This is a genomic window from Dendronalium sp. ChiSLP03b, assembly GCF_034531165.2.
GTDB lineage: Bacteria > Cyanobacteriota > Cyanobacteriia > Cyanobacteriales > Nostocaceae > Dendronalium > Dendronalium minutum.
This window is the reverse complement of sequence record NZ_JAVRBR020000104.1, coordinates 1-57,671: the sequence shown is the minus strand read 5'-3', so window position 1 is coordinate 57,671 and position 57,671 is coordinate 1. Positions and strand designations below refer to the sequence as shown.

Here is a 57,671-nt window from a genome sequence, read left to right as displayed (position 1 = left end):
GTCAAGCTAATATACTGTTATATTTTATGTTTTTAATTTAACTAGTGTGTATAAAAATTAACATTTTTATCTAGTTGGTATTGTTTTGCGATCGCACCGACAGAAGCTAAGCAACTACAAGGGTTTTGCGATTGCTTCACTTCGTTACGTACCCTACGGGAAGGCGTTCCGCCAACGCAATGACGTATCACAACTAATTTAGCGGACATGATATTACGCATAAATCGCTATTATGCTTCATTTATCGTAGACGCGCAGCGGCAAGCCGCAGACTACCGCCAATAATTTGTAGAGTGTGCGTCAGTCCTAATATCGTTTCCGTAATCAAGTCTAAATTTTTTGTTTATTTAATTTAGTAGCCATAAACTGAATTATGAAACTCAAACTGATCTTACTAGGATTCGCATTAGCAAGCGTTACTCTTGTTGCTTCCTCAAATATTGCACAGGCCCAATGTCCCCACAAGAAAATAGTGCCTCCTGTACCGCAAACTCGAATCATTCGTCAAGAAAAACTTGGCTATCGCTTTAGCATCCCAAACAACTATAGAACAATGGCATTTCGCAGCGATCAACTGCTAGTACTTGACCCTAATAGTTTTGCTGAAGCACAATGTTTGGTAAAAAATAAAGTGCCTACAGAATTACCCAACAGTATCACTATTTATATAAAATCTGTTAATTCTAGAAACCGTAGTTTAGCCAATGTTATAAAACAAGACAATCCCACAGCCGATAAATTTGAAAATATCAAAGTAGCCAACCAAACTGCACTTAGTTACACCTCTGACACTTTAGGTTTTAATAAAAATGTGTCTTTCTTTACTCCTAAACACACACATCTAATTACTGTTTCGGTTCCGTTTGAAATTGAAGAAGGACGACCTACTAATATCTTTAATAAAGAGGTATTTGATAAAGTGATTTCCAGCTTTACTTTTGTTCGTTGAAATAAAAATTGTTGCTAAGCCGATCGCACTATTTGCGTGTCTTGATGGCGCTGTTGCAATTGATACATATGATTAAACAAGTGCCAGCAATATTCCTCTGGTAGTCCACAGGTAATGGCACCCCGTAAGACAACGTTAAAGTACCAATCATTCGGCGCGATTTCTTCTGCAAGCTTGTTAACTACAGTATAGGTGCGAACATCTTTGTAAACCTGATTTTGGCAGTGAATATCTACTACTTCGTGACAATAAAGCCCTTGGGAAACACCTTCACGTATATCTAGGCATTCACTCAGCCGCCAGGGTAGCTGATAAAGTACGCCTTTTACGTTCGCCTTAGCGTCTTTCACTATATCCAAAACGCCACAATTGCGAGTCGGAGAACAAACATAAAACCCTAATCGATAGTCTTTTAAGATTCCAGTCCCGACGACATAAGGATGGGTATTTTCGCCAAGCGATCGCTTCAAATCCACCGGACACATGCAAGAACCGTAAGCAAAATAGTAGAACATCGGCTCTTGAGGTCGCTTTTGTAGCAGTTTCAACTTGATATTTGCAGGATTATGAGGTTGCACCCAGCTATGGTGTGAGTGTCCACTTTGATTGCTCATCTATCCCTAGAAGTATTCACTACGAGCATAATATTACCATATTAATATTAAGAAATACAACATTATTCCGATAGCTAAACCGTAGTTTTTGGTGATTGGTCATTATTAGAGACGCGATTAATCGCGTCTGTACAATAGTCAGTTGTCAGTAGAGGCGCAATACCTTGGGCCCGTACAGTTGTCAGTTGTTATTCTGCCCTACTCCTTTGCGTGCCATCCTCTTAAAAATCCCCACTCCCCAAGATGTGGGAAATAAATTCAGATAGCGCTATTTTTTTTAAATATATCCAGATAAACTTTTTAGGATTAAAAGGTCAGTAAACATCCATGTCGCAATTTTATTTTGATACAGACAATAACGGACACAAATCTTTTGAATTACCGGGAGCTAGACCGCACTACAATCCGGATCGCCCAGGACAGGTAGAGCATATTTTTCTAGACCTCAGCTTGGATATCGCTAACCAAAGTTATCACGGCAGTTGTAACATTCGCCTATTGCCGATCCGCAATGGCATTGACCGTTTGACTTTGGATGCTGTCAATCTGAATATCCAGTCTGTGCAGGTGGATGAGGAGTCACAAAATTTTGACTACGATGGAGAACAGCTTTCTATCCAACTGTCCCAGCCAACACAGGTTGGTGAACGGTTGTTAATTGCGATCGCTTACTCTGTAGAAAAACCCCAACGCGGTATTTACTTTATTCAACCAGACAAACACTACCCCAACAAGCCCACCCAGGTCTGGACTCAGGGAGAAGATGAAGACTCGCGTTTTTGGTTTCCCTGCTTTGACTATCCAGGACAATTATCTACTTCCGAAATTCGCGTCCGCGTTCCCAAAAACTTGATTGCCATTTCCAACGGCGAACTGATTGACACCCAAAAAGATGGTAATGACAAAATCTACCATTGGTCACAGCAACAAATTCATCCTACCTACCTGATGACTTTGGCAGTAGGCAACTTTGCCGAAATTTGCGATGAGTGGCAGGGAAAACCAGTTACCTACTACGTAGAAAAGGAACGGGAGAAAGATGCCAAACTCAGTATGGGCAAAACTCCCCGCATGATGGAATTTTTGAGCGAGAAGTATGGTTATCCCTATGCTTTCCCGAAATACGCCCAAGTTTGTGTAGACGACTTTATCTTTGGTGGAATGGAAAATACCTCCACAACCCTATTAACAGACCGATGTCTGCTGGATGAACGCGCCGCCTTAGATAACCGCACCACAGAAAGTTTAGTTGTTCACGAACTGGCACACCAATGGTTTGGCGATTTGGTAGTAATTAAACATTGGTCTCATGCTTGGATTAAGGAAGGAATGGCTTCCTACTCTGAGGTGATGTGGACAGAACATGAATATAGCTTAGAAGAAGCGGCATACTATCGGTTATTGGAAGCTCGTAGTTATTTGGGCGAAGATAGCAGTCGCTACCGTCGTCCAATGGTAACGCATATTTACCGAGAAGCGATCGAACTTTATGACCGCCACATCTACGAAAAAGGTTCTTGTGTCTATCACATGATTCGGGCGGAATTGGGAGAAGAATTGTTTTGGCAGGCAATTCAAACATTTGTCCGGGATAATGCTCACAAAACTGTTGAAACAATAGACTTGCTACGGGCAATTGAAAAGGCGACTGGACGTAATCTCGCATTCCTCTTCGACCAGTATGTTTATCGCGGCGGTCATCCTGATTTTAAAGTGACTTACTCTTGGGATGGGGACGCTAATTTAGCAAAAGTGACAGTAACTCAAACCCAAGCCCAAGCAGACAACAATAAATATTTGTTTGACCTGAGAATCCCCATAGGTTTTGGCTATACTCAGCAGAACGAAACTACCACTGATTCAAAACTCAGCACTTTCACAGTGCGGGTGAATGAACGCGAACAAAGCTTCTACTTCCCATTGCAAGAAAAGCCGCTATTTATCAGCTTTGATGTGGGAAATCATTTCCTAAAAACTGTGTCTTTGGAGTATCCAGTACCGGAATTGAAAGCGCAGTTAGAATTTGACCCCGACCCACTTTCCCGAATCTATGCGGCGGAAGCTTTGGCAAAAAAAGGCGGTTTAGAACCTATTAAAGCACTGTCAGCGGCACTGCAAAACGATCCATCTTGGGGTGTACGCATTGAAGTAGCGAAACAATTGGCAGAAATCAAATTGGATCAAGCCTTTGATGGGTTAGTTTCTGGTTTGCAAGATAAAAATGCTCTCGTGCGGCGAGCTGTAGTGCAAGCACTTGCTAAAATCAAAACCTATGAAAGCTATAAGGCTGTGAAAGGACTGTTGCAAGACGGCGATCCTAGCTATTATGTGGAAGCTGCTGCTGCTCATACTATTGGAGCGATCGCATCTGGTAACTTAGAAGAAAAGCCCAAAGAAGAAAAGGTTATCAAGCTGCTGAAATCTGTTTTAGAAGAAAGGGCGGGTTGGAATGAAGTAGTGCGGAGTGGTGCAGTTGCAGGTTTAGCTGAACTCAAAACTTCAGAAGCAGCTTTAAATCTGCTACTCGAATACACCAAACTGGGTGTACCACAACCACTGCGTTTGGCTACAATTCGTGCTTTAGGAAAGATTTCTGTAGGTCAAAGTCCGGTCAACTTGGAACGAATTTTAGAAAGATTAGCAGAACTAGCGAAAGAAACCTTCTTTTTAACGCAAGTATCCGTGGTGGCGGCATTAGGACAAATGGAAACTCCCAAAGCGGGTGCGATTTTGCGATCGCTAGCTGACCAAACACCAGATGGACGTGTGCGCCGCCAAGCTGATGAAGCGATGGCTAATGTCCAAAAAAATGTTGGTACAGAAAGTGCCCTACGTAGTTTGCGTGAGGAACTCGACCAACTCAAACAACAAAACCAACAACTCGTAAGCCGCCTGGAAAATTTAGAGGCCAAAGCCAAATCATAGTTGCAAGAAAGGGGAAGGGGTAAACAGGAAAGGGCAAGGGAAGAATATTCCTTTGCCCTTTAACTTTTTTTGCGTCTAGCCTTATAACAGTTATCAATGAATTAATTACGAATTACCCTTCGGGTGACGCTCGCAAGCTCGCTAACGCTACGCTAACGGCAGTTCCTCTTTGGGGGAACCACCATCGCTCTTAGCGTCTCCCCTTGGGAGAAGACCGGACTGCCTCACGAATTACTTACTAATCTGTTTACAAACAATTTGCATTGCTTTGCCTGGTGAAGAATTGGCTACAAAAGGTATTTCTCCTGTTTTATTATCCTCTTGAAGTAGCTGTCCCTGTGAACTGTAAATAGCGATGTGATTGAGAAACAGGCGTGATTCTTGGCACGATGCATGGAATGTTGTCTCGAAGATGCCATCTTTATACATTCCATAAAGCTTGTATGTCGTACCTCTAATAGTTTCCTTGTCCAGAGCTATACGATTACCCAACTTGTCATGTCCTACTGTGACATATCTTTCCGCATCTTGGGTAATGGCTACGCCAATATCTTCAGCGATCGCAACACCGCTACTCAATAAAACAGCGATCGCACCTACCATACCGCCTATTTTATAAAACATCTGCTTTGAAAATATAAGATTTCCTATATTTCTACTCATAAGCAAAGCAGTTATAACACGGTATAAGCACTGAATTTAAAGTGCGATCGTCTAGAGTATTACTATATAAATTCCCAAAATTTATTACTCTACTTTGTCATCAAACTGTCTGAGAAAGTTGAAAAATTTTGTCATACCTCTCTCAAGAAGGATGATGTTACTCCTTTGCCTCTCGCTATTGTAGTGGATGTGTTTAAGGTGGGGCTTTTAATTCTCTAAGAAAATGTAGTCAAATTCCGAATTTTGGAGAGTTTGTCATTGATAAACCAGTCCCTAGATAAAATTCTGCAAATTTAATTGGTGAATTTATGTGTGGCATAGTGGCAATGTTTTCAGCACAAGAACCAATTTCCGAGTCTTCTTTGAGATTGGGGATGGATTGCTTAAAACATAGAGGCCCAGATGGACAAAAATTCTGGATTTCTGGCGATCGCCGAGTTGCTTTAGGGCATAGAAGACTCAGTATTATTGACTTAATCGGCGGCGAACAGCCAATTACTAATCAAGATGAAACTCTATATATTATTGCCAACAACGAGTTTTATGACTTTGAGCGGATACAGCGCGATCTAAAGCAATGGGGATATCAGCTAACAACTAACTCAGATAGTGAAATTGCCCTCCATCTATACGATGAATTTGGAACACAATGCTTGCATCATTTACGGGGTGAATTTGCCTTTATAATTTGGGATAAACGCAATGAAGTTTTATTTGCAGCACGCGATTGCTTTGGTATCAAACCACTTTATTACACTATTTATGGCGATACTTTATATTTAGCTTCCGAAGTCAAAGCTTTGTTTGCCGCAGGCGTACCAGCTGCTTGGGATCGCGAATCTTTCTGGCAAGATACTTGGGGAGTTTTATCTCCAGACCGCACTCTATACACTAATATTAATCAAGTGCCACCTGGTTATTTTTTACTAGCATCCCGCTCTGGTATCCGCCTGCATCGTTACTGGGATTTTGATTACCCTCCAATTCATGATTTACCTCAATCCAGCCCAGAAGATTACATCGAACAGCTGCGCCATACATTAGATGAAGCTATCCAATTGCGCTTAAGGGCTGATGTGCCAGTTGGTTGTTATCTTAGTGGCGGTCTTGACTCATCTGCAGTGTTAGGAATAGCAGCAACTCATAGTTCCGAACCGATGCAAGCTTTTACTATTGCTTTTGAACATGAAGCTTATAACGAAGAAGCGATCGCTATGGAAACAGCTGCATATTCTGGAGCTAATATCCAGGTTATTCCGATTCGTCAAAAAGACATAGCTGATAATTTTGCCGATGCAACTTGGCATTGCGAAATGCTATGTCTTAATGCTAATACCACTGCTAAGTATCTTTTAAGTCGTGCAGCAAGAGATGCAGGCTATAAAGTTGTACTTACAGGCGAAGGTTCAGACGAAATCTTTGGGGGATATGTTCATTTTCGGCAAGATAAACTACTCCACAATCAACATGGAGAAGATGAGGAAACTATACAACTTCTATTAGAAGAGTTGAAGCAGAAAAATCAAGTCTCAGTTGGTTTGCTTTTTGCCGAAAACGAACCAATTCCGAGATTAAATAGTGTTCAGCGCTTATTAGATTATACCCCTGCTTGGATGCAAGCTTATGCTCAAAGACATCTCAGTTCTGTTCCTTTCTATTCATCAGAATTTATTACCCAATTCCAAGAAAAGGATGTATATCGCATATTTTTTAATCAAATAGATGTACAAGGACAACTCAAAGGAAGAGAGCCTGTAAATCAATCGCTTTATTTATGGTCAAAAACAAATTTAGCTAATTACCTTTTACGGATGTTAGGTGATGGTGTTGAAATGGCACATTCTATTGAAGGACGGCTACCCTTTTTGGATCGTGAAGTTGTGGAATTAGTTCGTAATATGCCCATTTCACTGAAAATTCATGGTCTTACCGAAAAATATATTTTGCGAGAAGCAGCAAAGCCATTCATCACAGATACAGTCTATAATCGCCAAAAACATCCATTTATTGCTCCACCTTCAACTTTTAATCCCAATGAAGCATTACAGCAACTTATCCAAGATACTCTCCGGAGTTCGGTAATGTCTCGCGTGCCCTTCTATAACCAAGCAGCAATAATTCAATTACTTAACCAATTACCTATAATGAATGAAAATCAACGCACTTCCACAGACTTTCTTTTGCTCAGAATGCTAAGTGCTTGCGTTTTGCAAGAAAGATTCGGACTTGCATAAACACCTCTGGAAATAATGATTTCAATTAACAGCAGCTTCTAACAACTCGATTGTTCCAGTATCAGCATCTATTTCAACTTCTAAACCGATTGGCAAGATAAATTTATCCTTAATATGACCAATCATAGAACCATACCAAGCAGGAATACTTAAAGGAAGTATGTGGTCTTGCAATACTTGCATTAAAGTAAACGATGGTTCATCTCCCAGACTACAATCAGTGCATTGTCCAAAAATAAAGCCAGAAATTTGGTTCAGTATGCCAGCATTTTTTAATTGAGTCAGCATCCGGTCTACTCGATAGATATCCTCGTTTGTATCTTCGACAAATAAGATACTTTTGTACCAGGAAGGCAAGTAAGGTGAACCCACCATTGCTGATAGCACCGACAAGTTACCACCAACAAGTTTACCCCTCGCTTTTCCTGGTGCTATTGCCTCGACTCGCACTTCGCTAGTGTTGATATTTTGCATAGTCACTGCTTCACCATCAAAAAGAATGCGTTTGAGATAATCGAGCATAAACGGACTCCAGGTAGACGTAGCGACTGGGCCGTGAAAAGTAATCATCTGACTGCGGGCATTAATTGCTAACAACAGGGATGTAATATCGCTGTATCCCATGATGATTTTGGGATGAGAGCGAATCAAAGGATAGTTGAGTAGAGGTAAAATTCGGTTACAGCCCCAACCACCGCGCACAGTTATAATCGCTTTAACAGAGCGATCGCTAAACATTGCATTTACATCCGCAGCGCGATCGGCATCTTTACCAGCTAAATAGCCATAGCGGTCTAAAATATGCGCCCCAAGTTTAGCTTTTAATCCTAACTCTTTGAGATATTGCTTTACTACTTCGATATATTTGGGTTCAAAAACACCCGCAGGGGCGATTAATCCCACTGTATCACCCACTTGCAGGCGGGATGGTTTGAGGATGGTGTTTGGGGATAGCTCTCCTTGAGCAATCAATGGTGGCATCTGAGTGCCCAAGGTAGCAAGCCCCAAAGTTGTAAGAAATTGTCGGCGATTAATCATGATGGCAGTTATAGTAACATTTGCCACATTCAAATGGGGACAGCAAGAGTCGGCGTGGGTTTTGGAACACTAAAGTTACGGGATGACCGTACTTGTACTAATTCGTAATTCATATGGACGCAAGATGCTTTTGTGCCAGCTATAAACTCTCACCAAACCCTGAAACTTCCTAAGCAATTAATTTGTACTGAAGTGTTAGCTAGTCAAAACTACATTGCCATCCCTATTAAAGATAACGGTTCTGGGATATCAGATGAAGTGCAATAAAGAATATTTGACCACCTATACTTTCCTCCTCTGCTCCCCACAAGTAACCATGCTCTACCCAAAGACTTAATAATCCCTCTCACAGAGAGTATGCTGCTTGTTTGTTGAGCGATAAAGTGAAAAGGAAAGATTTCTAGGTGGTAGTTGTGAATCGTAAACGCTTGATTATCGAGATGGGTATGGGAATAGATCAGCACGGACAAGAGCCAACAATAGCAGCAGCTAGAGCTGTACGTAATGCGATCGCTCATAATGCTTTACCTGGTGTTTGGGAAGTCGCTGGTTTAAGTGACCCCAATGACATGATTGTGGAAGTCCAAGTTGCAGTCCCCTATCCAGAACAAGTTAGAGAAGACGAGGTACTAGCCGTACTACCCTTTGGCAAAAAAACCCTCACCGTTGAATTCGGGGGAATGGTGGTGCAGGGACGAGCTATTGAATCTCTCAACGATAAAAATGATGAAATGTTGATAGCGATCGCAGCTGTGACAGTTCTGGTTGAAAATTAATAGCTAAAACTGCGATCGCTCTTTTAGATCCAACTGAGGACAAGAATAAAAGTTTATTTACAACAGTTCTGGAGCATTCACGCTATTCATATCAAAAGTATTTAGTTTGCAATATTAGGCTGTCAAAAATATAACTATCTCTTGAGACTCTCTCTGTCTAAAAATTGTTTATGTAACATATATAAGGACAGATAAAATAATCGCAACAGGAGGATATGATGACATTAAAAATAGAGACACCGCCAACTTCTAACTATGATACCTCTGAAGAAAAGCAAGAATTTAACTGGCGGCAATGTTGGTATCCTGTCTGTTTTGTTCAAGATTTGCCAAAAGACCGTTCATATAGCTTTTCCTTGTACGACGAACCTTTTGTCATATTCAAAAATCAAGATAGACAACTTGTTTGTTTAACAGATCGTTGTCCTCACCGTGCAGCTAGACTCTCCGACGGACAAGTTATAGACGGCAAAATTGAGTGCTCATACCATGGTTGGCAGTTTAGTACAGATGGTAAATGCCTGCACATTCCTCAGTTACCTGCTGATGCCAAAATTCCTGTTAATGCTTGCGTGTCATCTTTTAAAGTTGTAGAACACCAAGGTATCGTGTGGATGTGGGCGGAAGAAAATAAAACTGCTGTTGATGATGTTATCCCCACCCTAGCAGATTTAGAAAAACCGGGATTTGTCACAATAGACTACATGCGTGACCTCCCTTACAATCAAGGCTATTTCATCGAAAACGTTATCGACCCAGCTCACATTCCTATTAGCCATGATGGCATTATGGGCAATCGAGAAGATGCCCAACCGTTGGCAATGGAAGTTATTGAAAGCTCATATCAAGGAATTCGTGGACGATATAAGAAGATACGTACACCCAATCAGCCTTGGAATCTTTTAGATTTCATTGCTCCCAACTTAATTATTTATCAAATTAAGGTTGAACAACGAGGTTGGTTTGGTGGGATAGCTTTGTATTCCATCCCTGTCGGTAAAGATAAATGCCGAATTTTACTCAGAAATTATGGTAACTTTTTCAATTGGAAAATTAAGTATGCACCTCGTTGGTTAGATCACGTCTTGTTGCGAAACAAAATCTTGGAAGGCGATTTACAACTTGTTGTGCAACAACAAGCACAAATTGAGCGTTTGGGAAAAAATTTGAAAGAAATATATCTACCGCTCAAAACGTCTGACACGTTGGTGCTGGAATATCGCAAGTGGCTAGATAAATTTGGTACATCTTTGCCATTTTATCAAGGCTATTCTTCCGCAAAAAATCTTGGCATGGAGGACTTGAAACAAAATTCAACATCGCAAGACCGATTTTTACAACATACACAAATTTGTAGTTCTTGCAATCGAGCTTATCGGCTAACAAATAGGCTGAAAAATATCTTTGTAGGAGTGGCGATCGCTCTTGCATCTGCGGCTATACTCGTAGATATTTATCAACTAAAAATAGCATTAGTTTCAACTGCTCTTGTGTCAGTTGGTTTAGCAGTTCTTGCCCAAAAAATCAAAATTCAGTTTGAGCGTTCCTACACTCGTCATTAAAATAGTTGTAAGTGTTGAGTAGAGACGCGATTAATCGCGTCTCTACAAGAGTGCTGATTTCCCTAGAGACAAACAAATTGCATCATTTTGCGGTGTATGAATGCGACTGCAAAGTACATCGCGATAATGTCTTTCCAGAGGATTTTTCTTGGATAAACCCGGATTACCAATCAGTTCGAGTCCAATTTCCACAGCGCGAATAGCATTACTTGTAGCCAGATATTTCACTGTTTGCGCTTGTAAACCAACTTTGCTATCGTATTGACCTAGATCGATGTCAGTTGCCAAGCTGTAAATTAGTTGGTGGTTGGCGTAAAGTAATGCCTCGATTTCACCAACAGCTGTTTGAAACCGGGGCAAAGTTGCTAGACTTACACCTAAATTAGTAGGCGATCGCTCATTTAAATACCCAACTAACCAATCTCGTGCTGCCGTCGCTACCCCTTGATACAAGGCACTCAACCACAAACTTACACCCGCCAGTTTTAGTGGATCTGGTGCTGCAAAAGCTTTGAGAGGACGAATATCCAAACCATATTCTCCAGGAATCAAGACATCTTCTAAAATCAAGTCATGGCTACCAGTAGCTCGCATCCCTAAATGATCCCAAGTTTCCTCAATCCTCACACCAGGAAAGTGACGCGGTACAAGGAAACTGCCCACTCGTGGTTCCTCTTCATTTGTCCGCGCCCAAACGACAAAATAACTTAAAATCGGACTGCCCGTAGTGTATTGTTTGTGACCAGTAACTAGCCAGCCATCGTCTGTTTGTTTGGCGATCGTTGCTGGTAGTCCTCCTCTAGCTGGTGTGCCTAATTCCGGTTCCACACGGGCAGCATTGAGTAGAGCAATACCTGCTACTGACTCCCGACACAGCCGTTCGTAAACTGTGGGATGCCAACGACGAGTCTGGGCAGCGTTGGCATGTTGGAGGTAGTGCATTGTCAACACCAAAGCCGTAGAAGCATCACCACTAGCTATCTTTTCAATTACTTGACAGACAGTAGGGTACCCTGCATCTTGACCACCAAATTCTTTGGGAACGGTGAGACTTAACAGTTGTGCTTTATGGAGAATCTCAAAATTCTCGAAAGGGAAAGAACCGTCGCGATCGTGGGCGGCAGCACGACTAGCAAAATCAACTGCTAGTGACTCGACCAGTTCCAACAGATTGGGGCAAGATGTTGTAGTAGCTGCTAAAACGGGAGATTTTGACATTTGACTTTCAACTCCTACCTTATGGAGACAGTGCTAATTGCATTTGGCGATATCTTTATTAAAACTACTGTCCCATAATGGCTTTACATCAACTTGTAATGAAATCCTACCCGTTTGGAAAAAAGTATCAGCGACCTCTTGTTGAGATGCGATCGCCTCATCAAAAATGGGAAGTAATTTTTGGGGACGCTGTTGCTGTCCTTGTTTGGCATCCTAGGCAATGGTAGCTGTTTGTTGTTCTCGTCGCTGTATTTCTTGGCGTACTAACGGAATCACATCTCGACCATAGGCAATCGCATCCTCTACCGGATCGAAACCACGAATCAAAAGTGTTGTCACTCCAGCTTCGTAATAGTCAAATAATGATTCTGCTACTTGTTCGGGAGTTCCTACCAAAGCAGTAGTATTACCATAGGCTCCTGTAACAGTTGCAATAGGTGTCCACAGACGCTTATCGTAAATTTCGCTATCTTTAGCAAACTCCAGCAGCCGCAGCGAACCAACGGCTTGGGGTCTGGCTGAAGTACCAGATGGCAGTTGAATCCCTGCTTTAGCACGGTTTTCTTTAACACGCGAGAGAATATATCGTGCTTTCTCCCATGCTTTCTCTTCCGTCTCAGCCAAAATCGGACGTAAGGAAACACTAAACCCTAAAGACTTTCCTGGTGGTGCGGCGGCTTTGACTTCAGCAATGCGTTGTTTAATAGCAGCGATCGGTTCTCCCCAAAAAGCATAGACATTACTGTGTTTTGCACCGACACCTACAGCCGCGCCAGAAGCACCACCAAAGTAGATAGGAAGATGAGGTTTTTGTAATGGTTTGACCTCCGAAAATGCTTGTTTAACTTGGTAAAACTCACCCTCATAATCAAATGGTTCCTCACTTGTCCAGACTCGCCGCACAATGTCGAGATATTCATCGGTACGACGATAGCGGGTATCGTGGTCAAGCCAATCACCATCCCGTTGTTGTTCGGCATCACTACCACCAGTAATGATATGCACAGCAACGCGACCACTAGTAAAATGATCTAAAGTTGCCAGCTTGCGTGCTGCTAAAGTAGGAGCGACAAAACCCGGTCTATGAGCCAATAAAAACTTCAGTTTTTCTGTGACATTGGCCGCATAATTCACAACATTAAAACCATCAGGCCCTGTAGAACTGTATCCAACTAGCACCCTGTCAAATCCACCATCTTCATGGACTTTTGCAAACTTGCGGACATAAGCAGTATCTATACTTCCTCCCGTTAACGATACAGCAGTACCATGTAATTCTGATGCTTCTCGCGTGCCAATCATGCCAATAAATTCAAGCGGCATACAGTTTTACTCCTATATTTAATTAACAAATTGGGAATATGAATTTGTCTCGCTACAGACATAGAAAGTTAGAGCTTTAACTTTTGAATTTCACAGAGTAGTGATTCTAATTTCTTGCTGAAATTCTTAATCTTTTTCTTTTACTTCGCGTCCTACCCTGCGGGAACCCGCCCAACGCACTACCTCACCGCTGACGCGTCTATGTGGTTCGTCAAAAAAACTAACTTTCACATATCTACTATTTACTTGCACTTTCCAAAGGACACACCGCAGCTGCAATATCTACTCGTTGAGGAATAATTTTTTGCTCTAATAGCCAATCAGCAGTTTTTTGCAGATTGCTGATGTCTTCATCACTAGGAAAAACGTAAGATTCTCGACCTCGATTCTTAGTCGCCTGTTTAGCCACAGCATCAGAAACTTTTAGCTGTTTAACCATATAAGCTGCCGCCGCATCAGTATTTTGATTCAGCCATTCTCCATCCTGACTCAAAGCAGTCAGAGCCGCTTTCACTACCACGGGATTTTCTTTAGCAGCATCAGTGCGAACCACCATCACACCGTAGGTAGGAGCGGGGTGAGTAGTGGTAATTCTTTGTGCATGATTTTCTAGTTGAGCAATGGAAATATAAGGCTCCCAAACTGCCCAAGCATCAACAGCACCTTGGTACAAAGCTGGTGCAGCATCATTTGGCGATAGATAAACTCGCTGGACTTTTTCTTTGGGAATATTTGCTTTTTCTAAAACTTTTAATAGCAAATATTCTCCTGCACCCCCTTGATTAACTGCGACTTTTTTACCTACTAAATCATCAGGTTTCCTAATAGAGGAATTACCACGAACTAAGATGGCATTGCTTAAAGAATCTGGTTGAGGACGCTGTAAAGAACCGATACAAAGAGGCTGTCCAGCAGCAATTCCAGAGATGGAAGGAATATCACCACACCCACCAATATCAGCTCGATTACTATTGAGGGCTTGCAGGAGTGTTGCACAACGGTCAAAGGGGCCACTCCACTCTACTTTGATATTTTGAGTTAGTAGCTGACGCTCTAATTCGCCACGTTGACGTGCGATGGGAATCACCCCACCTTTTTGATACCCCAATCGAATCACTTGGGGTTTTTCTGAAGTTTGGTTACTTACAGGTATTGCTGTAGAGTTAGTGGTAGTTTGAGTGCAACCAGCAGCGATCGAACTTGTAACTAAAAAGCTACCGATTTGCTGCCGTCTTAACTGCGAAAGAGGAATCATCAAAGTAGTACTAATGAATTAATAACCCGCTCTTTGATCTACGATGTTACGTAGAGGTTTGCCCTGGCGATAACGTGTGAAATTGTCGAGAAAAAGAGCAAGCGATCGCTCCTTAACTCTGGGAGAATTACCAGAACAGTGAGGTGTAATAAAAACGTTGGGTAACGACCACAAGGGGCTTTCTGATGGTAGCGGTTCGGCGAACACAGTATCTAAAGCAGCACCAGCAATCTCACCATCCCGCAAGGCTTTGATAAGTGCAAATTCATCCACAATTGCACCACGAGCAATATTAATTAAATAAGCATTGGGACGCATTAAGCGCAGGACTTCAGCATCAATCATGCCTTTAGTATCCCAGGTCAAAGGTGTGGCAATTACAACATAGTCAGCTTCGCCCAGAAGTGCTTTCCATTCATCTGCACCTACCACTTTGTCAAAGTTAGATAGTGGTTGTGGGTGACGGCGACTCCCAAAAATCCGCATCCCAAAAGCTTTAGCACGGGAAGCAATTTCTTGCCCGATTCCACCTGCACCAATAATTAATAAGGTTTTATCTAGTAATTCTTGAATTGGCAGACCTTTTTGCCAACGGTGTTGAGTCTGTTGTTGGTGTAATCTGGGTAGTTGCTTGGCATAGGACAGCATATAGGCAATGACAAATTCGGCAATGGGAATCGCATGAACCCCCGCACCGTTAGTCAAAATCAGGTTGCGTTCTATATATTTGGGTGTAATGATGTGATTTACACCTGCATTTGGTGCATGATGCCAACGCAGTTCAGGTGCAGATTCTAGGACTCGATGCAACGTCGTCAGTTTGAGGAAAAACCAGCTAAAGTAAACCTCAGCATCTGTAGCATCGCCATCCAAGTTGCCTTCACTATCCACACGCACAACTGCTATGTCATCAGGTAAATGTGGCTCAAGTTCTGTAGCAACGTCTATTGGTAGAATAATTTTCAAAGCTGACAACTCCCTTAATAGTCGCTTTTTCGGTAAATTTTCAGCAGTGCATCCAATGCTTTGTTGCAGATATTATTCTGGCAAAATTAATGCAAATATGACATTTCATCTTTTGGATTAAAGATAGAAAATTAAGCTTAGGCGATCGCCAGTTTGTTCCTAGTACCTAATTCTTCTGCTTTTATCAAATCTGAGTTTTGCTAATGAGTAAAAAAGCAGGTGCGATGCCTAAGCTTAGAAAGTTCCATCTCCGACATTCTCGCACCAGCCTCAAACACTGTAACCGATCCATCCCCAACACATTGCAACCTAGTGCTTGGCTTAAAAAAGCACAGCCTTCAGTAGCAATGATGACTGCGTGCGATAATCTTGCCCTGCCTTTGGCGATCGCACTCCAAAAACTACTACTATTTATCGGTCGATTTGCCGTAGTTTGTATATAAAAAAGCTTTACACACTTTTTTCGGAAAATCAAGGACTATCTTCATACAACGTTAAAAGAGTAATAAGTAGTTAAGCAAAATTGATTACAAATGAAGTCAGGCGATAAGTCAAGAACTATTGCCCATTGCCCTTGTTTAAATAATTCTGCTGGATTACTTAGCAAAAACTTGCCGAACAGTGATGTCTTTTTATATTCAGCAACGCCTGATATCTAAACTGTTTGCAACTGAAGGTTTCTTTGGAATAGTTTTAGAACCTGTTGCCAAGCATCGGCCGCAGCTTCGGGATTGTAGCTGGCGCGATGGTTGCAGAAGAAGCCATGTTCTGCGCCAACATAGCGAAAAATGTCATGAGGAATCTGATGTTTCTTTAACTCTGCTTCAATCTGTTCTGTATGTTCTAAGGGGATTCCTTTATCTTCAGTGCCAAAGAAGGCGTAAATAGGGGCTTTAATCTTGGAAGTTTGGGTGATAGTGGGTTCACCACCACCGGGTGTAGAGTTGGTAATCCCTCCACCATAGAAAGAAGCGGTAACTTTAATGTCTGGTAGAGTGGCTGCTAAATAGACAACATGACCACCAAAGCAGAAACCAATAGAGCCGATCGCATCTCCTTGGACATTTGGCAAAGTTCTCAAATAGGCGATCGCGGCTTGAATATCGCTCAATATTTCTTCTGCTGTGGTCTGCTCTTTATAGGTTCTGCCACGCTGGATATCTTCTGGAGTGTATGCAGCCTCGAAACCAGGAGCAGTACGTTGATAGAGCGCGGGAGCGATCGCCACATACCCTTCCTTGGCAAACTTTTCGGCAACTTCCCGAATATGAATATTAACCCCAAAGATTTCCTGAATCACAATAACGGCGGGGAAAGTTCCCTCTTTTGCTGGTTCAGCTAAGTAAGCATCAATTTGCAAATCAGCGTTTGGGACTTTAACTTGAGTTGTACGAATTTCTGTGCTTGTCATTTTAGGGTGTAGTTTACAATCTTGTTGAGAGTGGATTGTTCTTGATATTTATAGCTATACTACGGCAATGCGACTGATTTACCGTATTTTATATAAAGCATCATTCCACAACCAAGCCAGAAAGGCAAGTCCTGCTGGAAAGATCCCAAGCTGATGAACTGAAATAGGATTGATAATATTACTGTTAAAATACGATAAATCTATCGGTTTAGTGTATTAACAATGATAAATACTAAGAAGATCGGCAACGATCTGAGTTCGGCTGGACAACCGACCCCGGAGCAATTACAACAAGCAGCAATTGAGGGGTTTAAGTCAGTTATAAATCTGCGATTGAATGATGAGCAGGGTTTCTTGAGTAACGAACAACAACAAGCAGAAACGGCTGGACTGCAATACGCCCATATCCCCTTGAAATCTACAGAACCAGATCAAGAGTTAACAAAGGCAGCACTTCAGGAAATTGCGGATTTACCGAAGCCGATCTTAATTCACTGTGCTGCTGGTGCTAGAGCATCGGGAATTGCCTTGATTGCCAATGCGATTCACGAAGGTCTGACTTATGAGCAAATCACGCAAAAAGCCACCGACTTAGGAATTAGTTTAGAGCAACCACACCTCAAGCAATTCTTGCTGGAGAAATATAGTACCAAGCAAGTAGAAAAAAGTTAGTTTTACAACCTGTATAGTTTTCTAAGATCGCGATTCTGAGCATCAGGGCGATATTTAGCAACAAAATACTTACAGAAGAAGTCATTGTGAGTCTCAATCATCGTCATCATCAGAGGTATTTATGAAATCCTCAGCAGCCCCTTTTTTGTCCTGACCCACTAGAAATTCAAATGAACGGTTGAGCCGTTTTACTCCACTCAGGGTAATTAGGGTCAGTAGTCCTCCTATTAATCCCATTGGCCATAAACCACAGCCGATTGCTGCTCCTAATCCCGCCGCAGTCCAGACACAGGCGGCTGTCGTTAATCCCCGTACTTTTGGCCTCACAGATTTTCTGGGAGACTCTTGTAGAATCAATCCGGCTCCGAGAAATCCCACCCCGGTAGCTACACCTTGAATCGTTCGGCTCAAGGCGTTGGTAGCAGCATAGGGACTATCACCCTCAGCCTGCAAAGGAATCATCACGAATAATGCTGCTCCCATGCTTACCAACATGAATGTTCTCATTCCTGCCGGTCTACCCCCTTGTTGACGATTGAATCCAATCATGCAACCAACCCCAAGTGCTAGAGCTAGTCTAAATGCTATGTGCGGCCAATCGTTGGCGGTAATCAACATATCTCCCATTACCAGATTCCTTCTAAAGAGATGGAACGAAATTCTGCACCTATTGCTAGAGTTATGGCTAAAAGCCTAACTACGGTAAATCAATAGGTTTAGTAAACATTAACTTTAATTTAACAAAAAGTTAAAAATAAGTAAATTAATATACATAAGCTGCTATTGCCCCCAATTATTCCCAGAGGCGCAAGACAGAGCTAGTCACTATGACTTCATAATCAAGCATGAAACAAATGGAGGAAATCAAAGTGTGGCTGAATGCAATCGATCATATTCAGGTGACATCCTCTCCTGAAGCAGAGAACGCCATGCTGTTTTTTTACAGCCAAGTTTTGGGACTCACAGAAATTACTAAACCAGAGGCTCTCCAAGCTAATGGAGGCGCATGGTATTTACTGGGAGATATTCAGATCCACGTCGGTATAGAAAAGCAGATAAATAACCAAGTATCTAGGCGGCATATATGTTTCCGAGTTCACAGCTTAGAAGCATTCGCCATACATCTCCAAGCTCATGGGGTAGAAAATATTAGCGATCGCCAATCCTTACCAGAGTACAATCGCTTTTTTATCCGCGACCCTGGTGGAAATCGTATAGAAATAGCAGAATTCGCCCAACACAAAACAGACTCTTGACTTTCAGATAAAATGTGCGATCCTAATAGTTAGATTAACTAAATATTAGAAGCACATTAAAGTCGTGACAACACTTAGAGGAAACGCTGATTTGTCAGAACCACTTCATAGTAAGCCTAAAGCAGTGATTTTAGAGACACAAGGACTGACGCGTTACTTCGGTAAAGCGATCGCCGTAGATAATTTGAGTATTACTGTAGAACAAGGTGAGGTATTTGGCTTACTCGGTCCTAATGGGGCAGGCAAAAGCACAGTAATAAAGATGTTGACTGCGCTACTACCAATCAGTGCAGGCAGAGCAACTATAGCTGACTATGATGTAACTCATCAAGCTGCGGCTGTCAGGCGGCTATTTGGCTATGTACCCCAAGCTCTTTCTGCTGATGGTAGTCTTACAGGTTACGAAAATCTCTTAATCTTTGCCAAGCTATATGACATTCCTACCAACCGAAGGCAAAGGTGTATCCGAGAAGTTCTAGATTTCATGGGTTTGCAAGCAGCAGCTCATCGTCTGGTACGTAACTACTCTGGTGGCATGATCCGCAAGCTAGAAATTGCCCAATCCATCATGCACCAACCCCGAATTTTGTTCCTTGATGAACCGACTGTAGGACTAGATCCAATTGCCCGCACTCAGGTATGGCAACTTGTGCAACAACTCCGTACAGATTACGGTACAACCATATTTTTAACTACTCACTTTTTAGAAGAGGCTGATAATCTGTGTAGCAGAGTGGTCATTATGCAGCAAGGTCAAGTTGTGACAACAGGCACACCTAGCGACTTAAAAGCTTCTTTGGGTAAGCCGAATGCAACTTTGGATGATGTCTTTATTCACTACACAGGAGACCAATTAACATCAGGAGTCAACTACCGTGATACAGCAAGAACCAGACGTACAGCTCAACGGTTGGGTTAAGGCAAAACCTGCTCGCCGAGCCAATTTTATCTCTGCAATTATGCAGATATTTACAAAAACTCTTGTAATTGCAGAAATGGAGGTGCGGAAACTAAGGCACGATCCCACTGATTTAATAGTCCGAGCCGTGCAACCATCACTGTGGCTCCTAATCTTTGGGCAAGTATTCACCCGTATTCGGGCAATTCCTACAGGCGACTTACGTTATTTAGACTTCATGACTGCGGGTATTCTGGCCCAAAGCGTGTTGTTTGTCGCAATTTTTACGGGTGGGATGACGCTGATCTGGGAGCGAGACTTAGGAGTTGTGCATAAATTCTTGGCTAGTCCGACACCCAGGGTAGCAATGGTATTAGGTAAATCCTTAGCCTGTGGAGTACGGTGTTTATCACAGGTATTTGTCATTTATGGATTAGCACTACTGTTAGGTGTCAAACTCAACCTTTATCCTCTAGCTTTTATCCAAGTGCTATTAATTGTCATGCTGGGAGCAGGTTGTTTTTGCACTTTTTCTTTAATTATTGGCTGTTTGGTAAAAACTAGAGAACGGATGACGGGAATTGGGCAGTTGTTAACTATGCCGTTGTTTTTTGCTAGTAATGCCATCTATCCCATTTCTATCATGCCGAACTGGTTAAAGTTCCTATCTCACGTTAATCCCTTGACTTACGAAGTGGACGCATTACGTGGCACGATGTTAGCAAATGGAACTAGTCTTTATGGCTTTGGTTGGGACTGTACAATTCTCTTGTTAACATTAATAGGCTTGACCCTAATCTGTGGACGACTTTATCCACGAGTAGCAATGTAATTAGGAGAATAAATAGCCCATGACTCTTGGTAAACCTTTGCAAAGCGCAACTTCTGAAGAATGTGCTACCAGAGTGATGGATACAATTCCGTTAGTGATGCGGTTTATCCGAGCGGATATGCGAGTTCATAATGCCGCTTCTTTATCTATACCGCAATTGCGATCGCTAGCATTTCTCAACCGCAGTCCAGGTGCTTCCTTATCTGATTTGGCAGAGCATCTAGGTGTCACCTGTGCGACAGCATCAGCGACAACAGAACGGCTAGTACAACGCAACTTGGTGCAACGTAGTGACGATCCGCAAGAGCGGCGGCGAGTTCTCCTCAATCTGACCCAAGAGGGAAAGCATCATTTAAAGCAATCCCAAGACCAAACTCGCGCTCATATTGCCGACCTTTTGACAGGTCTTACAGAAGAACAAATTTCCCATATAGAAGAAGGGTTGGCTCTACTAAAAAATGTCTTCGAGCAAACGGAAATTAAACCTCCCCAACACTAAGTCTGCAAAACACGATCCTTTTGCAGCGCTGAGGTTTCGAGACTATCGCCTATTTACGATTGGGCGCTTACTCTTGTTCGTTGGGTCACAAATGCAGACCGTGGCCATTGGCTGGGAACTCTACGATCGCACAAATTCAGCTTTAGCATTAGGTGGTGTTGGATTAGCCCAAGTCTTGCCGATGATTGCCCTCACCTTGATTACTGGTGATGTCGCCGATCGCCGCGATCGCAAACTGACAATGTTGTTGTCAGTACTTTTATTAGCCTTATGTTCGCTAGCTTTGGCGGTACTTTCCTGGACTCAGGGCGCAGTAGTTTTAATTTACACCTGCTTGGCATTAACAGGTATCGCCAGGGCTTTCTTAAAGCCTGCCAGTGATGCATTGATGTGGCAATTAATACCTGTCAGAGCCTTTACGAATGCAGCCACTTGGAATAGTAGTAGCTTTCAGTTAGCCTCAGTCATCGGCCCAGCTTTGGGAGGATTTGGCATTGCTTTTTTGGGAAGTGCTACAGGGGTGTATGTGCTAGCTGCGATCGCTGGATTTATGTGTTTTATCTTAACGGCGGCGATCTCAAAACAAAAAACAATTCGTTCCACAGAACCAATCTCACTCAAAGCACTCTCCGCTGGGGCTAAGTTTGTCTGGGAAAATCAATTGATTTTAGCAGCCATTACCTTAGATATGTTTGCAGTCTTGCTAGGGGGTGCGATCGCCCTACTACCCATCTTCGCCAAGGATATTTTGCAGGTAGGGCCATTAGAGTTGGGCTACCTCCAAGCAGCGCCCTCCATTGGTGCTTTGTTTATGGCGATTGTACTGGCGTATTTGCCGCCGTTACGCCAAGCTGGGCCAGCATTACTCTGGTCAGTAGTTGGCTTTGGCGTTGTGACAATTATCTTTGGGCTATCTCGTTGGTTTTGGCTATCACTGCTAATGCTAGTACTGAGTGGCGCACTAGATACGATTAGCGTTGTAATTCGCCATACCTTAGTGCAAATTAGAACGCCAGATAATTTACGCGGTCGGGTTGCGGCCATCAATAGTGTATTTATTAGTGCCTCTAACGAGTTAGGAGGCTTTGAATCAGGCTTAACAGCAGCCTTATTTGGCCCAATCATCTCTGTAGTTGGTGGTGGAATTGGCACGATTGCAGTGGTAATTGCTGTAGCTGCAATCTGGCCGGGAATTGCCAAACTAGGAGCATTACAAGAGTATGAGGGTAGCTAAGGGACTTCCAACTAAAAAAATATCCCATCACTGTGTGAGCAGGGGGGAAAAGGTTAAAGCGAAAAGGGAAAAGCGAACAAGAAAATATATCGGTAACTATCCTCTGTCTCTTCTCCTTTACCTCTGCCCCCTTACCCTTTCTCCAATCTCATCCCTAGTCCCCAGTCACTTTTACTATCATCGCTGGCTAATAAGAGAGGCTGGTGTAATTGCAGCATATTGTTCGGGAGTCAGCAATGTTTCCTGAATATTGAGAGGTTTGGGTAACAAGCCATTTTTGTAAAAATAATCGATGACTCGTTGTTGTTCCTTGATGCGTTTAGCATCCATTGGAGTTAATTGAAAGCTGCTACGGCGAACCACCTTTTCTTGTATATCCAAAGCAAGTTTTGTTTTAGGTGCAAGCAGTTTTGCTGTCTCTTGAGGATGTTCTTCTGCCCACTTACCAATCTTGTGCATTTCTTTAATGACAATTCGCAACAGTTCTGGATTTTCTGTGGCAAACTTACGTCCGGCAATATAGTATCCACCAGGAGAATCTAGCCCTTCTCCCGTGCGGAGAACACGCACTCTACCTTGTTTTTCTGCAATAGCAAGGTGTGGATCGCCAAATACGATGACAGGAATCTGACCTTGAAGAAAAGCATCACGAGCTTCTATGCTAGACATACTTATGACTTGAATATCTTCGTATTTCAAACCTATTTCATCTAAAGCACGCAGGATAAAGTAGTGTGAAGCAGACCCTTTTTGAAAGTTTACCTTCTGCCCTTTAATGTCCTTCAACTCTTTAAGTGGCGATTCGGGAGGAACAGCGATCGCACTTCCTTTTCCTGTTGCAGGACTCCGGCCTACAACATAAACAATATTGGCACCAGCTGCTTGGGCAAAAATAGGTGGCGTATCGCCTACCGATCCCAAATCGATTTTGCCGACATTCATACCTTCCATCAGTTGTGGCCCTTGGGCAAATTGCAGCCACTCTACTTTGATTCCCAAGGGTTCTAGACGTTTTTCTAAAACACCAGATACTCTGACTAAATCACCGGCTTGTTGGTAGCCCATCCGCAACACATTGATTTTAATCCCACTAGCAGCCACATTTGTAGTAGTAGCAGATGTTTTTGCTTGCTGGGTATTTGTCTTGCAACTACTGATGGCAAATGAAGTTGATAAACCTAATAAACCTGCTATACCAAGCTTGATAAAACGGCGGCGTTGAGTGTTGAATAGTTTAGTCATAACTTGCAAAAAATGATTTTGATAAAATCGAAGTCAAAAATTAGGCGAGTTGTCTGACTGCGCTCCGATACTCATAACTACAGCAAATTTCAAGTTGGTGAAGCAGCGCGGTGAAACAGTACGGTGAAGCACTTGCTGTCTTGGCGGTGTTAGCGAAGCGGTAGCGAGTCATCGAGCGTCGGCAGTCCGGTCTTGGGGTCTCCCCAAGTAGAGGAACTGCCGAATCCGTAAGGGTTTGCGTCGATAGCAAAGTGCTGTTAGCGCAAGCGTTGCGCGAGTCCTCTCCCAAGGGGAGCCACTGCGGTGAGGCAGTCCGGTCTTCTCCCAAGGGGAGACGCTAAGAGCGATGGTGGTTTCCCCAAAGAGGAACTGCCGTTAGCGCAGCGTTAGCGATGCAGGAGCGTCACCCCTTGTGGGTCTTGGGGTTTCCCCAAGTGGAGCAAGTGGCGTGAGACGCTAACTAAGAGCGAACGAGCGTCGGCACGAGCGTCACCCGCAGGGTGAGTTACATAACCTAGCTTTGAAAGCTAGGTATAAAGCGTGTTTTACTTCTGAATTCTGAATTCTGAATCCTGAATTCTGCTGTATCCTGTTTGCAGTTCGGATAGATTCTGATTGTTGCCTTCTACAGGTAGGAATCCACCTGCCTGCATTTTCCATAACCTATAGTAAGCACCGCCGCGTGCTAGCAGTTTGGCATGGGTACTATCTTCGACAATGCGACCTTGGTCAAACACTAAAATGCGGTCTAGATGGGCGATAGTAGACAGCCGATGGGCCACCACAATGACCGTTTTCCCATTCATCGCTAAATCTAGGGTATCTTGGATGGCTTTTTCGGTGATCGAATCAAGGCTGGAAGTGGCTTCATCCAAGATCAGAATCGGTGCGTCTTTGAGGATCACCCGAGCGATCGCAATGCGCTGCCTCTGTCCTCCCGACAGTTTGACACCGCGTTCGCCTACCAAAGAATCATAACCCTCTTTGATCTGCACGATAAAATCGTGAGCATAAGCCTGGCGTGCCGCCTCAATGGCTTCCTCATCGGTTGCCTCCAATCGCCCGTAACGAATATTTTCCAGCAACGTCCGATGGAACAGAGATGGATCTTGGGGAATCAAGCTGATCTGGGCGTGTAGGGCATCCTGAGTCATGTCTCGAATATCGACCCCATCAATGAGAATCTGTCCTGATTGTGGGTCGAATTGACGCAAAATCAGATTGACGAAGGTGGATTTTCCAGAACCAGAGAAGCCAACCAGTCCGACACGCTCACCTGGTTGGATGGTAATAGAAAGGTTGTCGAATACTTTTTTCCCAGCCGAGTAGCTGAAATTCACTCGCCGAAATTCAATCTTACCTTGGGTGATTGAGTGAGCGATCGCACTATCCCGATCGATAATCTCATGGGGTTGAATGATAGTGAAGACACCATTGGCGACATTACCGATATGTTCAAAAAATTCCAGAAAGCGTCGGCTCAAATTGCGTGCTTCACTAATGATTAACAGCGACAGACTAGTTGCTACGACGAAATCCGCAGCTGCGATCGTTCCCTGACTCCAAAGTGAGAGCGAGTAATACAAAGTGCCAATTTTCAGGACTGCTGCTGAGATAAACTGAAACCAGCGAATTCGCTCCGAGTACCAATTGGACTTTCTCACCTGTTTGAGTTCATGCGTTAATTGGTCATTCAAATAACGTCGTTCAAAACCCAGGCGAGCAAATAGTCGGCTACTAGTGAGATTTGTGACTGCATCTACAATGATGCCAGTTGTCTCACTTCTGGCGGCTGCGGCTTTTCGGGAGTAAATTCGGCAGCGAGTTGCCAGCCAGAACGAAATACTGATGAAGAGAACTGCCCACGCCCCCACGAGTGCAGCCAGCGGAGGATAGGCGCGATACAGTAACATTGTGGCGACAGTATAGACGATGATTACTGGCATAAATTCAGTAATCAGCATTTGCATCGTCTGGGTCACACCCAAAGAGGTTTCGCTAATCCGATGTGCCAATGCCCCGGAAAAACTGCTGCTGAGGTAACGATGTGAATGATGTTGTAAGTAGGCATATAGGGAGCGGACAATGTGCTGTCGGTGGATCGGATGAAGGATAGTCTGCAAGAGTCCAGCCGATCGCCCGAATACCACTTCACCCACACTCAAGGCGGTGAACAATATCAAGGGTTGGCTCACGACATCAAAAATGGACTTGCTGTCCCCCGTCGATCGCGTCACGCTCCGAATGATCTCACCAATGGCATAAGGCAACATAATGCCGCAGGTCGCGTGTACTACCTCCAGGATCACCATTACTACATACCACCAGCGGAACTGGTTAACGAAATAGCAAATGAACCTGAATGGAGTCGCTGGCAAGGCTGGTGCATCGGCAGCACGTTGAAAAGATTTGGATTTTCTGGACTTTTTCGTCATGAAAGTTGAACTTGTAGCATCATTTTAGCTTTTCCCTAACAATTCAATTGAGTAGCGACAAACATCAAAATGAAGTAAGAAGACTCTGTTCGCGGCTTCAATATCTTGTTAATAAATGACATCTAACCGATAAATATCCATCTCAACTCCATGAAATATCGTTCCTCTTTCGTATCTCATACCCAACTTTTCAAGCACTCTCACCGATGCTATGTTTGCTCGTTTAACAATGCCGAAAATGTACGGAAATTTAAGTTGCTCAAATCCGTATTGAATTGTTGCTGATGCTGCTTCAGTTGCTAACCCCTGACCCCAAAACTCTGGATCTAGTCGATATCCAATCTCTCGTTCGTTTACATTGTCAATTTGCACTATTGCAATTCCACAGGAACCAATCAATTGGTTAGTTTCTTTGAAAATGACAGCCCACTTGCCAAATCCCAAGGTTTTGTAGGAAGTTATGAAACTATCTATTTTCGCCTGTATTTGGGAAGCTGAAAGAATTCCAGTAGGAGAAAATTCCATTACTCGTGGATTTGCAAGTATTGGCGCAAGTTGATGCACATCGTTTGGCTGTAAGTCTCGAAGGATGAGGCGTTGTGTTTCTAACCAAAACATTACTTTCTTAAGGAGCTTAAGGGTGACAAATGTCTGACTAATGTGGAGATTTTAGCAAGATTTACAACCGAGACGGGGATTGGAGAGTTTGAAAAGCGCTATAAAATTACTAGACCATAATTTCTGGTGGTGTGATTGCAGCATACAAATCAGCCGGAAGTAACGCATCTCGAATGTTAATTTTCTTCGGTATGACACCCGCTTCAAAGAACAAATCTGCCACACGTTGTTGTTCCGCAATCAGTGCTGGGCTGAGGCCTCTGCGTCCTGCGAAAGTGCGACGAGACATCACCCTTGCGGCTACGTCTTCATCAAGCTTTTGTTCAGTAATCATCAATTTTTTCACTTCATCTCGATTTGCTTCTGCCCATTTATCAAGAGCATGAAGCTCTTCAATGATAATTTTTAGCAAGCCGGGATTTTCTTGGGCAAACTTCCTTTCAGCAATATAGTAACCACCAGGAGAATCTAGCCCGACAGAATCTCTGAGGACTCGAATTCGCCCCATTTTTTCAGCGATCGCATAGTGCGGATCTCCTGTCATCCAAACTGGAATTCTACCTTCGAGAAAAGCACCCCGCGCCTCGATTGTCGGTATACTTTTGATTTTGATATCGTTGATAGTCAAGCCAATGGACTGCAAAGCTCTCAGCATAAAATAGTGCGATGCTGAACCTTTTTGAAAATAAACTTCTTGTCCCTTAATCTCCTCAAACCTCTTGAGTGGGGACTCTAGCGGAACGGCAATCACACTACTTCTCCCTGTAGTTGGGGTTCTTTGTGTACCGACGACATAAACAAGATCTGATCCAGCCACTTGGGCAAAAATTGGTGGCGTTTCTCCTACAGATCCGACATCAACTCTACCTGCGCGCATCCCTTCCATGAGTTGAGGCCCTTGGGCAAATTGCAACCACTTTACCTCAATTCCCAGTGGCTCTAAGCGTTTCTCTAAAACTTTCCGATTTCTGAACAGATCCCCTGCACTCTGATACCCCATGTTGAGAACTTTAGTTTTAATATCAGAGTAATTTAGATTGGCGGTATTACTATTTGAAAAAGAGGTTTGCACTGCATTCTGTGAGCTTTGTGGGCTGCAACTATTTAACAGATATGCCGTAGAAAAACCACATAGACTTGATGTAGCAACATTGAGAAAACGACGGCGTTTAATCATAGCTATTTATCCATGAGATAGCGATCGTATTTGTTGTTAACGTAGAGCATCTCCTCTGCGATATTCGCTGGTGATGTCGTCTAGCTTTTGTTTCAAACTGTCGTCAAGCTTCAGTTCTACAGCCTTGAGGGTGTCAGTAAGTTGTTCTGCGCGGCTAGCGCCAATAATCGGGGCAGTGATAATCGGATTAGCCAGCACCCAAGCTACTGCTAGGGTAGTGAGTGACAATCCAGCTAAATCTGCTACTGTGCGTAATTCCTCAACAGTATTAAACTCGCGATCGCGCCAGTAGCGTTCTTGATAACGTTCTGCGGCAGCACCCAAGGTGAAACGTGTACCTGCGGTGGGGCCTTGAGCAAGACTATGTTTGCCGGTGAGCAAACCACCCGCCAAGGGATTGTATGAAATTACACCTAGCCCTTCTTCTTTCGCCAGGGGCAATAGTTCCCGCTCAATTTCGCGGAACAATAGGTTATAGCGGGGCTGAATCGAGACGAAGCGAGTTAGATTACGGACATCGGCGCGACCCAAGGCACGGCTGAGTCGATAAGCCAAGAAGTTGGAAACCCCGATATAGCGCGCCTTACCAGCACGAACTACCGTATCTAATGCTTCTAGAGTTTCATCAAGGGGAGTTGAGGTATCGTCGGAGTGCAATTGATACAAGTCTACATAATCAGTTTGCAGTCGTCTTAAAGAAGCATCGATCGCATCCAGAATATGTTTGCGCGAAGCACCCCGATCCCAAGGCGCAGGGCCTACCTGACCTACGCATTTAGTAGCCACAATAAAATGTTCGCGTTTCCCTTTCAACCAGCGGCCAACGATTTCTTCAGTGCTACCAACAGTAGGAAGACCGCCCCCAAGCGGATAAACGTCGGCTGTATCAAGAAAGTTGATGCCAGCATCGGCGGCGGTGTCGAGGATTCGCCTTGAGGTTTCTTCGTCTGTCTGCAATCCGAAGGTCATAGTACCAAGACAGAGGCGCGAAACGGTCAATCCAGTTTTACCGAGATTAGTAGTTGGTAACGTCATGGAAGTATTTGTCGTTGTTGATGGAATTGGAGACTGGGAAAAGGTTTAAAGCCTCGCCCCTGGTGGGCAAAATAATCTTTACCCTTTTCCCCTCTTGTTTATGCTATTACTAAGCTCTTATCCACTTGTTGGGATTCGATGTTACCCAGCTTAGATTCAACCGCTGTACCCTTGAAGAAATTAGGGTTGGCTTCGGTATAAAACTTGTAGGGATTAGCAAATACATAGGACTTGAAGTCAGCTTCAGAAATCACGCCTTCTTTCACCAGATCCCAGCTTTCAGCCAAGGGGGCGGTGAGATCGGGCACATCCCAGTGACCAACGTCCGAGGAATAGATGGCGTTAATCTTGACACCCAACGGATTGGCTTTGTCGTTGAATGCTGCTGCAATGGTGCGGTCGTCGGACTCGGAACCAAAGAAGAAACTATTCACCCAGCGATCGCGGATGTCTTCAATTGTTTCAATGCCTGCGGCTGCAAAATCTTCCAATTCGCTACCAATCGGCGCGCGGCTATGACGGCTGAATGAAGAACCCAGTACACTCTTAGTTAATTCCTCTTTGCTGAGGGAATATCCTTGAGTAATTTCGCCACCAAATCGCTCAAACAACTCAAACAATTCATCAGCATTAGTCAGGTCTGGGTTGTAGTTTTGCAGTCCCTTGAGATTGCGTTTGGAGAAGCGATCCACCAAATGGATGTAGACATGGGCACCCCAATCTGCACCGCCTTCGAGCATACCTACGCGCAACTGGGGAAAACGCTTGGTAACACCACCAAAGAATAGCGCCTTGGCAAATGCTTGCGAACCATCTGCAAAGTGACCGATATGGTTGTTCATGTAGTTACTGATGGAAGAGCGTCCAGTCCACCCCTGACTGCCGTAATGGGTAGTAATGGGTACGCCCAGTTCGACGACCTTAGCCCAGAAAGGATCGTAGTCGTATTCACTATCTAGTCCGTAAAAGTCGATATAAGAAGCATGTTTGGCGATTTCGGGGAATTGAGCAGCTGGATACTTATCAGTGATCGCCTTAATTGGTCGTTTCACACCACCAGGAATATTAATCACCTTTAGCCCTAGTGTTTTTACGGCAAACTCTAGCTCCTCGATAGCTTCTTGAGGATTACTCATGGGGATGCCAGCTACCGGTGTCAGGCGATCGCTATATTTCCGATAAATATCAGCGTGATAATGATTGACCGCACGCTGCAGTGCTTGACGGTTCTCTTGACTTGCTCCAGCAGGTGCGAGGACATTGTTGGGAAACAGCACCGAATAGTCTGACCCCTGCTCTGCCTGACGCTCATAAAACAATTCGGGGAGGGTGTAAGTGGCGAGATCCAAAGTGTTGCGGGTGACTCTCGCCCACCAAGGCGATCGAATTGTGCGGTTGTAATGACGTTCTTCAGGCGTTTGTTGATACCAATCTTTACCATTGCTCTTGGAGTTGAGACGGGAGGCTTCGGCCTTGCGTAATTCGTCCACGAGTTTCGTACCGCCGTAATTAGCGATGTAATCCTCAAGAGCCGGAGTGAAATCATTAGTGTGAACGTCGGTGTCAATTACCGGATAATCAAGGGTTGCTCTAATTGCGGCAGAGGGTGAGCTCTTCAATCGGCTATATTCAGTCATGTTTTTTTCCTTCAAAAAGTTACAAACAAGGCAGAAGTCAGAACCCGAAGGGTGGACGAGTTCCCAAGGCACGGAGGCCTTTGCGTGAGAAAGAATCATTTCGCAAATATGCAATGCCTAGGCGGCGATCTGCAAAAGGTGCGCTTTAAAAGGTATGGCTTAACCATTTGTAAAAACTTTACTTACGCCAACACCAATCTCTCATCCACTTGTTTAGCAGCAAAACGATTGCCCGGACGACGCAGCCCCAGGTTTTCACGCAAGATACTGCCCTCATATTCGGTACGGAAAAGTCCGCGTTTCTGGAGGACGGGAACGACTAGGTTAACGAAGTCATCTAATCCTGTGGGTAGGATTGGCGGCATGATATTAAAGCCATCTGCCGCACCATTGTTGAACCATTCCTCTAGCTGGTCGGCAATGCTTTCGGGAGTACCAAGTATGGTGCGATGACCGCGTGCGGTAGCCAGAGAGAGATACAACTGACGCAGGGTCAGAGTGCCACGAGTAGCCAAATCCCTAACTAGTTTGAGACGACTCTTGTTGGTGTTGGTGTCGTTGGGCAGTTCGGGAGCTACATCATCTAGGGAATATTTCGACAGATCGACACCTTTGTAATAGTTCTTTAAAATACCCCAGGCCACATCGGGATGAATCAACGATTGCAGGAATTCATACTTCTCTTGAGCTTCTGACTCGGTACGCCCAATGATTGGGAAAGCGCCAGGCATGATTTTTAAATCCTCTGGAGAGCGCCCATATTTCGCTAGCCGACCTTTGACATCAGCATAAAATTCTTGGGCATCGGCTAGGGTTTGATTGGCAGTGAAAATTACCTCAGCAGTACGCGCAGCCAGGTCTCGTCCGGCTTCAGAGGCTCCAGCCTGTACAATCACTGGGTAGCCTTGGGGTGGACGACCGACATTCAAAGGGCCTTTGACAGAAAAATGTTTACCCTTATGGTTGAGTACATGCAGTTTATTCGGATCGAAATAGATACCAGATTCTTTGTCGCGGATGAAGGCATCATCTTCCCAGCTATCCCACAGTCCTTTCACCACTTCTACAAACTCTTCAGCACGCTCATAACGCTGGCTGTGTTCCGGGTGATGCTCAAGGCCGAAATTACGTGCGGCATTCTCATTACCTGTGGTGACTACATTCCACCCCGCCCGACCCTTACTCAAGTGATCCAAGGAGGCAAACTTACGTGCCAAGGTGTAAGGTTCTTCGTATGTAGTCGAGGCGGTGGCAATGAAGCCGATGTTTTGGGTTACGGAGGACAAAGCCGAGAAGAGTGTGACCGGCTCGAAATGGACAAGTTTACCATTGCGTTTCTGAGTTTCCGGAGCGCCGCCCCAAACTCCTGGGCTGTCTGCTAGAAAAACTGCGTCGAATAAGCCACGTTGGGCAGTCTGGGTAATTTCCTTGTAATGCTCGAAATTAAAACCTGCATCTGCTTGTGAATCAGGATGTCGCCAAGCAGAAACATGATGTCCGGTGGCTTGAATGAATGCACCTAAACGAAATTTTCGTGTTTTGCTCATCTGCTTTTTTCTTTTGCGTTAACGACGGAAACTGCGAAGATGGGGCTGCCTCAGCGCAGTGGACAGGAAAGTAAGTATCTAATTTTTCCAGGCCACTAGAATTGTTGCTTTGAGTTCTTCTGTAAAGTGTCCAGAAGGCTCAACTGCTAGTAATGCTTCTTTGATATCTGCTTCAAATTGTTCAGCTTTATCACCATAGAAAATTTTCAGCGAGAAGGCTGTGGTGTATAAGTAGCCAAGATAACTGGAGACTGTCCAGGATTTTTCAAATGGCACTTCATACACTTGTTGGCGAGCAAAAGCTGAATTGGCAATTACAATTTCGTGGGGCGGATCGACTGGTTGACGAGTGCCTTGTCCTCGTTGTCCAGTTCGTCGCTCTTCACCTAACCATTTTTTCACTACTCCAACAGCAGCTTGTTTCCAGGGTAGAGAACTTACCCAAGGGTTATCACCAGTGTTTAGCAGTGCGATCGCACCATCATCTGCAAGCAATTCATAAAGGCGTTCAAGTACGAGTTCGCGTTCCATCCAGTGGAAGGCTCTGCCAATGGTAGCTAGTTTGAATACCCCTAAACTAGGGTTAATTAGTTCTGCTCCTTGTTCTAGCCAAGTAATATTATTTGCTCCTACGGCTGCTGCTTGGCGTTGTGCTTCTTTGAGCATCTCTGGATCGGGATCGATCGCAACTACTTCCTGAAATTTGGTTCGTAGGGGAATTGCAATTAAACCTGGCCCAGTACCCAAGTCTAGAAGTCGTCCCTGACCATTGAGATTAAATACTTCGGTTAGTTTATCGAATACGGCAGGTGGGTATTTAGTTCTATATTGAGCGTAGCTCTCAGCAGCACCCTCAAATAATGTTGGGTCATAGGTAGGAAGTGTTTTTAGTTGGGTCATAAGTTAGGTCGGCGTAAATTATCGATTGTTGAGACAATGTGGAGGGGCAGAGGGTTAGGGGAAGTAAATTCTCCCTTGTCTCCCTCTTAAAGGCTGGAATCGGACTACGAATATGACCATACTGCCTGCCGGATTTCTTCATTACCAATGTGTCGTCCCATAGTTGTCTTGGGCTACACAACTGCAAAGTCTGTACCTGCTTCTTGCAACCGTTCATGGAGTAACTTGGGTATGCTAATTGTGGCTAAATCTACAGCATCGTTAGTAGAACGAGTCCAAAAAGCAGGACGTGTAGTACAATAATTCCGACATTCTTCCCAAGTTTGCTTGAACCATTTAGAACGCGATGAACCAGGCAAGTGTTCTTGAAAATTCTCTGCGATTGCACTTCCAGTAACTTGCTCTAAATAATCTAAGAATGCTGGGGGAAATTCCTGAGTCTGGACATCAGTATTAATGATGGGATAACCAAATTTCTTACGTATTTGAGCCGATTTAGTCTTTTTAGGACGTTCTAATGCAATTGTCATCATAGTTTGCATCTAAACAGAGAATATCAGGAAAAATCTGGCGCTGCTTAATCTAGGCGTGAAATTCACTTTCTACTTTTTCACTCAGCAACGCCAAAAATTTGTTGATTGGGAGTTTTACTACTTGCATCAGGTACACAATAGATCTTTACCCCATGAATATTTTCTGAGGCTCTGGCTAAGTAGTCAGCAAGTGAAATACTGTAGTGTATTTCTTATAAAATACTTTAACTCGATTGATTTACCGTAGTTTATTCTGTAACCAAGCTTTTCACACTTACAAGAAAAATGCAAGTACTACTTAACACAAGTTTGCTAAAAAAAATCACAAATAATCTATCTAGAGGAGCTTGTGTTTTTACATAAATTATGCAAATATCCAAAGTAAATAGTAAAACTACTAAATATCGATAAATCTTTAGTATTTTTTGAGCAGCAACTAGTTAGGCTAACAAAGTTCTCCAGAGAGCATCCCACTTTGCGCCTCTGTAGGCTTGTGCTTAATCTTTTAACACTATTCAGCCTTTGTAAAAAACTGTTCATTCAAGAAACCCTTTTGCCAGGAATCCTTTTCAGCAAAACCCTACCAAAACTGATAACTTCGGACTGCAATTTAACTGGAGAGCTAGTCGTCGCTTTCATTTCAGCTAACCAATGATGATACAAGCCCAATTTTTGCTGATGAGATAACGAGCGGAAATTGTACCTCTTAGTTCCATAAACAGGAATCCAAACTTTAAGGATTGAGTTATGACAGGGAAATTAGACGGCAAAGTAGCAATTATTACTGGAGCTTCTTCGGGGATTGGTGAAGCGACAGCGATCGCCTTGGCAGCAGAAGGGGCCAAAGTGGCGATCGCAGCCAGAAGAAGCGATCGCCTGGAAGAACTAGCAAAAACCATTGCAGCCAGTGGGGGTCAAGCATTGCCCATCGTTACTGATATCACCGACGAAAAACAGGCTAACAACTTAATCGACCAGGCAAATGCAGAGTTGGGACGAATAGATATCCTTGTCAACAACGCTGGTGTGGCGCTGACTGGTAATATTGATGGCGGCAATACTTCAGACTGGCGACGAATGCTTGATGTCAATGTTCTAGGGTTGCTTTACACAACTCATGCTGTCTTACCTATTCTCAAAGCCCAAGGTGTGGGGCATATCGTCAATATCTCATTAGTGGCAGGTCGTCTAGCCCGTGCAGGTGTCGGTATATACAACGCAACTAAATGGGGTGTGAATGCTATATCAGAATCCTTGCGGCAAGAAGTTTTAAAAGATAATATCCGCGTCACCATCATCGAGCCAGGTTTGGTAGAGACAGAAATCAATAATCATACTACCGATCCTGTAGCAAAAAAAATCAGTGAAGAACGACTGAAGGCAATCACACCATTGCAAAGCGAGGATATTGCAGCCGCGATCGTTTATGCTGTGACTCAGCCGCAACACGTTAATGTGAATGAAATTCTGATTCGACCAACTCAGCAGGAACGTTAAGATCGCTGAGTTAGAAGTACAGACGCGACGCCAGTCGCTACAACGGGGGGAACCCCTGCAACGCGCTGGCTCATTAATCGCGTCTGTACAGGAGTTAGGAGTTATTTCTTCCTTATCTCTCCCTGCTTCCCTACACCCTTATATTGTGTCCGGTTAAAGACTTATCATTAAGACCGCAGAGGGGCAGAGGGGCAGAGGGGAAGGGTTTTTGGGCTTTCTGCACAGATTCGGGAATTATAAATAATTAGCCGGACTTGATATTACACCCTTACATTCGTATTTATTTAGAGGCCTAGTCCTAGCATCTTGCATTTGCCGGTTATCTATGTAAATATTTTGTCATAAAATACAGTAAATTGCTAGGTTTATCGTAGTATTCTAGTTATGTTGTAAATGTACTGATGTTGACTAAGTATTTACGAAATCGATTTATGAAGATTGTTAGCAACTTTCTTCAGAATAATGAGATATCTAGAATCTGCATATTTGCCTTATTCTTTACCTTGGGCTTAGGCTTGAGTCTGATTATCTCTGCTTGTTCTCCTGACAACGCAAGTAACTCTGCGGCAACCCAGACAGCAAACCAAAACTCCACAAATCAAGGTGTTGTGGTTCGTATTGGCTATCAAAAAGCAGCAACTATTCTCAACGCCATAAGAACACAAAAAGATTTGGAGAAAGCTTTTGAGAAGAGTGGTGCCTCGGTGACATGGGCTGAATTTCCTTCTGGCCCGCCCATGTTAGAGGCAATCAACGCTGGGAGTATTGATTTTGGATACACTGGTGAATCGCCACCGATTTTTGCCCAAGTTGCGGGTACTCCCTTGGTTTATGTTGCTTACGATCCTTGGAGTCCCAAAGCGGAAGCAATTCTTGTACCGAAAAATTCATCTATTCAAACCCTTGCAGACCTCAAAGGTAAACGAGTTGCTGTTGCTAAAGGCTCAAATACTAACTACCTATTGGTAAAAGCTTTAGAAAAAGGAGGAGTAAAGTATAACGATATTAAACCAGCTTTTCTCCAACCTCCCGATGCTCGTGCGGCTTTTGAGGGTAATAATATTGATGCTTGGGCAATTTGGGATCCTTACTTAGCTGCGGCTGTTGCTGCCACAGGCGCACGCACTCTGACTGATGCAACTGGACTAGCACCCAATCGTGGTTATTATCTAGCCGCTAAATCTTTTGCCCAAAAGCATCCCGATGCTTTGAAAACAGTTATCGATGAAGTAAAAAAAACAAGCAACTGGGCACAAAATAATCCCACAGAAGTTGCTAAATTTCTTGCACCAGAATTGGGTATTGATGCTAGGGTTCTGGAAATCGCAGAAAAGCGACGGGAGTATGGTGTATTACCAATCACAGATGAAGTGATTAGCGGACAACAGCAGATTGCCGATACCTTCTACAAAATCAAGTTGATACCGAAATCTATCAATGTTAGCGAAATCGTTTGGAAAGGAAATTGAAGAAAGTAGAGGAAGTACAAATAATTTCTAAATCTAGGGATTATGGATATAAAGATTAATACTCAATGGATCGCAACAGATGTGCTTGTCATTGGTGGTGGTACAGCCGGGACGATGGCTGGTATTAAAGCTAAACAAGCGAATCCAGATGCAGAGGTACTGATTTTAGAAAAGGCTAACATACGTCGCAGTGGTGCGATCGCAATGGGTATGGATGGCGTGAATACCGCAGTTATTCCTGGACATTCCACACCAGAACAATACGTCCGCGAAATCACTCTTGCTAACGACGGTATTCTCAACCAAAAAGCCGTATATCAAACAGGCAAATTAGGTTATGAAGTCATCCAAGAATTAGAAAGTTGGGGTGTGAAATTTCAAAAAGATGCCCAAGGTAACTATGACTTAAAACAAGTGCATCGTGTAGGTAAATATGTCTTATCTATGCCAGAAGGTAAAGACCTCAAAACCATTCTCACCCGCCAAGTCAAACGCCACAAAGTCAAAGTCACAAATCGCGTCATGGCAACCCGCGTGTTAGTCAAAGAAGGACGTGCTATTGGCGTAGTCGGATTTGATGTTAGAAACGGCGATTATATTGTCATTCAAGCCAAAGCCGTCATCTTATGTACGGGTGCTTGCGGCAGATTAGGATTACCTGCTTCCGGCTATCTCTACGGCACTTACGAAAATCCTACCAATGCCGGTGATGGCTATTCAATGGCTTATCATGCAGGTGCAGAACTCAGCAACATTGAATGTTTCCAAATTAATCCTTTAATTAAAGATTACAACGGCCCTGCCTGTGCTTATGTTGCCGGGCCTTTTGGCGCACATACAGCCAACGCCGAAGGAAATCGCTTCATTAGTTGTGACTATTGGAGTGGTCAAATGATGTTGGAAATCTGGAAAGAATTAAACTCTGGGAAAGGGCCAGTCCAACTGAAAATGACCCATCTTGATGAAGATACAATTGCGGAAATTGAATCCATACTTTGGGCGAATGAAAGACCAAGTAGAGAACGCTTTCATCAAGGTAGAAATGAAGATTACCGCAGCCACGGCGTAGAGATGCACATTTCTGAAATAGGCTTATGTAGCGGTCATAGTGCTTCTGGCGTGTGGGTGAATGAAAATGCTCAAACAACCGTCCCCGGTTTATATGCAGCCGGAGATATGGCTAGCGTTCCCCATAATTACATGATTGGGGCATTTGTTTTCGGTCGTATAGCCGGAACTCATGCCATTGAATATATCGAAGATTTAGATTTTCTAGAACCAGATACAGAGTTTTTGGAAACAGAAAAAGCCAGAATTTATGCCCCATTAGCTCGCCCTAATGGTGTACCTCATACCCAAATTGAATATAAATTAAGACGCTTAGTTAATGATTATCTCCAACCGCCAAAAACAGGTAATAAAATTGAGATCGGTTTGAAACATTTTATCCAATATCAACAAACCTTAGATTTAATGGGCGCTCGTGACCCTCATGAATTGATGCGCTCTCTGGAAGTGCATTTTATTCGAGACTGTGCAGAAATGGCAGCCAGAGCATCATTATATCGTCAAGAAACTCGTTGGGGACTTTATCATTACCGCTTAGATTACCCCGAAAAGAATGATGATGAGTGGTTTTGCCATGTCAACTTAAAGAAAGATGAATCAGGGGAAATGGTATTGTTTAAACGTCCTGTCGCTCCTTACATTGTGGAAGTAGATACAGTCAAAGAATTATACAATGTAGCTGTCAGGTAAAATATTTAAAATAATGCAGTTAATAGAAACATTTGCCACCCATCGTCTGCTTGCGGAACGTCTACGATTTCAGCATTTGCATGAACTTTATCGTATGCATCGAGACTCGCAAGTTATGGCAACTCTAGGTGGTATTCGTTCTGAAGAAGCAACACGGCTTTTAATCCTAAATAACTTGAATCATTGGCAGTGTTATGGATTTGGATTATGGGTATTTCGAGATAAAGTTAATCATCAATTTATTGGTCGTGCTGGTATTCGGAACATTTATGTAGAAGGTAACGAAGAGGTGGAATTAGCTTACGCTTTAATGGCTAAATTTTGGGGTAAAGGATTAGCAACAGAAATGGGTGAAAAAATCTTGCAAATTAGTTTTGAACTACTGAATTTACCGGAGATTATTTGCTTTACTCTAACGACTAATCGAGCCTCACAAAGAGTTATGGAAAAATTGGGATTTCAATACGAACGTGAGATGATTCGCGCAGGTTTACCCCATTTATTATATCGCTTAACAGTTTAATTACAAACTCATGGAGTAGTTGTATGGCATTAATTAATCAAAGAATAGATGTTCCTGTCATCGTTGATGAATCGAAATGTTTAGAAAAATGCACCGCTTGTATTGAAGTTTGTCCATTGGATGTGTTGGCGAAAAATCCAGAAACAGGTAAAGCTTATATGAAATATGATGAGTGTTGGTTTTGTTTGCCTTGTGAAAAAGAATGTCCTACTAATGCGATTACCGTACAGATTCCCTTTTTATTACGTTAAATATTCTCTTCAACTCTGTGGTAAGAATTAATGGACGATGAACTTAAATATTGGCTGGAAATGCTGCGATCGCCTGATGTAAATGACCGCTTAGTAGCTGTAAAAACATTACAACATCTTGGCGAAGAAGAAACAGTAGACGCACTAATCATCGCTTTACAAGATGAATCTATTGCTGTTCAAAAAATAGCTATATCTGCCCTTTGGGAGATTGCTAATTCTTCAGCTATTCCTGCCTTAATTGAATGTCTCAGTTCCGCAGATGCAGATATTCACACTGAAGCTGCATCAGCTTTAAACGAGTTAGTTACCCAGGATGATTTACTACTGTTATTAGATAAACTTCAGAGTGATGATATAAATACACAACTAAATATCTTAGTACTGTTGCGAAAAATTCATGATATTCAATCTTTACCCTATATCTTACCATTTTTAAAATCAAATAATCCTGAGTTAAGAGAAGCAGCAATTACCACGTTGCGATATCTCAATCAAATAGAGAAATGTCCCCAAGCTTTGGATTTAATCTTTGATAAATCAGCAGTTGTGCGTCGTGCGGCTGCGTTAAGTCTAGGACATTTACAAGATACAGAAGTAATTATTAAGCTTAATCAAGCACTCATGAATGATAGTGACTGGCAAGTACGCCGTAATGCAGCTAAATCTCTAGCTATTCATGAAAATTTTCAAGCAATTTCAGCATTAGAAATAGCTTTAGATGATGAACATTGGCAAGTGCGTAAATCAGCAGCACAAGCTTTACAAAAAATCCCAGATATTCAAGTTATGCCGAGATTAATTCAAGCATTAACAGATGAATATGCAGATGTCCGCAAAGAAGCAGTAATTGCTCTTGGTTATTTAGCTCATCCTGATGTTATTCACCCTCTGCAACAAGCCTTAGATGACCCTGATAGAGAAGTGTCCATCCAAGCGCAACGAGCAATTCAGAAGATACAATAATCTCATCAAGTGGGCAGTAAATAACCAATGAAGTTTACGAACGTACTATATTTGACTTAGCAATTGATTATTCACAACCTTTTAAAATACTGCGATCGCCACAGAAAGAAGCTTGGGTGAAAAATTTTTTGAGAAGATTTAGAAGATAGCGATCGCTTTTATTATGCTGCAATTGGCAAACTATAATATGTCTAACAATCACTCTTACTCTCAGCGTCTTGAAGATACGGCGCAGTCAGAATCTCGTAAACAAGAAGTCGTCCAACTCCTCAAACAAATCATCGAACCTACCTTAAAAAATGACATTGCCAGCTTGGGAATGGTGCGAGATTTACGCATAGTTGATGACTACATTTACTTACGTTTATATATCGGTTCCCATCAGCAGCAATTACAAACAGAAATTCAATCTAAATTATCATCAATATCTTGGTGCAAAAAAACTTACATTCAAGTTTGTACAATTCCTGGTGTGAGAATAACTCTTGCAGTTTCTAGTGGTAAAGGTGGCGTAGGTAAATCAACAACAGCCGTGAATATAGCCGCAGCTTTAAAATTACAAGGCGCAAAAGTTGGATTATTAGATGCTGATGTTTATGGTCCTAACTTACCGCAAATGTTGGGTTTAGGCCAAGCTGATATTCAAGTGATTCATACTGCTACAGGTGATAAGTTTTTACCTCTAGAAGTTCAGGGAATAAAATTGATGTCAGTGGGTTTACTTGCAGAAGTAAATCGTCCTTTAGCGTGGCGCGGCCCTGTATTGCATAAAATTATCACACAATTTTTGCAAGACGTAGAATGGGGAGAATTAGATTATTTATTAATAGATTTACCCCCCGGTACAGGTGATGCTCAAATTACAATTATTCAAGAAAGCCCAATTTGTGGAGTCATTCTAGTGACAACTCCTCAGCAAGTAGCGATCGCAGATGTACGTCGTAATATATATATGTTTCGCCAAGTGGGTGTTCCTGTCCTTGGCATCATTGAAAATATGAGCTATTTAATCTGTGGCGATTGTGGTTCGCGCACGCCGATTTTTGGTAGTGGTGGCGGCGAACAACTCGCAGCAGAATTACAAGCGCCTCTATTGGGGCAAATTCCCATCGATCCCTATATTTGTAGCGGTGGTGATATCGGCAATCCGATCGCGATCGGCGATCGCACTTCGCCAGCAAGTGAGGTTTTTGTCAAAATTGTCACCGCACTCGAAGGAACTTTTTCTGCTAATTGTTCATAATTAAAATTAACGCTTTTACCCTCAATTATGAATTACAAATTAGTAATCATTCAATCACTATTATCAGCTTCCAGTTTGTCTTGATTTACCCAACGATTGACAAATTCATTCTTGTTTTTTCGCACTTTGACTTGTACTTGCTTAGAGCCTAATTTGACTACCTCGGCAGGAATTCTCTGAATGTTATCAGAGTCAGGGCGAGCTTTATAATGCCAAATAACTTTTTGTCCTACGAAATAGTGAGGATTTACACTGAAGTGTGATGATACATCTGCCCAGGAGGATGTGGCAAATACTAAATTGATTAAAAGAATTAAAAACATTAAAGCGATTTTGAGAAATTTCATATGTATTATCTGAGTTTATTTAAGCTTTAGCAAAATTATTTTAGAAGATAGTTGAGGCGATTCGCTATCAATTAGCGATGATTCTTTCAAAAGATAAACTTGCTAGCTACTAACTCAATATTATTCTTATAAATTAGATAAAAGCAAATACTATTTTTTCTTAAATAGATAAAACTAATTTATTAAATAAAATATTAAAAACATCAAGCGATTCTAAATCCCTTGCTGCTGGTATAAAATACGATCTCAATCCGCCCATTTTATCGTAACTCTCACTTGGGAGCGAGTAGCGAGGAGCCAGTACCTCCCCTAGCAACTGCCGTCAAGTATTCAGATATCGATATTAGACCCATCTCCAGCTTGAGTATCTTGCAAATATCCATAGTCAAATGGGTAAACGGGCGTTGCATAACAGTGGGATGAATTGGGGTAAGCAGGGGAAGCAGGGGGAGAATTTTAGAAGTTGCTAAATCATCCCGCAACTATGCAACGCCGGTAAACGAAGGATGGATATCTTGGATGTGAGGTTCCTCTTGGGCGCTCAATTTTGAGATTGCTAGTGGCTACTAGTCAATCTAGTTTGTGCCAGAAGTCATTGCTGTCGTTCATTGCAATTTTGAACTTTCAATTTGAGATGTGCAATACAGCTTTGCCTGTAAACTTCCTGTCGAGTAATTGTTGCGCTACATCAGCTATTTCTGTCCAAGAAGCTTCAAGATCGATAACAGGATGTAATTGACCTGTTTCTACTAAATTCAACAACCTTTGTAATCCTATTGCGGCTGATTCTCGTCTCAATTCGTGGAATAAAATTAGACCGTACAAACTTGCACCACCTGTTGCAAAAAAACGCTGGGCGTTGAATGTCACTTCTGCTCCCCCGGAAACACCAAATAGAACTACCGTCCCATCTTCTGCTAACAAATCAAGGGCTGTTCCGAGGGTATTTCCACCGACTGACTCGACAATTAAGTGATAAGGCCCGTATTCCCTAGCTGATGAAAGATCCTCACCAATAACAACAGAATCAGCGCCAGCATCTTTAACGAATGTCTCGTATTCTGGACGACGAATGTGAGCTGTTATCTGCGCGCCACTGAGGCGTGCTAATTGAATAGCGAAGTGACCCACGCCACCAGATGCCCCTGTAATCAAGACTGGACGACCTAAAACTGAGCCACCTTGAAGCAGGGCATGATACGCAGTTAAAGCAGCGACAGGTAGTGTGGCAGCTTGAGCAAAGGAAACTGACTGCGGCAATTCTGCTAGTGAGTGGGTTGGTACTGATACTAATTCCGCCCATGCACCAGAACGAAGTAAACCGACGACCCGCGTCCCGGCAACAGGCCCGGAACCATCAGCAGCAGGGGTTTCGACAACACCTGCTAAATCCCAACCCGGTCGCCAACCTGCTTCAGCGGTGGTAGCACGTCGGACTTCTCCTCGGTTAAGGGAAATTGCTGCAACTCGAATCACAGTTTCGTTGGCAGCAGGAATTGGTGCATCTACATCACGCAGCACTAAACGCCCCGATACATTAGGGTCAACAACAACAGCACGTATTTTACTCATCTTGACTAAACCTGAATTAAGTTACAGTTCTAGTTTGATGCAGTTTCTTGGGAAAGAATATTAATGATATTAAGTTCAGATAATCCTTGATAATAAGTGATTATCAAAATTTCTCCACGTCCTGTCTCACCGCTTTAGTCTTAATGATAAGTCTTCAACCGGACACCATATAATTTCTCTGAGGGGGCGATCGCGATCGCATTCTTCTAATGTTTCCTTACCCAAGAAGGTTTCTTTCACTAAGAGGTGAAAGATTATTTTCTCCAAAAGGGAACAAATTCTTGTTTGTGCTTAAGTTGATAAATTCTCACAGGACAATCGTCATTACTCCATCCTGGTTCTATCTGTTGAGCATCAATTAGTTCTTTGATGACTCGATCGAGGACACTGTAACTACACTCAGCCGCATCCTTCAATTCTCCAGCAGTTTTTTCCCCAGAGCGTAGTTGTTCCAATATGATTTGGCTCACGTAACTCATAATTTCTCTAGTTGTAGAATGACAAATTATCCGAACGTGGCAACAAGCTCTTATTTAAATAAGTTTCTAACGTGAGTATAGTTGTCCATCCGCCTCGGCTCGCCGCAAAACTTCAACACAATAGGAGCAATAATACTCTTCATCTACCCAGTAGACAGGATTACCACAAGTGTTGCAATGCTCAGTGTCGCCTAGTTCAGGATTGTATTGCCAGTGCCATTGGCAACATATAGAGGTATCACTGATTGTTTTGCTGTGTGCATCAATGGAGGTCAGGGCTTTTTCTTCTGCTTGGTGAAGTGAGTCTGCTTGCCCTTTCCAGTGCTGCTCTCCAGATTGAGTACTGATAAATACTAGAAATTTCATAAAGAAGTACGCTAATAAACGTTGTTATCAACAAAAGACTAGTCAAATAGCTTTTATTCCAACATACTTACCTTCACTCGCTGGTAAACTTCTACTAAAGGATATGTTTTATATTTTATTTGGGTATTTTTTGGCATAGATAACGACATTTCAAATTACACTTGATGGTAGAGTCGCTATCTCTAACAGTTAAAGCAATTGCTAGATGACCGATGTCAAATATATGGTAATAGCTCTTAACAATACCATGATAGCACAACCGCAGATGTACCTAAGTTTCAATTTACTGGATTTTCTTATTTTTTATTTTGTTTGCAATTAATAATTCGCAGCGCATTCCTCCAAACTTGTGCCCAACTGTAAAACTGCTGGTTACTATTGCGTGATGCTATTATCCGTTAGTCTGTATCAATACCTTCAATTGAATTATTACTAGCATTTTCTCGTATCACTATGAAGCGGTTTATTTATATCTAATTTAAAAACATGTGCATTGACTAATACTATTTTTACAATGAAAATCAAAAACCTCATCTTCTGGATGAGGCTTTGTATCTTTGCTTGATAAAATGCACCAATAAGCATAACATTGAAACTAAGGAACTTTGTAGCCTGCCTGTTGAGCTGTTGCTGTATCAGAAAAACAGATGTCTGGCTTAGCTTTGGTGTATTCAGGAGACTGAGTAGCGAGGGCAATTTTCCCCAGCCTTTTACTAGTGACACCTTTTATTGGATGATCTTTGGGACAAGTCGTTCCTTGAGGTACAATCCCTTGTGTTTTCTGTGTTAGAGGTCTAGTTGACCCCGGCTGTGTCGTTGCTATTGGGTTTTGTGAGGTAGTTTTTGAACTTTCATTCGCTGACCGTTGCCTGTTATTACAGCTAGAGATGGTGATAACTGCTAAAACTGTTAGGATTACGGTCGCTATACGGGAAGAGTGTAGAGGTTTCATTTGCTTGTTGCGCTAATTTCTTGTTCAGACGCTGAGCCATCCGCCAGAAAAACTTGATGAGAACTGCGTCAGTTACGATTTACCTCAAACAATTGTTGTGATATTGCTTGAGGTAGACTCTACACTCAAACTAAGAAATTTCCTAAAGACTGACTACAACCTTAAGACAGACTTACTCAATATCCCCAAGGATTTTAAAGCTTATCATTTGTCTGTATTAGCAGTTACCTCTACTCCGATCGCGCTCGCTGTAATCACAAAATATGCCACCAGAAATGGTGGCATAACTCATTTTTTTAGACTGGGATGAGTGAGGCGTTAGGAGCAAATAATCGGCTTGTAGATTCGATGCCTGCGGTAAGCCGCTCAAAAACGTCTACGCATACGCTAAAACAATTATGGAACTTAGGTTTTGACTTTTTACGTTTCATCAAAACTACTGGAGTTTAGACTACATAACCGAATTCCAAGGAAAAATAGGTTTTCCGGGATTTTTACCTACCTTGAAAGGGCTAATCCTAGGATTATTTAACTAAGTCTTTAACCTTGTTCATAATACTTACTGGATCGATGCCTTGATGTGGGAACTGTTCCCATAAACCGCCGCAACCTTCCTTATGAGTTCCAAGATGAGCGTATTTGGGAGTATACCCGCGCTCTAATAGCCAAGAACCAAAACGGCTACCCAATCCGGTTCGACGATTGAACGCTTCTACCACAAGGACGAAAGGAGCATTACCAATTTTTGCGATCGCTTCTTCATCAATAACATTCAGAGTCGGTTTATTAATCAAACCCACATCCAATCCTTCTTGCTTGAGACGTTCTACAGCATCGAGGGCACGGTATAGAGCATCACCAAAGCTGATAATATAGCCTTGTGTTCCTTCTCGAATCACCTCATCTTTACCAGGCACAAATTTATAGCCACTACCAAACAAGTCGTTACCATTGCTGTCCTGAATATTAGGCACTTTGGAACGAGTTGAGAAAATGAACCTCAGTCCAGGCTCAAAGAACACAGCTTCTACACAGGCTTTCATTTGATTAACATCTGCGGGAAAGTACAGCCGTGTTTCGTAACCATCATCCAAACCGTTGTCAGCAAACATGTTGTTCAAACCGAAATGGCAGGTATTATCTGCCATGTCATCTATACCCGCGTGCGAAAAGTGGCAAAGAACATTTGAGTAGTTCAGCCGTGCCATCGTAATTTCTGAGATACACATCTCTAGGAAAGCGCTAAAAGTCGCAAAAATCCCTTGCTTTCCTTTCTCCATGCCAAACCCAGCAGCAGCAGAGAAGTTGCCCCGCTCCATAATTCCAGAGGAGATAAAAATTTCGGGGTATGCATCGTGAATCTTTTTGAGTCCGCAGGAACCTTCTAAATCGCTATCGATGACTCTGACGTTTTGCTTGCGTTCCTCTTCACTCATCCGGCTTAAGACATCAACAACTGCTTCGCCAAACACATTGCGATTAGCACCCCATTTATCGCCAGAACCAATAAAAGTATAGATTTGTTTGGGTTTTTGAATATTTTTCAGACATTCGACAGCAACACAATGTCCGCGTGATTCAAGATATTTAATCGCCAAGTCTACTGAGATGACATCGTGACCGTGAATGGAACCTTCTAACCCTTCAATACCAGGACACATCGGGCGTTTGTTAATAAGAGCAATCGGCCCGGGAGTATTTACTGCTTCGCAAAGGCGACGATATAAATCGTCTAAGTCTTCTCCGTCTCCTTCTAGTACCTTCAACCCATGACCTTGTAAGGTTTTGGCGACTGTGAAACCAGGTAGATATTTGGATGGATGTCCGGCGATAGTGACATCGTTATCATCAATAATTAATTTGACATTCAGATGTTGAGCAACAGCCAAGCGGGCAGCTTCCGCGTCGTTACCTTCTTGCTGAGAACCATCAGAACCGAGACAAAAAACGACCTTGCCAGGATTTGCTAAGGTTACACCATTAACGTAGGGCCATATATGCCCCAGTCGTCCAGAACTAAACTTCACACCAGGAGTTAGTCCTAGTTCGGGATGTCCTGGTAAGTCGAAGTGTGCCTCGCGATAGTGTAGAAGTTGCTCGGCATCTAACTCACCATGTAGGGTTGCCATCAAGTACTGGGTTGCGGCTCTATGTCCTGCTTCATCAAAGAAAATCGGCACAAATTTATCGGCTGCTCCCCGGAAAAATGCGTCGAGAATCATCACCTCTGGCACTGTGTCGTAAGGGCCGCCAGTGTGACCGCCTACTCCTCTAGCAGCACCGGTGGCTGTAAACAAGACGATCGCATCGCGACAAAGTTGAATGTTTGCTCTCAGGATGTCTCGTTGCTCATCTGTGAGAGTTGTATTTGTGGGATTGAGAGCCAGAGGTTTGTAAGCACCGAGATTAATTGGAAATTGCGTATTAGTGACTGTCATGATTTATCTGTTTAATTTGAAATGTTAACTTTACTCATTGCTGAGTAATAAAAGTAATCGGTACTGAGCTACTTGGTACATGCCTTGCCCTTTCTAGGCAGAATCTTTTCCTTTTTATTAGCGAGTAATCTACGAGGAATTATGTAAATTACTGGCTTCCGTTGTTACGAAGGCTCAGCTAAAATTGTTAAATTCCCCGGTGCGTGAATGTGCTTGAATTTATTTAAAATCGACTACAAACATGCAATAACCCGCATAGCTATAAGTATAAACTCACAAACGTGCAATTTCAATGGCAAATATGCAATTTCCGGAAAAATCTTCTATGCTAACGGCAGAGCGACGACAATTCATCTTAGAAATTCTGCGTCGCGATAAAAAGGTGCTGTCATCGGAACTCAGTGCCGTACTAAAGGTTTCTGAAGATACGATTCGTCGGGATTTGCGAGAATTAGCTGAATCTGGTTTTTTGCAGCGCGTTCATGGCGGAGCGCTTTTGGCTTCTCCGGCGATCGCTAGTTATGCAGATCGGCAAAAACAAGCACCAAAAGAAAAAGAAGCGATCGCTCGCGCAGCTGCAAAATTAATTTGTACGGGGCAAGTAGTAATTTTAAATGGCGGTACCACAACTCTCCAAGTAGCCCGTCATTTGCCCTTAGATTTACAAGCGACAATCGTGACAAATAGTCCTCCCATCGCCGTTGCATTAGCAGAGCATCCTCACATTCAAGTCGTGATGTTGGGCGGACAACTCTACAAAAAAGCTTTGGTAAACGTTGGTGCAGCTACCATTGAGGCATTACAGATGATTCGTGCAGATTTGTGCATGTTGGGCGTATGCAGTCTGCATCCAGAAGTTGGGATTAGTGTGCCGAATCTAGAAGAAGCCTATGTCAAACGAGCAATGATTGCTGGAGCAGCGGAAGTGGTTGGATTAGCGACAGCAGAAAAGTTAGATACAGCAGCTCACTATGTAGTGGAGTCGATTCATGCACTAACTTATCTTGTAACTGCACCAACAGTATCCAATGAGATGCTAACTGCTTATAAAGCTTTGGGTTTGACTATTATCCGTGATGAATCTGCTGAGATTAATTCGTAATTTGTAATGACAATTAGTATCGACAGCAGATACGGTGCAACTGTAAATTGCGATCGCTGTTGTTACCCACAGCATCAATACTTTGAATGCTTTCCAGGGGTTTGTAATCATTTGGGAGCAGCATCTAAAGCTGTTATTGGCGTACGTAGTTCATTACCGCTACTTAGACGGCACAGCAGTATATAGTATGGCTCCGTTCAAATCAGCACCTACCAAGACAGCCCCTTCCAAGTCAGCATTATAGAGCGTAGCATCCGTGAGCTTGACATTTGTTAGGTCGGTAGCACTTAAGCTAGCATCACTCGCAAAAACTTGGGTCAAATTTGCCCCCCTCAGATTAGCACCAGTGAGATCGGCACCTTCTAAGTTGGCAGACTTGAGGTTAGCTCCCTTTAAGTTGGCATTTCTCAAATCAGCACCAATTAAGTGAGCCTTTCGCAGGTTTGCTCCTGTCAATTCACACCCAGGACAACTTCCCGTCTTCAGTAACTGTCTAACATGAGCAGGATTTGCAGCTTGCACGGGAGCAGCAAAGGCAATTGTGCCTAGTAATGCTGTAGTAGCTAGAATCTCTAGTTTCATCTTCATTACCTCAAAAGGGACAGAAACTGAATGACCGAAGTTTCCTTAAAAACTTGGCACGGTATAGATTAAGTTTTCCTTGTAAACAGGATGACTTAATTGGCAGTCTTTTGTCGTCGCACAGATGGATTATTAAAAAGGTTGAAATTTCTTAGCTAAATGCTTAAAGCAGCATCACTTAACTACCCTCTAAGGAAAGATAAAATTAGGGTTCAGGTCACCATAAGTCATATAATACTAAGTCTACCTTTGAGAACATAGCTCCGGCATGAGGGGGATGTGAATAGTATTATTGAACCTAAATTAATGTAGAACCAATACATGCAAATTTAATTTTTTTGTTTAAAAGTCGCCAGTTTAGTTTGTGAAATTGCTGAAGTAGCAACAGGATAATAAAAGGAGAAGGCAAAGATGAGGAGAGAAAATTTATTAAATATATTCTTCGGATTAATAGTATCAGTTAGTACTTTACCCTTAGCAGCTTTTGCACAGTCTAGCCCTTCAACAGTTCCTGCCCAAGAAAATAGAAGCAGCACTCAAGCAAAAACAGTAGTCGCACGTATTTGGCATGGTAAAACTCTCACTTCCAAAGCAGCCGAGTACTATGATTATCTCAAAGAAGCTGGAATCAAAAAAATCGAGTCGATTCCTGGCAATTTGGGAGCGCAAGTACTCCGCCTTACTGATGGCAAGATTACAGAGTTTACTGTGATTTCATATTGGGAATCACGGGATGCCATTCGTGCGTTTGCTGGCAATGATATTGAAAAGGTACGGTCTCTGCCTAAAGACAATGAATATCTGATTGAGCCAGAGACAAAAGTGAAACATTTTGATGTGTTGCTAGACGATCGCAAATGAGTAGCAGTAGTGTAAAACGAAAAGTGCTGATTAATACAATTAGTTTATTTCTGATTTCTGCGGAACTGCACCTTTGCTAATGCTATTGCGATCGTGCGGTTCTAGCAAATATGCCATATCAGGCCCAATAGGGATAATACCACCCGGATTAAGTGGAAAAAGATTGCCGTAGTAGTCCTGCTTGATGCTTTCTAAGTCGCAAGTGGCAGCAACTTCTTTAAGCTGATACAAGTCACGCAGGTAGGCTCCCAGGTTTTGATAGTCCCGAATTCTACGACGGTTACACTTGAACAACCCGTAGTAAGCAATATCAAAACGGAACAATGTTGTGAATAAACGAACGTCTGCCAAGGTAAGATTACTTCCGCAGAGGTATCGATTAGTCTCTAACACCGCATCAATCTCATCCAGTGTGGCGAACAGTTCATTACAAGCTTGATTGTAGGCTTCTTGACTCTGAGCAAAGCCGCAGCGATATACACCGTTGTTGACGCTTGTGTAAATCTTCTCATTCCACCAGTCAATCTTCTGTTTTAGTTCTTCTGGGTAGAGATTTAGTGTGGAATTAACAGCGAACTCGTTAAATTCTGAGTTCAGCATCACAATAATCTCTGCACTCTCATTATTAACAATGGTCTTTGTTTGCTTATCCCATAAAACTGGAACTGTACAGCGTCCGCTGTAACCAGGTTCAGAAAGCTCATACAATTGTGCCAGGGTATGGCAACCTTCTTCTGGCTGGTTGAATACCCAACCTCCTGAAACGGCAGAAGGAGAAACAACGGAAACTGATATTGCTGCTTCAAGTCCTTTGAGTGCCCGTACAATTAGGGTTCGGTGCGCCCAAGGACAACTAAGCCCAACGTAGAGGTGATAACGCCCCGCTGCTGGTTGGTAAGGGTTCCCTTCTTCTGTTCCGATAAAGCTTCTCAGCTGGCTGCTAGGACGAATATAATCACCCGACTGATTGCGAGGAGCAAGTCTCGACATCATCAAATGCCAAAGTTCTGTCCAAACAAACTTACCCAGCTTAATAATCAGTTTTGGAGGCAGAAAATTTCCCTTGTTTTGAGTTAAAGGAATCTTTTTTTGAAAATTTCTGATATTAATCATAAAACCTCGCGGGTAAGTAGGGGGCAGGGCAGGGGGAGATGACTGGACAAGGAGAATAAATACTAACAACTAACTCCTAAATCCTAACGCCTGCCTTCTACCTCCTACCTTCTTTAGATTCCCGCCCCATCAAGAAAGTCTTCAATCATCAAATCAGAATTATTAGTTTTACTGTTGTTTGTTTGTTCGATGACTATTGTGCTTGAGGACGTTGACTGAGATTCCAACTCCTCAACCTGCTTTTCTAAAGTCTTGAGCCGTTCAAATAGAGCGCGAATCACTTCTGCTTCTACGTCCCGCACTTTATCATGATCCAGAATATTCGTACTCAAGTTGTTCTGACGAGTTACACGCCCTGGAATGCCAACGACAGTAGTATTACTAGGCACATTTCTTAGTACTACTGACCCGGCTCCAATGCGGACGCGATCGCCAATTTGAATATTACCCAAAACTTTCGCACCTGCTCCCACAACCACATGGCTACCTAAAGTTGGATGGCGCTTGCCGCTTTCTTTGCCTGTACCACCGAGGGTAACGCCTTGATAAATCAAAGCATGATCGCCTACTATCGCCGTCTCACCAATCACCACTCCCATACCATGGTCAATAAATACTCCCTTGCCAATTACTGCCCCAGGATGTATTTCAATGCCTGTGAAGAACCGACTAAGATGTGACATAAAACGTGGTACAAAGGGAACCCCGACTTTATACAGCCGATGTGCCACTCGATGGAATAATAAGGCTTGAAGCCCAGGATAGCAGAACAATACTTCCAGCCAGTTACGGGCTGCTGGGTCGCGCTCATAAATTGTTTGCAAGTCAGTTATTAGCATACTCTGTTGGGATTGTCATTGGTAGTTGAAGCTTTGAAACTGGAAACCTAAGATAATTCCTCCAAAAAATGAATCTATTTTGAGAATTATGTAAGATAATCTACGGTAAGTCGATAGATTTATAGTTTTTCGTAACAAATTAAGTTCGCATAAACCGCGATAAATTCATTGATTAACCGTAGTATGTTGAGTACTGACTTGAATAGCCAAAACTACACTCTCTTGGATCTGTCTTCTAAAGTTGAATATGCGTTATTGGCACTTTTAGAACTGGCAAGTCACCACGGCAAAAAAGTTCCTTTGACAATGAGCGAAATCACTGCTAAGCAACCCATACCAGAGCGGTATCTAGAGCAAATTCTCACTAACCTGCGCCGTGCTGGTGTGGTACAGAGTCAACGCGGCTCTAAAGGAGGTTTCATTTTAGTTCGTGAACCTTGGCAGATTACCTTACTGGAAATTGTCACTTTAGTAGAAGGTGAGCGCAAAGAGAAAGACACCTCTGAGCCTCCTACTCTTGAAAGGAGTCTAGTTTATGAAGTCTGGGAGCAAGCCAATGCGGCCTCTATTGAGGTTTTGAGGCGCTATACACTCCAAGACTTGTGCCAAGAAAGGGAAGCTCGCGCCCAGCAAAGTCCGATGTATTACATTTAGTCAATAGTTCATAGTCCAAAGTTTGTTGGCTGTTGAGTGTTGGCTGTTGATTGTTAACTGTTGACTGAGAACTAATTATGCAAATTGCTCGTGACATTACAGAACTGATAGGACGGACTCCTTTAGTTCGATTAAACAAGATTCCCCAAGCTTCGGGAGCGGTGGCGCAGATTGTAGTGAAGCTCGAAAGCATGAACCCAGCTGCTTCTGTCAAAGACCGGATTGGCGCGAGCATGATAGAAGCAGCAGAGGAAGCAGGCTCTATCCATCCTGGAAAAACCATTTTAGTGGAGCCAACATCTGGCAATACGGGAATTGCGCTGGCAATGGTGGCAGCAGCGAAGGGTTACCATCTTATTCTAACGATGCCTGATACGATGAGCCAAGAGCGAAGAGCAATGCTCAGAGCTTATGGCGCTCAGCTAGAGTTAACGCCAGGAGTAGAAGGAATGCGAGGGGCGATTGGTCGTGCCGAGCAGATTTTAGCGCAAACGCCTAATGCCCACATGTTACAGCAATTCCGCAACCCAGCAAATCCCAAAGTTCACGCCCGAACTACAGCTGAAGAAATTTGGGCAGATACCGACGGTGAAGTCGATATTCTGGTGGCGGGGGTAGGTACTGGTGGGACGATCGCAGGAGTTGCGGAAGTTATTAAACAGCGTAAGCCTAATTTTCAAGCGATCGCTGTTGAACCAAGCAATAGTCCGGTGTTAGTAGGTGGCAAATCGGGGCCTCACAAAATTCAGGGTATTGGCCCGGGATTCATCCCTGCAATTTACCGCGCAGAACTGGTAGATGAGGTAATTCAGGTGACGGATGAGCAGGCGATCGCCTACAGCCGTCGTTTAGCAAAAGAAGAAGGATTACTATCGGGAATTTCCTCTGGAGCTGCTTTATATGCTGCTCTCCAAGTAGCACAGCGACCAGAAAATGCAGGCCGCCTAATCGTGATGGTACAGCCTAGCTTCGGCGAACGCTACCTCAGTACTCCATTGTTCAGAGAGCGAGAAGAGAGTGATACTAATTCGTAATTCGTAAAGAAGTCGGAGTCTTGGGGAAACCCCAAGTGGAGGAGGCAGTGCGTTGCAAAGCCAGCGCCGTACTGAGGGAAACCCGCCCACGCGGCTGCCTCCCCGTTGTATGCTGTCAAGTGGCGTGAGACCTAACGCTTTTAGTGAGTCCTCAAGCCTCACAAGCTTCACTTGTAATGGTCTTGGTAGTTTCGCCAAAGAGGAACTTACCTTGTAACCTACTTCGGCTATCAGCCTGCAATTTATTGCAGAGCAGGAGAAGTTTACAAAAATAGGTTTTTCAGGTTATTCAAAACGGATCGTGCGATCGCCAGGTTTCAACATGGACGAGGTTTAATTGCTTAATTTTTTGTAATTTTTATTAGTTATTTTTAATATTACCAACACATCGCTGACAATTTAAAAGTAAGAAAAGTAAGAAAAGTAGGTTTAATTTATTTAGGCATTATTTTAAGTAAAATTCTATTTTTTTTTGTATTGAAAAAATAAATATACATGCGTGAAAAGTAGATTTTTAGCATAAAATAGCAAATATTATGCTCATAACTTGACAAAAGAAATCTTGTGTGGGTCAATGTCTTCAAGGAGGGTTAAATATAATATGAAATTTATGTTGTTTTAGTTCAAATAAAGGTGCTTTAATCAAGCCTTAAACTAAGGGGTTGCCAAAAATCCTCTAATGAATTCCTGCCTACTGTGTGGATTGATTTTCCTTCACATTGAAATTTATGAACATCTTCCAGTCATAAAATTTTTTAGTTTTAACTAAAAGAAAAAAGGAAGAAAACATGAGTAAACAAGCAATCTCTACACCCCCCCGTTGACTTAGTTATCGTCTTCGATACTAGTCCTTCGATAAAACATGAAGCTTAAGCTTTAAGTGATGTCGGTGCAAGTGCGATCGCCGTCATACAATCTTCTTGTAAACCTGTGGCTTGAGTATTTGAGTATTTACCCTTAAACGTGTTCCTTACGCTTTCCATGCTACTTGAATCTCGTCTGAGCAAATAGCAACACAACAGAATTTCAACGTTGATTTAATTATCGCCATCGATACTGACATTGAAACTGTTTCAATATTTTGTCATGAATAATCCTATTTCCTTTGCATCGTTTAATTCCCAAGCATCAACATATGATGCTCACAATGCTTATCTACTAGCTCAACTCTGCGTAGACAGCTACAGAAGAGTAAAAGTAGAAAAATTGGCAGGCAGAGATGAAAACAACGATGACTGGCGAAAACGAGTCAAGCAAGAAGCATCGGCTTGGGGGTTTGCTAGCGATCGCGTTTACTGCTTCAATAACAAAGGTGCCCAAGCAATTCTGCTAGCAGATGCAGAAAAAGTGATCGTTGCTTTTCGGGGAAGCGAAGAATTATCTGATTGGGAGATTAATTTCAATCGGCTAAAGAACAAAGATTTCTGCGACAATTACCATGTCTGCTTACATACCGGTTTTTGTAGATATTTAAATGACATTTGGCAACCCTATGACGATCCCCAAGGACGGATAGAAGCCAAAGGCATTAAAGCCATCATCCAAAAAGAAATGAGCAATTCCCCTAAATCACTGTGGTTTACAGGACACAGTTTAGGCGGTGCTGTAGCAGTATTAGCCGCAGCTAGCTCTATTTTCTTTGACAAATTCCCCTTTGAAGTTAGCGGGGTTTATACTTATGGACAACCACGAGTTGGGGATTTGAGGTTTGCCAAGTTATATAATTCTCGACTCAAATCTAAGACATTTCGATTTGTTAATAACAATGATGTAGTAACCAAAATTCCGACTTGGGCACCGCTTTTCTTGTTTTATCATGTTGGACAAATCAAATATTTAACTCAAGATGGCGAAATTTTAGATTTTGAAAAGTTAAGTGTGTGGCAAAAGTGGCAAGAAATCTTCATTGATATAGTAAAAGACCTGCGCGAGGAAGGGATAAACAGCATCACGGATCATTCCTTGTCTACAGGCTATATTCCGCCATTACTTAGAGTATTATCAGAGCAAGGTGCGATTGCCTAGGGTGTCGTTCAGACACTCGCTTCCTCGTCTTTTACATACAAGTAATTAGATCGGAGCATTCAATTACTTGCATAAATTTGGCAATTGAAACAGAGAAATTTAGGATGCATTGAATAAGAAATTTGAAAAAAGAAAGGTAAGAAAATTATGGCTGGAAAAAGAGATACATCCAAAGACGGATTAAACAACAAAATTCAAACATTTGTTTTAACAAACTTTAAAGGGCTTTGGCAATTACTCCAAAGCAACGAATCTCTAAAACGTAAAGTTAACAAAGCTCTGCTCAATAGTCTCATCTACAAAATTCCTACTCGTCCTAATCCCTACAGTATGATGACTCTAGACGAGTATATTCCTGATACTAAAATTCCTAAGAAAACTGATAGTTATACTTCCTGGGAATCACTAAACGATCGCACTTATACCGGACGACATTTACCACCCGATCCAAAATTAAACTCTGAGAGGAATCTACCCAAAGTTGAAGACCTAGCTGTTTTATTCCGTAAAAGAGATAATAAAACGATTTACTCTACTAAATCAACTATGCTGTTTCCCTATTGGGTACAGTGGTTTACTGATAGTTTCCTCCGTCTAGATCATAACAATAAATTAAAAAATACCTCAAACCATGAAATAGATTTGTGTAATGTTTATGGTTTAACCAGAAAACAAACACACCTTTTGAGAAGCTTTCAAGGAGGTAAATTTAAAACTCAAAAACTCAAACGCCAAGATGGTGTAGAAGAAGAATATCCTTTATTTTATTATGCTGACCCAGCGCAGGGTATAGTTGACCCTCAATTTGTTGGTCTTTATGAACCCATCAATGATGAAAAAAGACAGCCAGCAGACAAAAAACAATATCTGTTTGCGATGGGAGTAGAACGAGCAAATGTGCAAATTGGCTATGTGATGCTCAATACTCTATGTCTTAGGGAACATAATCGTCTTTGTGATGTATTAGCAAGTAATTATCCAGATTGGGATGATGAACGCCTCTTCCAAACTTCGAGAAATATTCTCATGGCGATTATTCTCAAAATCATTATGGAAGAGTACATTAATCACATAACGCCTTATCACTTTAAGCTATTTGCCGATCCTGAAGCTTTTACTAAGGAAAGTTGGCATCGTCCCAATTATATGGCGATTGAGTTTGACTTTGTTTATCGCTGGCATAGTGCAATTCCAGAAACCTTTAACTATAACGGCAAACAAACTCATATTGCTACAACTCTCTGGAACAATAAGATGTTAATTGACCAAGGTTTAGGGGCATTGATGGAGGAAACTTGTTCCCAACCAGGTACAAAAATTGGTCTATTTAATACGCCTGATATATTAGTTGAGTTAACTGAATTACCTTCAATCAGACTGGGACGGCAGCTGCAATTGGCAAGCTACAACGATTATCGGGAATTGTGCGGTTTCCCCAGAGTGACGAGGTTTGAGCAAATTACTGGCAATGAATTTGCTCAAGAGAAACTTAAAGAATTATATGGCCATGTTGATAATATTGAGTTCTTTGTGGGACTCTACGCTGAGGATGGGCGGGAAAATTCAACTATCCCTGCCCTAGTAGCACGCTTAATTGGGATTGATGCCTTCTCTCAGGCGCTAACTAATCCTTTACTATCACCCAATATATTTAATAAAAAGACTTTTTCACCTGTAGGTTGGGAAATAATTCAAAACACCAACACAGTCTCAGATTTAGTGAATCGCAACGTACCTTCATCAGATAAGAAGTACAAAGTTACTTTTGACCTTTAACAGATTGTAGTGTTGCACATTGGATTTTAGTGCGATCGCTTTAGACTCTGTAGTGGCGTGTCAAGGCTAAAGTAGTGCAATAGAAAAATTCGATTATGTGTCTAAACTTCAATTTTTCAGAGATTTTTAATGCAACATTTTAGCCTTGCCATGCCAGTAGAGTGTGTTGTCGCAAAGCGTAACGCACCGCAGATGAGATAAAGATGGTGCGTTACTTTCGTTAACGCACCCTACTGGCATGGCAAGGCTAAAATAGTGCAATAAAGTTGGTACAAAATGGGGTAAGCTAATGGGGAAAGGTCGTAGAGATAAAGTGTTACTGAATACCGAACAGAGGCAAAAACTAGAATCTCTGAGTCGCAATGGATATGCCCC

56 protein-coding genes are annotated in these 57,671 nt (G+C 42.7%); 27 read left to right on the top strand and 29 right to left on the bottom strand.

Annotation, left to right across the window (positions count from 1 at the left end):
- Nucleotides 1–41: 41 nt before the first annotated feature.
- Nucleotides 42–209, bottom strand: a complete 168-nt coding sequence (locus tag RMY31_RS24440) for a hypothetical protein (RefSeq protein ID WP_322661052.1) — start codon at nt 207–209, stop codon at nt 42–44.
- Between the two features lie 164 nt (nt 210–373).
- Here RMY31_RS24440 and RMY31_RS24435 point away from each other — a divergent pair, with 164 nt between their 5' ends.
- Nucleotides 374–949 (top strand): hypothetical protein, encoded by a 576-nt coding sequence (locus tag RMY31_RS24435; protein ID WP_322661055.1) that lies wholly within the window; start codon nt 374–376, stop codon nt 947–949.
- Nucleotides 950–963: 14 nt separating this feature from the next.
- Here RMY31_RS24435 and RMY31_RS24430 read toward each other — a convergent pair whose 3' ends face one another.
- Nucleotides 964–1,563, bottom strand: coding sequence for a gamma-glutamylcyclotransferase (locus RMY31_RS24430; protein ID WP_322661057.1), 600 nt, complete (start codon nt 1,561–1,563; stop codon nt 964–966).
- A gap of 327 nt (nt 1,564–1,890) precedes the next feature.
- On the opposite strand from RMY31_RS24430, the gene RMY31_RS24425 reads away from it, so the two are divergent.
- Nucleotides 1,891–4,488: a M1 family metallopeptidase gene (locus RMY31_RS24425; RefSeq protein ID WP_322661059.1), complete on the top strand. Its 2,598-nt coding sequence runs from the start codon at nt 1,891–1,893 to the stop codon at nt 4,486–4,488.
- Between the two features lie 231 nt (nt 4,489–4,719).
- Here RMY31_RS24425 and RMY31_RS24420 read toward each other — a convergent pair whose 3' ends face one another.
- The gene (locus tag RMY31_RS24420) at nt 4,720–5,112 is read right to left on the bottom strand and encodes a hypothetical protein (protein WP_322661060.1); all 393 of its coding nucleotides are present in this window, start codon (nt 5,110–5,112) and stop codon (nt 4,720–4,722) included.
- A gap of 347 nt (nt 5,113–5,459) precedes the next feature.
- Between RMY31_RS24420 and asnB the strand changes: the two genes are divergently transcribed.
- Entirely contained in the window at nt 5,460–7,385 is a 1,926-nt protein-coding gene (gene asnB / locus RMY31_RS24415) for an asparagine synthase (glutamine-hydrolyzing) (RefSeq protein ID WP_322661062.1), read from the top strand.
- Nucleotides 7,386–7,406: 21 nt separating this feature from the next.
- Here the strand turns inward: asnB and RMY31_RS24410 are convergent, their stop codons facing one another.
- A complete protein-coding gene (locus RMY31_RS24410; protein WP_322661161.1) occupies nt 7,407–8,426 on the bottom strand; it encodes an LD-carboxypeptidase in 1,020 nt (339 codons plus the stop codon).
- 129 nt (nt 8,427–8,555) lie between these two features.
- Between RMY31_RS24410 and RMY31_RS24405 the strand changes: the two genes are divergently transcribed.
- The 3 genes from RMY31_RS24405 to RMY31_RS24395 all read left to right on the top strand — a co-directional run bounded on the left by RMY31_RS24405 (nt 8,556) and on the right by RMY31_RS24395 (nt 10,761).
- Complete coding sequence (locus tag RMY31_RS24405; RefSeq protein WP_322661064.1) at nt 8,556–8,690, top strand: hypothetical protein; 135 nt, start codon at nt 8,556–8,558, stop codon at nt 8,688–8,690.
- A gap of 146 nt (nt 8,691–8,836) precedes the next feature.
- Nucleotides 8,837–9,199: a Lin0512 family protein gene (locus tag RMY31_RS24400; RefSeq protein ID WP_322661066.1), complete on the top strand. Its 363-nt coding sequence runs from the start codon at nt 8,837–8,839 to the stop codon at nt 9,197–9,199.
- 215 nt (nt 9,200–9,414) lie between these two features.
- A complete protein-coding gene (locus RMY31_RS24395; protein ID WP_322661068.1) occupies nt 9,415–10,761 on the top strand; it encodes a Rieske 2Fe-2S domain-containing protein in 1,347 nt (448 codons plus the stop codon).
- A 42-nt stretch (nt 10,762–10,803) separates the two neighbouring features.
- Here RMY31_RS24395 and RMY31_RS24390 read toward each other — a convergent pair whose 3' ends face one another.
- The gene (locus tag RMY31_RS24390; protein WP_322661070.1) at nt 10,804–11,979 is read right to left on the bottom strand and encodes an acyl-CoA dehydrogenase family protein; all 1,176 of its coding nucleotides are present in this window, start codon (nt 11,977–11,979) and stop codon (nt 10,804–10,806) included.
- 98 nt (nt 11,980–12,077) lie between these two features.
- Between RMY31_RS24390 and RMY31_RS24385 the strand changes: the two genes are divergently transcribed.
- The gene (locus tag RMY31_RS24385; protein WP_409878291.1) at nt 12,078–12,206 is read left to right on the top strand and encodes a hypothetical protein; all 129 of its coding nucleotides are present in this window, start codon (nt 12,078–12,080) and stop codon (nt 12,204–12,206) included.
- Here the strand turns inward: RMY31_RS24385 and RMY31_RS24380 are convergent.
- The 3 genes from RMY31_RS24380 to RMY31_RS24370 all read right to left on the bottom strand — a co-directional run bounded on the left by RMY31_RS24380 (nt 12,193) and on the right by RMY31_RS24370 (nt 15,523).
- Nucleotides 12,193–13,302: an LLM class flavin-dependent oxidoreductase gene (locus tag RMY31_RS24380; protein ID WP_322661072.1), complete on the bottom strand. Its 1,110-nt coding sequence runs from the start codon at nt 13,300–13,302 to the stop codon at nt 12,193–12,195. The genes RMY31_RS24385 and RMY31_RS24380 overlap by 14 nt on opposite strands.
- A 238-nt stretch (nt 13,303–13,540) precedes the next feature.
- On the bottom strand, nt 13,541–14,557 hold the full coding sequence (locus RMY31_RS24375) for an aliphatic sulfonate ABC transporter substrate-binding protein (protein ID WP_322661074.1): 1,017 nt from the start codon (nt 14,555–14,557) through the stop codon (nt 13,541–13,543).
- Nucleotides 14,558–14,575: 18 nt separating this feature from the next.
- Nucleotides 14,576–15,523, bottom strand: a complete 948-nt coding sequence (locus RMY31_RS24370) for a D-2-hydroxyacid dehydrogenase (protein WP_322661076.1) — start codon at nt 15,521–15,523, stop codon at nt 14,576–14,578.
- Between the two features lie 203 nt (nt 15,524–15,726).
- Here RMY31_RS24370 and RMY31_RS24365 point away from each other — a divergent pair, with 203 nt between their 5' ends.
- The gene (locus RMY31_RS24365) at nt 15,727–15,966 is read left to right on the top strand and encodes a hypothetical protein (protein WP_322661078.1); all 240 of its coding nucleotides are present in this window, start codon (nt 15,727–15,729) and stop codon (nt 15,964–15,966) included.
- A gap of 212 nt (nt 15,967–16,178) precedes the next feature.
- Here the strand turns inward: RMY31_RS24365 and RMY31_RS24360 are convergent, their stop codons facing one another.
- Nucleotides 16,179–16,934 (bottom strand): dienelactone hydrolase family protein, encoded by a 756-nt coding sequence (locus tag RMY31_RS24360; protein ID WP_322661080.1) that lies wholly within the window; start codon nt 16,932–16,934, stop codon nt 16,179–16,181.
- A gap of 222 nt (nt 16,935–17,156) precedes the next feature.
- On the opposite strand from RMY31_RS24360, the gene RMY31_RS24355 reads away from it, so the two are divergent.
- Nucleotides 17,157–17,606, top strand: a complete 450-nt coding sequence (locus tag RMY31_RS24355) for a protein tyrosine phosphatase family protein (protein WP_322661082.1) — start codon at nt 17,157–17,159, stop codon at nt 17,604–17,606.
- Between the two features lie 93 nt (nt 17,607–17,699).
- Here the strand turns inward: RMY31_RS24355 and RMY31_RS24350 are convergent, their stop codons facing one another.
- On the bottom strand, nt 17,700–18,233 hold the full coding sequence (locus RMY31_RS24350) for an MgtC/SapB family protein (protein WP_322661084.1): 534 nt from the start codon (nt 18,231–18,233) through the stop codon (nt 17,700–17,702).
- A gap of 218 nt (nt 18,234–18,451) precedes the next feature.
- On the opposite strand from RMY31_RS24350, the gene RMY31_RS24345 reads away from it, so the two are divergent.
- The 5 genes from RMY31_RS24345 to RMY31_RS24325 all read left to right on the top strand — a co-directional run bounded on the left by RMY31_RS24345 (nt 18,452) and on the right by RMY31_RS24325 (nt 22,325).
- Nucleotides 18,452–18,862: a VOC family protein gene (locus RMY31_RS24345; RefSeq protein WP_322661085.1), complete on the top strand. Its 411-nt coding sequence runs from the start codon at nt 18,452–18,454 to the stop codon at nt 18,860–18,862.
- Between the two features lie 64 nt (nt 18,863–18,926).
- Nucleotides 18,927–19,781, top strand: coding sequence for an ABC transporter ATP-binding protein (locus RMY31_RS24340; RefSeq protein ID WP_322661087.1), 855 nt, complete (start codon nt 18,927–18,929; stop codon nt 19,779–19,781).
- Nucleotides 19,738–20,592 (top strand): ABC transporter permease, encoded by an 855-nt coding sequence (locus RMY31_RS24335; RefSeq protein WP_322661089.1) that lies wholly within the window; start codon nt 19,738–19,740, stop codon nt 20,590–20,592. Before RMY31_RS24340 ends, RMY31_RS24335 begins: the two co-directional genes overlap by 44 nt.
- 19 nt (nt 20,593–20,611) lie before the next feature.
- Complete coding sequence (locus RMY31_RS24330; protein WP_322661091.1) at nt 20,612–21,091, top strand: MarR family transcriptional regulator; 480 nt, start codon at nt 20,612–20,614, stop codon at nt 21,089–21,091.
- Nucleotides 21,051–22,325, top strand: coding sequence for an MFS transporter (locus RMY31_RS24325; protein ID WP_322661093.1), 1,275 nt, complete (start codon nt 21,051–21,053; stop codon nt 22,323–22,325). Before RMY31_RS24330 ends, RMY31_RS24325 begins: the two co-directional genes overlap by 41 nt.
- Nucleotides 22,326–22,502: 177 nt before the next feature.
- Here the strand turns inward: RMY31_RS24325 and RMY31_RS24320 are convergent, their stop codons facing one another.
- The 9 genes from RMY31_RS24320 to RMY31_RS24280 form a co-directional block, all read right to left on the bottom strand.
- The gene (locus RMY31_RS24320; RefSeq protein WP_322661095.1) at nt 22,503–23,567 is read right to left on the bottom strand and encodes a sulfonate ABC transporter substrate-binding protein; all 1,065 of its coding nucleotides are present in this window, start codon (nt 23,565–23,567) and stop codon (nt 22,503–22,505) included.
- A 545-nt stretch (nt 23,568–24,112) separates the two neighbouring features.
- Entirely contained in the window at nt 24,113–26,002 is a 1,890-nt protein-coding gene (locus RMY31_RS24315; RefSeq protein WP_322661097.1) for an ABC transporter ATP-binding protein, read from the bottom strand.
- 108 nt (nt 26,003–26,110) lie between these two features.
- Nucleotides 26,111–26,620, bottom strand: a complete 510-nt coding sequence (locus RMY31_RS24310; RefSeq protein WP_322661098.1) for a GNAT family N-acetyltransferase — start codon at nt 26,618–26,620, stop codon at nt 26,111–26,113.
- A gap of 109 nt (nt 26,621–26,729) precedes the next feature.
- Entirely contained in the window at nt 26,730–27,797 is a 1,068-nt protein-coding gene (locus tag RMY31_RS24305; RefSeq protein WP_322661100.1) for an aliphatic sulfonate ABC transporter substrate-binding protein, read from the bottom strand.
- A gap of 36 nt (nt 27,798–27,833) precedes the next feature.
- Entirely contained in the window at nt 27,834–28,832 is a 999-nt protein-coding gene (locus RMY31_RS24300) for an aldo/keto reductase (protein WP_322661102.1), read from the bottom strand.
- A 98-nt stretch (nt 28,833–28,930) separates the two neighbouring features.
- On the bottom strand, nt 28,931–30,469 hold the full coding sequence (locus RMY31_RS24295; protein WP_322661104.1) for an amidohydrolase family protein: 1,539 nt from the start codon (nt 30,467–30,469) through the stop codon (nt 28,931–28,933).
- A gap of 182 nt (nt 30,470–30,651) precedes the next feature.
- The gene (locus tag RMY31_RS24290) at nt 30,652–32,016 is read right to left on the bottom strand and encodes an LLM class flavin-dependent oxidoreductase (protein ID WP_322661106.1); all 1,365 of its coding nucleotides are present in this window, start codon (nt 32,014–32,016) and stop codon (nt 30,652–30,654) included.
- 78 nt (nt 32,017–32,094) lie between these two features.
- Nucleotides 32,095–32,916, bottom strand: a complete 822-nt coding sequence (locus tag RMY31_RS24285) for a class I SAM-dependent methyltransferase (RefSeq protein WP_322661108.1) — start codon at nt 32,914–32,916, stop codon at nt 32,095–32,097.
- A 173-nt stretch (nt 32,917–33,089) separates the two neighbouring features.
- Nucleotides 33,090–33,449, bottom strand: a complete 360-nt coding sequence (locus RMY31_RS24280; RefSeq protein ID WP_322661110.1) for a hypothetical protein — start codon at nt 33,447–33,449, stop codon at nt 33,090–33,092.
- 747 nt (nt 33,450–34,196) lie between these two features.
- On the opposite strand from RMY31_RS24280, the gene RMY31_RS24275 reads away from it, so the two are divergent.
- From RMY31_RS24275 to RMY31_RS24245, 7 genes are all read left to right on the top strand, one after another.
- Nucleotides 34,197–34,946, top strand: a complete 750-nt coding sequence (locus RMY31_RS24275) for an SDR family oxidoreductase (RefSeq protein ID WP_322661112.1) — start codon at nt 34,197–34,199, stop codon at nt 34,944–34,946.
- 431 nt (nt 34,947–35,377) lie between these two features.
- Nucleotides 35,378–36,415, top strand: a complete 1,038-nt coding sequence (locus tag RMY31_RS24270) for a sulfonate ABC transporter substrate-binding protein (protein ID WP_322661114.1) — start codon at nt 35,378–35,380, stop codon at nt 36,413–36,415.
- Nucleotides 36,416–36,457: 42 nt separating this feature from the next.
- Nucleotides 36,458–38,173: a fumarate reductase/succinate dehydrogenase flavoprotein subunit gene (locus RMY31_RS24265; RefSeq protein WP_322661116.1), complete on the top strand. Its 1,716-nt coding sequence runs from the start codon at nt 36,458–36,460 to the stop codon at nt 38,171–38,173.
- Between the two features lie 13 nt (nt 38,174–38,186).
- Entirely contained in the window at nt 38,187–38,696 is a 510-nt protein-coding gene (locus RMY31_RS24260) for a GNAT family N-acetyltransferase (RefSeq protein WP_322661118.1), read from the top strand.
- A 23-nt stretch (nt 38,697–38,719) separates the two neighbouring features.
- Nucleotides 38,720–38,947: a ferredoxin family protein gene (locus tag RMY31_RS24255; RefSeq protein WP_012408944.1), complete on the top strand. Its 228-nt coding sequence runs from the start codon at nt 38,720–38,722 to the stop codon at nt 38,945–38,947.
- 30 nt (nt 38,948–38,977) lie between these two features.
- Nucleotides 38,978–39,913, top strand: coding sequence for a HEAT repeat domain-containing protein (locus tag RMY31_RS24250; protein ID WP_322661122.1), 936 nt, complete (start codon nt 38,978–38,980; stop codon nt 39,911–39,913).
- A gap of 187 nt (nt 39,914–40,100) precedes the next feature.
- Nucleotides 40,101–41,156, top strand: coding sequence for an Mrp/NBP35 family ATP-binding protein (locus tag RMY31_RS24245; protein ID WP_322661123.1), 1,056 nt, complete (start codon nt 40,101–40,103; stop codon nt 41,154–41,156).
- A 50-nt stretch (nt 41,157–41,206) separates the two neighbouring features.
- Here RMY31_RS24245 and RMY31_RS24240 read toward each other — a convergent pair whose 3' ends face one another.
- The 6 genes from RMY31_RS24240 to RMY31_RS24215 all read right to left on the bottom strand — a co-directional run bounded on the left by RMY31_RS24240 (nt 41,207) and on the right by RMY31_RS24215 (nt 47,310).
- Nucleotides 41,207–41,503 carry a hypothetical protein gene (locus tag RMY31_RS24240; protein WP_322661125.1) on the bottom strand — a complete coding sequence of 99 codons (297 nt, stop codon included), beginning with the start codon at nt 41,501–41,503 and terminating at the stop codon, nt 41,207–41,209.
- Between the two features lie 624 nt (nt 41,504–42,127).
- Nucleotides 42,128–43,075 (bottom strand): zinc-binding dehydrogenase, encoded by a 948-nt coding sequence (locus RMY31_RS24235; RefSeq protein ID WP_322661130.1) that lies wholly within the window; start codon nt 43,073–43,075, stop codon nt 42,128–42,130.
- A 254-nt stretch (nt 43,076–43,329) separates the two neighbouring features.
- A complete protein-coding gene (locus tag RMY31_RS24230) occupies nt 43,330–43,554 on the bottom strand; it encodes a hypothetical protein (protein WP_322661133.1) in 225 nt (74 codons plus the stop codon).
- Between the two features lie 66 nt (nt 43,555–43,620).
- Nucleotides 43,621–43,920, bottom strand: coding sequence for a hypothetical protein (locus RMY31_RS24225; RefSeq protein WP_322661135.1), 300 nt, complete (start codon nt 43,918–43,920; stop codon nt 43,621–43,623).
- Nucleotides 43,921–44,515: 595 nt separating this feature from the next.
- Nucleotides 44,516–44,872: a hypothetical protein gene (locus tag RMY31_RS24220; RefSeq protein ID WP_322661136.1), complete on the bottom strand. Its 357-nt coding sequence runs from the start codon at nt 44,870–44,872 to the stop codon at nt 44,516–44,518.
- Nucleotides 44,873–45,396: 524 nt separating this feature from the next.
- Entirely contained in the window at nt 45,397–47,310 is a 1,914-nt protein-coding gene (locus RMY31_RS24215) for a transketolase C-terminal domain-containing protein (protein ID WP_322661138.1), read from the bottom strand.
- A gap of 292 nt (nt 47,311–47,602) precedes the next feature.
- Between RMY31_RS24215 and RMY31_RS24210 the strand changes: the two genes are divergently transcribed.
- Nucleotides 47,603–48,412: a DeoR/GlpR family DNA-binding transcription regulator gene (locus RMY31_RS24210; RefSeq protein ID WP_322661140.1), complete on the top strand. Its 810-nt coding sequence runs from the start codon at nt 47,603–47,605 to the stop codon at nt 48,410–48,412.
- 159 nt (nt 48,413–48,571) lie between these two features.
- Here the strand turns inward: RMY31_RS24210 and RMY31_RS24205 are convergent, their stop codons facing one another.
- A complete protein-coding gene (locus tag RMY31_RS24205) occupies nt 48,572–48,994 on the bottom strand; it encodes a pentapeptide repeat-containing protein (RefSeq protein ID WP_322661142.1) in 423 nt (140 codons plus the stop codon).
- Between the two features lie 411 nt (nt 48,995–49,405).
- Here RMY31_RS24205 and RMY31_RS24200 point away from each other — a divergent pair, with 411 nt between their 5' ends.
- The gene (locus tag RMY31_RS24200) at nt 49,406–49,855 is read left to right on the top strand and encodes an antibiotic biosynthesis monooxygenase family protein (RefSeq protein ID WP_322661144.1); all 450 of its coding nucleotides are present in this window, start codon (nt 49,406–49,408) and stop codon (nt 49,853–49,855) included.
- 39 nt (nt 49,856–49,894) lie between these two features.
- On the opposite strand, the gene RMY31_RS24195 is transcribed toward RMY31_RS24200, so the two are convergent.
- Together RMY31_RS24195 and cysE are read right to left on the bottom strand one after the other, a co-directional pair.
- Nucleotides 49,895–50,968, bottom strand: coding sequence for a glutathione S-transferase family protein (locus RMY31_RS24195; protein WP_322661146.1), 1,074 nt, complete (start codon nt 50,966–50,968; stop codon nt 49,895–49,897).
- A 113-nt stretch (nt 50,969–51,081) separates the two neighbouring features.
- Complete coding sequence (gene cysE / locus RMY31_RS24190; protein WP_322661148.1) at nt 51,082–51,807, bottom strand: serine O-acetyltransferase; 726 nt, start codon at nt 51,805–51,807, stop codon at nt 51,082–51,084.
- A gap of 183 nt (nt 51,808–51,990) precedes the next feature.
- Between cysE and RMY31_RS24185 the strand changes: the two genes are divergently transcribed.
- The 4 genes from RMY31_RS24185 (at nt 51,991) to RMY31_RS24170 (ending at nt 57,296) form a co-directional block, all read left to right on the top strand.
- Complete coding sequence (locus RMY31_RS24185; protein ID WP_322661163.1) at nt 51,991–52,461, top strand: Rrf2 family transcriptional regulator; 471 nt, start codon at nt 51,991–51,993, stop codon at nt 52,459–52,461.
- 77 nt (nt 52,462–52,538) lie between these two features.
- A complete protein-coding gene (gene cysK / locus RMY31_RS24180) occupies nt 52,539–53,495 on the top strand; it encodes a cysteine synthase A (protein ID WP_322661150.1) in 957 nt (318 codons plus the stop codon).
- Nucleotides 53,496–54,581: 1,086 nt separating this feature from the next.
- A complete protein-coding gene (locus RMY31_RS24175) occupies nt 54,582–55,520 on the top strand; it encodes a lipase family protein (protein ID WP_322661152.1) in 939 nt (312 codons plus the stop codon).
- 147 nt (nt 55,521–55,667) lie between these two features.
- Nucleotides 55,668–57,296, top strand: coding sequence for a peroxidase family protein (locus tag RMY31_RS24170; protein WP_322661154.1), 1,629 nt, complete (start codon nt 55,668–55,670; stop codon nt 57,294–57,296).
- A 126-nt stretch (nt 57,297–57,422) separates the two neighbouring features.
- Here RMY31_RS24170 and RMY31_RS24165 read toward each other — a convergent pair.
- The coding region (locus RMY31_RS24165; protein WP_409878289.1) for a hypothetical protein at nt 57,423–57,671 on the bottom strand (249 nt) is incomplete at its 5' end.

Excerpts from the sequence above, each read along its gene's own strand:
- RMY31_RS24275 (WP_322661112.1), top strand. The coding sequence starts at position 34,197 with ATGACAGGGAAATTAGACGGCAAAGTAGCAATTATTACTGGAGCTTCT.
- RMY31_RS24195 (WP_322661146.1), bottom strand. The coding sequence starts at position 50,968 with ATGATTAATATCAGAAATTTTCAAAAAAAGATTCCTTTAACTCAAAAC.
- RMY31_RS24210 (WP_322661140.1), top strand. The coding sequence starts at position 47,603 with ATGGCAAATATGCAATTTCCGGAAAAATCTTCTATGCTAACGGCAGAG.
- RMY31_RS24220 (WP_322661136.1), bottom strand. The coding sequence starts at position 44,872 with ATGAAACCTCTACACTCTTCCCGTATAGCGACCGTAATCCTAACAGTT.
- RMY31_RS24300 (WP_322661102.1), bottom strand. The coding sequence starts at position 28,832 with ATGACGTTACCAACTACTAATCTCGGTAAAACTGGATTGACCGTTTCG.
- RMY31_RS24435 (WP_322661055.1), top strand. The coding sequence starts at position 374 with ATGAAACTCAAACTGATCTTACTAGGATTCGCATTAGCAAGCGTTACT.
- RMY31_RS24230 (WP_322661133.1), bottom strand. The coding sequence starts at position 43,554 with ATGAGTTACGTGAGCCAAATCATATTGGAACAACTACGCTCTGGGGAA.
- RMY31_RS24365 (WP_322661078.1), top strand. The coding sequence starts at position 15,727 with ATGAGTAAAAAAGCAGGTGCGATGCCTAAGCTTAGAAAGTTCCATCTC.
- RMY31_RS24270 (WP_322661114.1), top strand. The coding sequence starts at position 35,378 with ATGAAGATTGTTAGCAACTTTCTTCAGAATAATGAGATATCTAGAATC.
- RMY31_RS24360 (WP_322661080.1), bottom strand. The coding sequence starts at position 16,934 with ATGACAAGCACAGAAATTCGTACAACTCAAGTTAAAGTCCCAAACGCT.
- RMY31_RS24425 (WP_322661059.1), top strand. The coding sequence starts at position 1,891 with ATGTCGCAATTTTATTTTGATACAGACAATAACGGACACAAATCTTTT.
- RMY31_RS24345 (WP_322661085.1), top strand. The coding sequence starts at position 18,452 with ATGAAACAAATGGAGGAAATCAAAGTGTGGCTGAATGCAATCGATCAT.
- RMY31_RS24310 (WP_322661098.1), bottom strand. The coding sequence starts at position 26,620 with ATGTTTTGGTTAGAAACACAACGCCTCATCCTTCGAGACTTACAGCCA.
- RMY31_RS24380 (WP_322661072.1), bottom strand. The coding sequence starts at position 13,302 with ATGCCGCTTGAATTTATTGGCATGATTGGCACGCGAGAAGCATCAGAA.
- RMY31_RS24390 (WP_322661070.1), bottom strand. The coding sequence starts at position 11,979 with ATGTCAAAATCTCCCGTTTTAGCAGCTACTACAACATCTTGCCCCAAT.
- RMY31_RS24420 (WP_322661060.1), bottom strand. The coding sequence starts at position 5,112 with ATGTTTTATAAAATAGGCGGTATGGTAGGTGCGATCGCTGTTTTATTG.
- RMY31_RS24295 (WP_322661104.1), bottom strand. The coding sequence starts at position 30,469 with ATGACTGAATATAGCCGATTGAAGAGCTCACCCTCTGCCGCAATTAGA.
- RMY31_RS24245 (WP_322661123.1), top strand. The coding sequence starts at position 40,101 with ATGTCTAACAATCACTCTTACTCTCAGCGTCTTGAAGATACGGCGCAG.
- RMY31_RS24330 (WP_322661091.1), top strand. The coding sequence starts at position 20,612 with ATGACTCTTGGTAAACCTTTGCAAAGCGCAACTTCTGAAGAATGTGCT.
- RMY31_RS24205 (WP_322661142.1), bottom strand. The coding sequence starts at position 48,994 with ATGAAACTAGAGATTCTAGCTACTACAGCATTACTAGGCACAATTGCC.
- RMY31_RS24265 (WP_322661116.1), top strand. The coding sequence starts at position 36,458 with ATGGATATAAAGATTAATACTCAATGGATCGCAACAGATGTGCTTGTC.
- RMY31_RS24290 (WP_322661106.1), bottom strand. The coding sequence starts at position 32,016 with ATGAGCAAAACACGAAAATTTCGTTTAGGTGCATTCATTCAAGCCACC.
- RMY31_RS24375 (WP_322661074.1), bottom strand. The coding sequence starts at position 14,557 with ATGATTCCTCTTTCGCAGTTAAGACGGCAGCAAATCGGTAGCTTTTTA.
- RMY31_RS24225 (WP_322661135.1), bottom strand. The coding sequence starts at position 43,920 with ATGAAATTTCTAGTATTTATCAGTACTCAATCTGGAGAGCAGCACTGG.
- RMY31_RS24215 (WP_322661138.1), bottom strand. The coding sequence starts at position 47,310 with ATGACAGTCACTAATACGCAATTTCCAATTAATCTCGGTGCTTACAAA.
- RMY31_RS24285 (WP_322661108.1), bottom strand. The coding sequence starts at position 32,916 with ATGACCCAACTAAAAACACTTCCTACCTATGACCCAACATTATTTGAG.
- RMY31_RS24385 (WP_409878291.1), top strand. The coding sequence starts at position 12,078 with ATGAAATCCTACCCGTTTGGAAAAAAGTATCAGCGACCTCTTGTTGAG.
- asnB (WP_322661062.1), top strand. The coding sequence starts at position 5,460 with ATGTGTGGCATAGTGGCAATGTTTTCAGCACAAGAACCAATTTCCGAG.
- RMY31_RS24255 (WP_012408944.1), top strand. The coding sequence starts at position 38,720 with ATGGCATTAATTAATCAAAGAATAGATGTTCCTGTCATCGTTGATGAA.
- RMY31_RS24325 (WP_322661093.1), top strand. The coding sequence starts at position 21,051 with ATGTCTTCGAGCAAACGGAAATTAAACCTCCCCAACACTAAGTCTGCA.
- RMY31_RS24200 (WP_322661144.1), top strand. The coding sequence starts at position 49,406 with ATGAGGAGAGAAAATTTATTAAATATATTCTTCGGATTAATAGTATCA.
- RMY31_RS24350 (WP_322661084.1), bottom strand. The coding sequence starts at position 18,233 with ATGGGAGATATGTTGATTACCGCCAACGATTGGCCGCACATAGCATTT.
- RMY31_RS24440 (WP_322661052.1), bottom strand. The coding sequence starts at position 209 with ATGTCCGCTAAATTAGTTGTGATACGTCATTGCGTTGGCGGAACGCCT.
- RMY31_RS24170 (WP_322661154.1), top strand. The coding sequence starts at position 55,668 with ATGGCTGGAAAAAGAGATACATCCAAAGACGGATTAAACAACAAAATT.
- RMY31_RS24260 (WP_322661118.1), top strand. The coding sequence starts at position 38,187 with ATGCAGTTAATAGAAACATTTGCCACCCATCGTCTGCTTGCGGAACGT.
- RMY31_RS24280 (WP_322661110.1), bottom strand. The coding sequence starts at position 33,449 with ATGATGACAATTGCATTAGAACGTCCTAAAAAGACTAAATCGGCTCAA.
- RMY31_RS24240 (WP_322661125.1), bottom strand. The coding sequence starts at position 41,503 with ATGAAATTTCTCAAAATCGCTTTAATGTTTTTAATTCTTTTAATCAAT.
- cysE (WP_322661148.1), bottom strand. The coding sequence starts at position 51,807 with ATGCTAATAACTGACTTGCAAACAATTTATGAGCGCGACCCAGCAGCC.
- RMY31_RS24185 (WP_322661163.1), top strand. The coding sequence starts at position 51,991 with ATGTTGAGTACTGACTTGAATAGCCAAAACTACACTCTCTTGGATCTG.
- RMY31_RS24355 (WP_322661082.1), top strand. The coding sequence starts at position 17,157 with ATGATAAATACTAAGAAGATCGGCAACGATCTGAGTTCGGCTGGACAA.
- RMY31_RS24395 (WP_322661068.1), top strand. The coding sequence starts at position 9,415 with ATGATGACATTAAAAATAGAGACACCGCCAACTTCTAACTATGATACC.
- RMY31_RS24315 (WP_322661097.1), bottom strand. The coding sequence starts at position 26,002 with ATGACGAAAAAGTCCAGAAAATCCAAATCTTTTCAACGTGCTGCCGAT.
- RMY31_RS24320 (WP_322661095.1), bottom strand. The coding sequence starts at position 23,567 with ATGACTAAACTATTCAACACTCAACGCCGCCGTTTTATCAAGCTTGGT.
- RMY31_RS24430 (WP_322661057.1), bottom strand. The coding sequence starts at position 1,563 with ATGAGCAATCAAAGTGGACACTCACACCATAGCTGGGTGCAACCTCAT.
- cysK (WP_322661150.1), top strand. The coding sequence starts at position 52,539 with ATGCAAATTGCTCGTGACATTACAGAACTGATAGGACGGACTCCTTTA.
- RMY31_RS24250 (WP_322661122.1), top strand. The coding sequence starts at position 38,978 with ATGGACGATGAACTTAAATATTGGCTGGAAATGCTGCGATCGCCTGAT.
- RMY31_RS24175 (WP_322661152.1), top strand. The coding sequence starts at position 54,582 with ATGAATAATCCTATTTCCTTTGCATCGTTTAATTCCCAAGCATCAACA.
- RMY31_RS24235 (WP_322661130.1), bottom strand. The coding sequence starts at position 43,075 with ATGAGTAAAATACGTGCTGTTGTTGTTGACCCTAATGTATCGGGGCGT.
- RMY31_RS24305 (WP_322661100.1), bottom strand. The coding sequence starts at position 27,797 with ATGATTAAACGCCGTCGTTTTCTCAATGTTGCTACATCAAGTCTATGT.